Annotated in this window: 56 protein-coding genes (2 of these 56 only partly in view); 28 read left to right on the top strand and 28 right to left on the bottom strand. The window is 63.7% G+C overall.

Annotated features, from left to right (window positions below):
* On the top strand, nt 1-594 hold the 3' portion of the coding sequence (locus CAG22_RS00540) for an exodeoxyribonuclease III (protein WP_003253401.1). It extends 186 nt beyond the left edge of the window; 594 of the gene's 780 nt are visible here — the last part of the coding sequence; its start codon lies beyond the left edge, outside the window; the stop codon is at nt 592-594.
* A 32-nt stretch (nt 595-626) separates the two neighbouring features.
* On the opposite strand, the gene CAG22_RS00535 is transcribed toward CAG22_RS00540, so the two are convergent.
* Nucleotides 627-995 carry a DUF4870 domain-containing protein gene (locus CAG22_RS00535; protein ID WP_003258195.1) on the bottom strand — a complete coding sequence of 123 codons (369 nt, stop codon included), beginning with the start codon at nt 993-995 and terminating at the stop codon, nt 627-629.
* Nucleotides 996-1,018: 23 nt separating this feature from the next.
* Nucleotides 1,019-1,741, bottom strand: a complete 723-nt coding sequence (rph, locus tag CAG22_RS00530) for a ribonuclease PH (RefSeq protein WP_013974792.1) — start codon at nt 1,739-1,741, stop codon at nt 1,019-1,021.
* Between the two features lie 228 nt (nt 1,742-1,969).
* On the opposite strand from rph, the gene CAG22_RS00525 reads away from it, so the two are divergent.
* On the top strand, nt 1,970-2,833 hold the full coding sequence (locus CAG22_RS00525) for a YicC/YloC family endoribonuclease (RefSeq protein ID WP_039612337.1): 864 nt from the start codon (nt 1,970-1,972) through the stop codon (nt 2,831-2,833).
* 13 nt (nt 2,834-2,846) lie between these two features.
* Nucleotides 2,847-3,467 carry a guanylate kinase gene (gene gmk / locus CAG22_RS00520; protein ID WP_085703987.1) on the top strand — a complete coding sequence of 207 codons (621 nt, stop codon included), beginning with the start codon at nt 2,847-2,849 and terminating at the stop codon, nt 3,465-3,467.
* A 123-nt stretch (nt 3,468-3,590) separates the two neighbouring features.
* Here the strand turns inward: gmk and CAG22_RS00515 are convergent, their stop codons facing one another.
* From CAG22_RS00515 to CAG22_RS00505, 3 genes are all read right to left on the bottom strand, one after another.
* The gene (locus CAG22_RS00515; RefSeq protein ID WP_013974795.1) at nt 3,591-5,132 is read right to left on the bottom strand and encodes an APC family permease; all 1,542 of its coding nucleotides are present in this window, start codon (nt 5,130-5,132) and stop codon (nt 3,591-3,593) included.
* A gap of 113 nt (nt 5,133-5,245) precedes the next feature.
* Nucleotides 5,246-6,019: a gamma-glutamyl-gamma-aminobutyrate hydrolase family protein gene (locus tag CAG22_RS00510; RefSeq protein WP_046613698.1), complete on the bottom strand. Its 774-nt coding sequence runs from the start codon at nt 6,017-6,019 to the stop codon at nt 5,246-5,248.
* A 4-nt stretch (nt 6,020-6,023) separates the two neighbouring features.
* Nucleotides 6,024-7,406 carry a glutamine synthetase family protein gene (locus CAG22_RS00505; RefSeq protein ID WP_015272334.1) on the bottom strand — a complete coding sequence of 461 codons (1,383 nt, stop codon included), beginning with the start codon at nt 7,404-7,406 and terminating at the stop codon, nt 6,024-6,026.
* A 207-nt stretch (nt 7,407-7,613) separates the two neighbouring features.
* Here CAG22_RS00505 and CAG22_RS00500 point away from each other — a divergent pair, with 207 nt between their 5' ends.
* The 5 genes from CAG22_RS00500 (at nt 7,614) to CAG22_RS00480 (ending at nt 12,363) form a co-directional block, all read left to right on the top strand.
* A complete protein-coding gene (locus CAG22_RS00500) occupies nt 7,614-8,486 on the top strand; it encodes a LysR family transcriptional regulator (protein ID WP_013974798.1) in 873 nt (290 codons plus the stop codon).
* A gap of 250 nt (nt 8,487-8,736) precedes the next feature.
* Nucleotides 8,737-9,000 carry a DNA-directed RNA polymerase subunit omega gene (rpoZ, locus tag CAG22_RS00495; protein WP_003253383.1) on the top strand — a complete coding sequence of 88 codons (264 nt, stop codon included), beginning with the start codon at nt 8,737-8,739 and terminating at the stop codon, nt 8,998-9,000.
* A 59-nt stretch (nt 9,001-9,059) separates the two neighbouring features.
* On the top strand, nt 9,060-11,168 hold the full coding sequence (gene spoT, locus CAG22_RS00490) for a bifunctional GTP diphosphokinase/guanosine-3',5'-bis pyrophosphate 3'-pyrophosphohydrolase (RefSeq protein ID WP_013974799.1): 2,109 nt from the start codon (nt 9,060-9,062) through the stop codon (nt 11,166-11,168).
* Nucleotides 11,169-11,191: 23 nt separating this feature from the next.
* Nucleotides 11,192-11,572: a RidA family protein gene (locus CAG22_RS00485; RefSeq protein ID WP_009684531.1), complete on the top strand. Its 381-nt coding sequence runs from the start codon at nt 11,192-11,194 to the stop codon at nt 11,570-11,572.
* A gap of 59 nt (nt 11,573-11,631) precedes the next feature.
* A complete protein-coding gene (locus tag CAG22_RS00480; protein ID WP_085703985.1) occupies nt 11,632-12,363 on the top strand; it encodes a hypothetical protein in 732 nt (243 codons plus the stop codon).
* Nucleotides 12,364-12,493: 130 nt separating this feature from the next.
* Here the strand turns inward: CAG22_RS00480 and CAG22_RS00475 are convergent, their stop codons facing one another.
* Nucleotides 12,494-13,351, bottom strand: coding sequence for an NAD-dependent epimerase/dehydratase family protein (locus CAG22_RS00475; RefSeq protein ID WP_085703983.1), 858 nt, complete (start codon nt 13,349-13,351; stop codon nt 12,494-12,496).
* Between the two features lie 190 nt (nt 13,352-13,541).
* On the opposite strand from CAG22_RS00475, the gene exbB reads away from it, so the two are divergent.
* The 6 genes from exbB (at nt 13,542) to CAG22_RS00445 (ending at nt 20,261) form a co-directional block, all read left to right on the top strand.
* The gene (gene exbB, locus CAG22_RS00470) at nt 13,542-14,516 is read left to right on the top strand and encodes a tonB-system energizer ExbB (protein WP_085703981.1); all 975 of its coding nucleotides are present in this window, start codon (nt 13,542-13,544) and stop codon (nt 14,514-14,516) included.
* Between the two features lie 3 nt (nt 14,517-14,519).
* Nucleotides 14,520-14,948: a TonB system transport protein ExbD gene (gene exbD / locus CAG22_RS00465; RefSeq protein WP_013974803.1), complete on the top strand. Its 429-nt coding sequence runs from the start codon at nt 14,520-14,522 to the stop codon at nt 14,946-14,948.
* Nucleotides 14,945-15,676: an energy transducer TonB gene (locus CAG22_RS00460; RefSeq protein WP_085588821.1), complete on the top strand. Its 732-nt coding sequence runs from the start codon at nt 14,945-14,947 to the stop codon at nt 15,674-15,676. Before exbD ends, CAG22_RS00460 begins: the two co-directional genes overlap by 4 nt.
* 94 nt (nt 15,677-15,770) lie before the next feature.
* The gene (locus tag CAG22_RS00455) at nt 15,771-16,697 is read left to right on the top strand and encodes a hydrogen peroxide-inducible genes activator (RefSeq protein WP_013974805.1); all 927 of its coding nucleotides are present in this window, start codon (nt 15,771-15,773) and stop codon (nt 16,695-16,697) included.
* A gap of 3 nt (nt 16,698-16,700) precedes the next feature.
* On the top strand, nt 16,701-18,779 hold the full coding sequence (gene recG, locus CAG22_RS00450; protein ID WP_085703979.1) for an ATP-dependent DNA helicase RecG: 2,079 nt from the start codon (nt 16,701-16,703) through the stop codon (nt 18,777-18,779).
* 78 nt (nt 18,780-18,857) lie between these two features.
* The gene (locus CAG22_RS00445; protein ID WP_085703977.1) at nt 18,858-20,261 is read left to right on the top strand and encodes an aminoacyl-tRNA deacylase and HDOD domain-containing protein; all 1,404 of its coding nucleotides are present in this window, start codon (nt 18,858-18,860) and stop codon (nt 20,259-20,261) included.
* Between the two features lie 134 nt (nt 20,262-20,395).
* Here CAG22_RS00445 and CAG22_RS00440 read toward each other — a convergent pair whose 3' ends face one another.
* The 4 genes from CAG22_RS00440 to CAG22_RS00425 form a co-directional block, all read right to left on the bottom strand.
* Complete coding sequence (locus CAG22_RS00440; RefSeq protein ID WP_025341122.1) at nt 20,396-20,770, bottom strand: SCP2 sterol-binding domain-containing protein; 375 nt, start codon at nt 20,768-20,770, stop codon at nt 20,396-20,398.
* Nucleotides 20,771-20,918: 148 nt separating this feature from the next.
* Nucleotides 20,919-21,218 carry an HU family DNA-binding protein gene (locus CAG22_RS00435; protein WP_013974808.1) on the bottom strand — a complete coding sequence of 100 codons (300 nt, stop codon included), beginning with the start codon at nt 21,216-21,218 and terminating at the stop codon, nt 20,919-20,921.
* 186 nt (nt 21,219-21,404) lie between these two features.
* Nucleotides 21,405-22,553 carry an NAD(P)/FAD-dependent oxidoreductase gene (locus CAG22_RS00430; protein WP_085703975.1) on the bottom strand — a complete coding sequence of 383 codons (1,149 nt, stop codon included), beginning with the start codon at nt 22,551-22,553 and terminating at the stop codon, nt 21,405-21,407.
* Nucleotides 22,554-22,569: 16 nt separating this feature from the next.
* On the bottom strand, nt 22,570-22,737 hold the full coding sequence (locus CAG22_RS00425) for a rubredoxin (RefSeq protein WP_003253349.1): 168 nt from the start codon (nt 22,735-22,737) through the stop codon (nt 22,570-22,572).
* A 230-nt stretch (nt 22,738-22,967) separates the two neighbouring features.
* Between CAG22_RS00425 and CAG22_RS00420 the strand changes: the two genes are divergently transcribed.
* The gene (locus tag CAG22_RS00420; RefSeq protein ID WP_085691514.1) at nt 22,968-23,525 is read left to right on the top strand and encodes a chorismate lyase; all 558 of its coding nucleotides are present in this window, start codon (nt 22,968-22,970) and stop codon (nt 23,523-23,525) included.
* Entirely contained in the window at nt 23,525-24,415 is an 891-nt protein-coding gene (gene ubiA, locus CAG22_RS00415) for a 4-hydroxybenzoate octaprenyltransferase (RefSeq protein ID WP_085703973.1), read from the top strand. Before CAG22_RS00420 ends, ubiA begins: the two co-directional genes overlap by 1 nt.
* 120 nt (nt 24,416-24,535) lie before the next feature.
* Here the strand turns inward: ubiA and CAG22_RS00410 are convergent, their stop codons facing one another.
* Nucleotides 24,536-24,907 (bottom strand): hypothetical protein, encoded by a 372-nt coding sequence (locus CAG22_RS00410; protein WP_075046770.1) that lies wholly within the window; start codon nt 24,905-24,907, stop codon nt 24,536-24,538.
* A gap of 172 nt (nt 24,908-25,079) precedes the next feature.
* On the opposite strand from CAG22_RS00410, the gene phoB reads away from it, so the two are divergent.
* From phoB to CAG22_RS00395, 3 genes are all read left to right on the top strand, one after another.
* Nucleotides 25,080-25,769, top strand: a complete 690-nt coding sequence (phoB, locus tag CAG22_RS00405; RefSeq protein ID WP_003253341.1) for a phosphate regulon transcriptional regulator PhoB — start codon at nt 25,080-25,082, stop codon at nt 25,767-25,769.
* A gap of 48 nt (nt 25,770-25,817) precedes the next feature.
* The gene (phoR, locus tag CAG22_RS00400; protein ID WP_025341127.1) at nt 25,818-27,125 is read left to right on the top strand and encodes a phosphate regulon sensor histidine kinase PhoR; all 1,308 of its coding nucleotides are present in this window, start codon (nt 25,818-25,820) and stop codon (nt 27,123-27,125) included.
* Nucleotides 27,126-27,298: 173 nt separating this feature from the next.
* Nucleotides 27,299-28,639 (top strand): hemolysin family protein, encoded by a 1,341-nt coding sequence (locus CAG22_RS00395; RefSeq protein ID WP_013974815.1) that lies wholly within the window; start codon nt 27,299-27,301, stop codon nt 28,637-28,639.
* Between the two features lie 99 nt (nt 28,640-28,738).
* On the opposite strand, the gene CAG22_RS00390 is transcribed toward CAG22_RS00395, so the two are convergent.
* From CAG22_RS00390 to CAG22_RS00350, 8 genes are all read right to left on the bottom strand, one after another.
* Nucleotides 28,739-29,635 carry a M23 family metallopeptidase gene (locus CAG22_RS00390; protein WP_013974816.1) on the bottom strand — a complete coding sequence of 299 codons (897 nt, stop codon included), beginning with the start codon at nt 29,633-29,635 and terminating at the stop codon, nt 28,739-28,741.
* A 198-nt stretch (nt 29,636-29,833) separates the two neighbouring features.
* Entirely contained in the window at nt 29,834-30,730 is an 897-nt protein-coding gene (locus tag CAG22_RS00385) for a response regulator (RefSeq protein ID WP_085703971.1), read from the bottom strand.
* Nucleotides 30,731-30,894: 164 nt separating this feature from the next.
* Nucleotides 30,895-31,665 carry a phosphate signaling complex protein PhoU gene (gene phoU / locus CAG22_RS00380; protein WP_013974818.1) on the bottom strand — a complete coding sequence of 257 codons (771 nt, stop codon included), beginning with the start codon at nt 31,663-31,665 and terminating at the stop codon, nt 30,895-30,897.
* 168 nt (nt 31,666-31,833) lie between these two features.
* Nucleotides 31,834-32,667, bottom strand: a complete 834-nt coding sequence (gene pstB / locus CAG22_RS00370; RefSeq protein ID WP_003258171.1) for a phosphate ABC transporter ATP-binding protein PstB — start codon at nt 32,665-32,667, stop codon at nt 31,834-31,836.
* Between the two features lie 72 nt (nt 32,668-32,739).
* Nucleotides 32,740-34,356 (bottom strand): phosphate ABC transporter permease PstA, encoded by a 1,617-nt coding sequence (pstA, locus tag CAG22_RS00365; RefSeq protein ID WP_170929259.1) that lies wholly within the window; start codon nt 34,354-34,356, stop codon nt 32,740-32,742.
* Nucleotides 34,357-34,427: 71 nt separating this feature from the next.
* On the bottom strand, nt 34,428-36,716 hold the full coding sequence (locus tag CAG22_RS00360) for an ABC transporter permease subunit (protein WP_085588835.1): 2,289 nt from the start codon (nt 36,714-36,716) through the stop codon (nt 34,428-34,430).
* 139 nt (nt 36,717-36,855) lie between these two features.
* Nucleotides 36,856-37,854: a phosphate ABC transporter substrate-binding protein PstS gene (locus CAG22_RS00355; RefSeq protein ID WP_013974822.1), complete on the bottom strand. Its 999-nt coding sequence runs from the start codon at nt 37,852-37,854 to the stop codon at nt 36,856-36,858.
* 217 nt (nt 37,855-38,071) lie between these two features.
* Nucleotides 38,072-39,361, bottom strand: coding sequence for an MFS transporter (locus CAG22_RS00350; protein WP_003258167.1), 1,290 nt, complete (start codon nt 39,359-39,361; stop codon nt 38,072-38,074).
* 360 nt (nt 39,362-39,721) lie between these two features.
* Between CAG22_RS00350 and CAG22_RS00345 the strand changes: the two genes are divergently transcribed.
* Together CAG22_RS00345 and CAG22_RS00340 are read left to right on the top strand one after the other, a co-directional pair.
* Nucleotides 39,722-40,120 (top strand): acyl-CoA thioesterase, encoded by a 399-nt coding sequence (locus tag CAG22_RS00345; RefSeq protein WP_003253317.1) that lies wholly within the window; start codon nt 39,722-39,724, stop codon nt 40,118-40,120.
* Nucleotides 40,121-40,191: 71 nt separating this feature from the next.
* Nucleotides 40,192-41,088: a D-hexose-6-phosphate mutarotase gene (locus CAG22_RS00340; RefSeq protein WP_085703968.1), complete on the top strand. Its 897-nt coding sequence runs from the start codon at nt 40,192-40,194 to the stop codon at nt 41,086-41,088.
* A 124-nt stretch (nt 41,089-41,212) separates the two neighbouring features.
* Here CAG22_RS00340 and CAG22_RS00335 read toward each other — a convergent pair whose 3' ends face one another.
* The 5 genes from CAG22_RS00335 to CAG22_RS00315 all read right to left on the bottom strand — a co-directional run bounded on the left by CAG22_RS00335 (nt 41,213) and on the right by CAG22_RS00315 (nt 44,825).
* Nucleotides 41,213-41,746 (bottom strand): DUF3299 domain-containing protein, encoded by a 534-nt coding sequence (locus CAG22_RS00335; protein ID WP_161797630.1) that lies wholly within the window; start codon nt 41,744-41,746, stop codon nt 41,213-41,215.
* A gap of 48 nt (nt 41,747-41,794) precedes the next feature.
* The gene (locus tag CAG22_RS00330) at nt 41,795-42,040 is read right to left on the bottom strand and encodes a GlsB/YeaQ/YmgE family stress response membrane protein (protein ID WP_012274863.1); all 246 of its coding nucleotides are present in this window, start codon (nt 42,038-42,040) and stop codon (nt 41,795-41,797) included.
* A gap of 96 nt (nt 42,041-42,136) precedes the next feature.
* Nucleotides 42,137-43,219, bottom strand: a complete 1,083-nt coding sequence (locus CAG22_RS00325; RefSeq protein ID WP_025341133.1) for a 5-(carboxyamino)imidazole ribonucleotide synthase — start codon at nt 43,217-43,219, stop codon at nt 42,137-42,139.
* Between the two features lie 10 nt (nt 43,220-43,229).
* A complete protein-coding gene (gene purE, locus CAG22_RS00320; RefSeq protein ID WP_003253304.1) occupies nt 43,230-43,721 on the bottom strand; it encodes a 5-(carboxyamino)imidazole ribonucleotide mutase in 492 nt (163 codons plus the stop codon).
* Between the two features lie 171 nt (nt 43,722-43,892).
* Nucleotides 43,893-44,825: a LysR substrate-binding domain-containing protein gene (locus tag CAG22_RS00315; RefSeq protein ID WP_075046777.1), complete on the bottom strand. Its 933-nt coding sequence runs from the start codon at nt 44,823-44,825 to the stop codon at nt 43,893-43,895.
* A 182-nt stretch (nt 44,826-45,007) separates the two neighbouring features.
* Between CAG22_RS00315 and aspA the strand changes: the two genes are divergently transcribed.
* The 4 genes from aspA (at nt 45,008) to CAG22_RS00295 (ending at nt 50,040) form a co-directional block, all read left to right on the top strand.
* Nucleotides 45,008-46,432 (top strand): aspartate ammonia-lyase, encoded by a 1,425-nt coding sequence (aspA, locus tag CAG22_RS00310; RefSeq protein WP_003260072.1) that lies wholly within the window; start codon nt 45,008-45,010, stop codon nt 46,430-46,432.
* 243 nt (nt 46,433-46,675) lie between these two features.
* A complete protein-coding gene (locus CAG22_RS00305; RefSeq protein WP_085703964.1) occupies nt 46,676-47,668 on the top strand; it encodes an AraC family transcriptional regulator in 993 nt (330 codons plus the stop codon).
* A gap of 225 nt (nt 47,669-47,893) precedes the next feature.
* Nucleotides 47,894-48,937, top strand: coding sequence for a histone deacetylase family protein (locus CAG22_RS00300; RefSeq protein ID WP_025341136.1), 1,044 nt, complete (start codon nt 47,894-47,896; stop codon nt 48,935-48,937).
* Complete coding sequence (locus CAG22_RS00295) at nt 48,937-50,040, top strand: polyamine ABC transporter substrate-binding protein (RefSeq protein WP_085703962.1); 1,104 nt, start codon at nt 48,937-48,939, stop codon at nt 50,038-50,040. Before CAG22_RS00300 ends, CAG22_RS00295 begins: the two co-directional genes overlap by 1 nt.
* Before the next feature lie 132 nt (nt 50,041-50,172).
* Here the strand turns inward: CAG22_RS00295 and CAG22_RS00290 are convergent, their stop codons facing one another.
* Nucleotides 50,173-51,717, bottom strand: coding sequence for a PLP-dependent aminotransferase family protein (locus CAG22_RS00290; protein ID WP_085703960.1), 1,545 nt, complete (start codon nt 51,715-51,717; stop codon nt 50,173-50,175).
* Nucleotides 51,718-51,807: 90 nt separating this feature from the next.
* On the opposite strand from CAG22_RS00290, the gene CAG22_RS00285 reads away from it, so the two are divergent.
* From CAG22_RS00285 to CAG22_RS00275, 3 genes are read left to right on the top strand one after another with little or no spacing between them, the layout of a single operon-like run.
* A complete protein-coding gene (locus CAG22_RS00285; RefSeq protein WP_085703958.1) occupies nt 51,808-52,437 on the top strand; it encodes an FMN-binding negative transcriptional regulator in 630 nt (209 codons plus the stop codon).
* Nucleotides 52,438-52,448: 11 nt separating this feature from the next.
* On the top strand, nt 52,449-52,895 hold the full coding sequence (locus tag CAG22_RS00280) for a GNAT family N-acetyltransferase (RefSeq protein WP_025341140.1): 447 nt from the start codon (nt 52,449-52,451) through the stop codon (nt 52,893-52,895).
* A gap of 7 nt (nt 52,896-52,902) precedes the next feature.
* Nucleotides 52,903-53,574, top strand: a complete 672-nt coding sequence (locus tag CAG22_RS00275) for a GNAT family N-acetyltransferase (RefSeq protein WP_085588854.1) — start codon at nt 52,903-52,905, stop codon at nt 53,572-53,574.
* A gap of 50 nt (nt 53,575-53,624) precedes the next feature.
* Here the strand turns inward: CAG22_RS00275 and CAG22_RS00270 are convergent, their stop codons facing one another.
* From CAG22_RS00270 to oadA, 3 genes are all read right to left on the bottom strand, one after another.
* Nucleotides 53,625-53,903, bottom strand: coding sequence for a helix-turn-helix transcriptional regulator (locus tag CAG22_RS00270; protein ID WP_085588857.1), 279 nt, complete (start codon nt 53,901-53,903; stop codon nt 53,625-53,627).
* Nucleotides 53,900-55,225: a HipA domain-containing protein gene (locus CAG22_RS00265; protein ID WP_085703956.1), complete on the bottom strand. Its 1,326-nt coding sequence runs from the start codon at nt 55,223-55,225 to the stop codon at nt 53,900-53,902. Before CAG22_RS00265 ends, CAG22_RS00270 begins: the two co-directional genes overlap by 4 nt.
* A gap of 217 nt (nt 55,226-55,442) precedes the next feature.
* Nucleotides 55,443-55,619, bottom strand: the 3' portion of a protein-coding gene (gene oadA / locus CAG22_RS00260; protein WP_025341144.1) for a sodium-extruding oxaloacetate decarboxylase subunit alpha. Its footprint extends 1,632 nt past the window's final position; 177 of the gene's 1,809 nt are visible here — the last part of the coding sequence; the start codon falls outside the window, past its right edge; the stop codon is at nt 55,443-55,445.

Raw genomic sequence — 55,619 nt, 5'->3', positions numbered from 1 at the left:
CCTGCCCAAGGTGGTGTGGCCCTGTATTCGCGCATGCAGCCCAAGGCAGTCATCACCGGCCTGGGCTTCGAGACAGCCGACCGCTACGGGCGTTACCTGCAAGCAGATTTCGACAAAGTCAGTATTGCCAGCCTGCTGCTGCCTTCGGGGATGAACGGCGACGAAGACTTGAACCAGAAGTTCAAGTTGATGGACGACTTCGCCAAGTACCTGGACAAACAGCGTCGCAAGCGCCGCGAATACATCTACTGCGGCTCGTTCTACGTGGCGCAGCAGAAGCTCGACATCAAGAACTGGCGTGACAGCCAGCAGTCGCCGGGCTTCCTGGCGCCGGAGCGTGCCTGGATGGACGCGATCACTGGCGAGATGGGTTACGTCGATGCCCTGCGCGAAGTCAGCCGTGAGGGCGACCAGTACAGCTGGTGGCCGGACAACGAGCAGGCCGAGATGCTCAACCTGGGCTACCGGTTCGACTACCAGATCCTCACCCCGGGCCTGCGCCGCTTCGTGCGCAATGCCCGCCTGCCGCGTCAGCCGCGCTTCTCCCAGCATGCGCCGCTGATTGTCGACTATGACTGGACGTTGACCATTTGAATGCGATTGGGGCTGCAGAGCGGCCCTAACTGCTATTTGATCGGCCGCCAGATCATCGGGTAGCGATACGGCTTGCCCTCATTCGCCCGCACAGCCGCAATGATGATCAGGATCATCACCGCGACCATCAGCATGGCGAACAGCACCAGCCCGATGAACACGAACATCAGCAGGAAGCAGATGAACCCGGCAATGGTCACGCTGATCTGAAAATTCAGCGCCTCTTTGCCCTGGGCATCGATGAAAGGGTCTTGCTCGCGCTTGAGGTGCCACAGCACCAGCGGACCCAGCAAGTGCCCGAGCGGCACCACCAGGCCCAGCAGCGCGGAGAGGTGGCAGAACATCGCCCACTGCCGGATTTCGGCATTGGGCGGGGTGATCGACAGGTTCGATTCGCTCATGCCCCGCACCTCCCTGGCTGGGTTCAGTCGGCCAGTGCCGCCTGCTGCAGTTCGAAGATCTCGCTCATGCCCTTCTGTGCCAGGGCGAGCATGGCGTTGAAGTCTTCAGGCTGGAACGGCGCGCCTTCGGCAGTACCCTGCACTTCGATGAAACCACCGGCGCTGGTCATGACCACGTTCAGGTCGGTTTCGGCGGCGGAGTCTTCCAGGTAGTCCAGGTCGAGCACCGCTTCGCCCTGGTACATGCCCACCGACACTGCGGCGATCATGTGCTTGAGCGGGTTGCCGGCCTTCAGGCCACCGCGCTTCTTGATCACCGCCAGGGCGTCGCACAGGGCGACCATGGCACCGGTGATGGACGCGGTACGGGTGCCACCATCGGCCTGGATCACGTCGCAGTCGACGTACAGGGTGATGTCACCGAGCTTGCTCATGTCCAGCGCGGCGCGCAGCGAACGGCCGATCAGGCGCTGGATTTCCAGGGTGCGGCCACCCTGCTTGCCACGGCTGGCTTCGCGCTGGTTACGCTCGCCGGTGGAACGCGGCAGCATGCCGTATTCGGCGGTCAGCCAGCCTTGGCCCTGGCCTTTGAGGAAGCGCGGCACACCGTTTTCCACGCTGACCGTGCAGATGACCTTGGTGTCACCGAACTCGACCAGTACCGACCCTTCGGCGTGCTTGGTGTAGTTGCGGGTGATGCGGATCGAGCGGAGCTGATCGGCGGCGCGACCACTTGGACGTTTCATCTGGGATACCTGTACTGGGACTTTGAATCTGCCGAGCATTATAGAGCCCACGGCCCGGGGAAGACATGCCTATTGTCGCGCCCGACACAGCCCGTCGCCTTTTCCTGCCGGCCAGGCCACCCGTCGGTAACATGGGTGGATTGGGCGCCAAGGCCCCACTGCGCTACAATCCTGCGCCTTGCAGCCGAGAGGCTCCCACCGTTCATTCATATAAGCGAGGTACTCCCCATGGTGCACAGCATGACCGCTTTTGCTCGTGTCGAGCGCGCCGGCAGCCAAGGCACCCTGGTCTGGGAGCTGCGTTCGGTCAACCACCGTTACCTGGAGCCGCACCTGCGCCTGCCCGAAGCCCTGCGCGACCTCGAAGGCGCCGTGCGCGAAGGCCTGCGCCAGGGCCTGTCGCGGGGCAAGGTGGAATGCACCTTGCGCCTCAACGAAGACAGCAACGGCAAACCGCTGAAGGTGGACCGCGAGCGCGCCGCGCAGCTGGTTGCCGCCGCCGAGGAAGTGGCCGGCCTGATCAAGCAGCCGGCACCACTGAACCCGCTGGAGGTGCTGTCGTGGCCAGGCGTGCTGGTGGCCGACGCCAACGATCCGCAGGCACTGAATACCGAAGCCATGGCGCTGTTCGATGAAGCACTGGCCGAGCTCAAGGCCGGGCGCCAGCGTGAAGGCCAGGAACTGGCCCGGCTGATCAACGAACGCCTGGACAACATGGCCAGCGAAGTCACCACCCTGCGCGCCCTGGTGCCGCAGATGCTGGCAGCTCAGCGGCAAAAGATCCTCGACCGCTTCGGCGACATGCAGGCCGAACTCGACCCGCAGCGCCTGGAGCAGGAGATGGTGCTGCTGGCCCAGAAGAGCGACGTGGCCGAGGAACTCGACCGCCTCAGCACCCACGTCACCGAAGTGCGCCGGGTGCTCAAGGGTGGCGGTGCCGCCGGCCGGCGCCTGGACTTCCTGATGCAGGAACTCAACCGCGAGGCCAACACCCTCGGCTCCAAGGCCTTCGACCCACGCAGCACGCAAGCGGCGGTCAACCTGAAGGTATTGATCGAACAGATGCGTGAACAAGTACAGAACATCGAGTAAGGCCACCCCGACCATGAACCACAGCAGCGGCACCCTCTACATCGTTTCGGCCCCTTCGGGCGCCGGCAAGACCAGCCTGGTCACCGCCCTGATCAAGGCCGACAAGCACGTAAGCGTCTCGGTCTCGCACACCACCCGCGCCATGCGCCCGGGCGAGCAGCACGGCGTGAACTACCACTTCGTCAGCCATGACGACTTCAAGGGGCTGATCGCCAAGGGTGACTTCCTCGAGCACGCCGAAGTGTTCGGCAATTTCTACGGGACTTCGCGCAGCGCGCTGCAAGAGGTACTCGACCAGGGCAATGACCTGATCCTGGAAATCGACTGGCAAGGCGCCCAGCAGGTACGCAAGCTGATGCCCGAGGCTTTGTCGGTGTTCATCCTGCCGCCAAGCCAGCAGGCCCTGCGCGAGCGCCTGGATGGCCGCGGGCAGGACAGCGAAGAGATCATCGCCGGGCGCATGAAAGAAGCGGTCAGCGAGATGGTGCACTACGACGAGTACGACTACGTGATCATCAACGATGACTTCGACGTGGCGCTGGAAGACTTGAAGGCAGTGTTCCGCTCGAACCGCCTGGTGCTGAAGAAGCAGCAACAGCGTCATGCGGCATTGCTGAAGCAAATGATCGGCTGAAGATTGCCGGGGCCTCTTCGAGGCCCTTTCGCGACACAAGGCCGCTCCTACATCGGAAGGCGTACGCCGTGCTGTTGTAGGAGCGGCCTTGTGTCGCGAAAGGGGCGCGAAGCGCCCCCAGCCTTATTCCTGCAGTGGCAAGGTAGCCTGCTGACGCAGGGTAGCCCCCAGGAAGTAAGCCGGCGCGCGCAGGCGCGACAGCATCATCAGCACGATCCCCAGCACCGAGATGATCGCGGCGATCACGAACACCAGCCCCAGTCCGCCCACATGCGAGCCGCTGCCGAAGTCCGGCGAGGCGCTGTCGATGGCGGTACGCACGAAGATCACCGACAAGATCACCCCACCCACCAGCGGGCACAGGCCGCGCATCAGGAAGTGGCGCAGGCTGTCGAACAGGCTGTGGCGGAAGTACCAGACACAGGCGAAGGCCGTCAGCGAATAGTAGAAGCAGATCATCATGCCCAGTGCAGTGATGGTATCTGCCAACACGTTCTCGCTCAGGGTGCGCATGGTCACGTAGAACAGGCCCGCGGCCACACCAGCGCAGATGGTGGCGTAACGCGGGGTCTGCGAACGAGGGCAGACGCTGGCGAACTTCTGCGGCACCGCACCGTAGTAACCCATGGCCAACAGGGTGCGCGCCGGCGACACGAAGGTCGACTGCAGCGACGCCGCGGTACTGGCCAGCACGGCGATGGACATCAGGATCGCCAGCGGCCCCATGACCGGACCGGCCAGGTGGGCGAAGACGTTTTCCTGGATGCGCGGGTTGTTGAGGCCCAGGCCTTGTTCGCTGATACCGGCAAACTGCAGGGTGGCAATCGCGGTGAACAGGTACAGGCCGAGGATCAGCAGCACGGTCCAGGTGGCCGCCTTGCCCGGCACCTCGTCACTGCCGACCGATTCCTCGCTGACAGTCAGGCACACGTCCCAGCCCCAGAAGATGAAGATCGACAGCGACAGCCCGGCGGCAAAAGCCGAGAACGATTCGACGCCGAACGGGTTGAACCAGGCGAAATCGAATTCCAGCGGTGGCGGCGCAGTGGTTTCGCCGAAAGCGGCAAAGGCAAAGCCGATCAGCACCAGCAACTGCAGGGCCACCAAGCCATATTGCACCGTCATGGTGGTGGTCATGCCGCGGCAGCAGATCCACACCGCCAGGGCGATGAACACGCAACAGGTGGTTATGTTGATGAGCAGGTTGTCGGCCAAGGCCGCCAGTTCATGCTTGCCGGTGATCTGGCCAAGGAACAGGTAGAAGAAGTCGACCGCCACCCCTGCCAGGTTCGACAACACGATGGTGGTGGCGACCACCAGGCCCCAGCCACCGATCCAGCCGATCATCGGGCCAAAGGCACGCGCCGACCAGGTAAACGAAGTACCGCTGTCCGGCTCCGCCGAGTTCAGTTCGCGGTAGCCCAAGGCCACCAGCAGCATCGGCAGGAAGCCGACGATGAACACCGCCGGCAGGTGCGCGCCCACTTCACGTACGGTCGGGCCAAGGGCACCGGTAAGGGTGTAGACCGGGGCGATGGTGGAAATGCCCAGCACCACGCTGGCCAGCAAGCCCAGCCGGCCGGTGGCCAGGCCCTTGCTGCGCTGGGTGTTGCCCGCGTCGGCCGCCACGTCGGGTGGGCGGCCGGCTTCTGTGTAATTGCTCATGAGTATTTGCCGTAAATTTTGGAATTGTTTTCACAGGCCTTGCGTACAAGGCCCGCTTTCACTCATTGAAAGCTTGCTGCCGGGAACAAGTCATCCGAGACCTTCGGGTGACGTCAGAATGCCTCCTGCCGTGCGCCCTCCCGTGTAGCGTAAGCAATGCAGGCCTCGCGAAACGCCTGGAACAGGCGCAGCGAGACCGGGTTTTCGGTAAATCGCCACTCCGGGTGCCACTGCACGCCGAGCACAAAACCCGGCGCCGCAGGCATGGACACTGCTTCGATCAGGCCATCCGGGGCCCGTGCCTCGACGCGCAGGCCCGGGGCCAGGCGGTCGATGCCCTGGCTGTGCAGCGAGTTGACCTCGAACTGCGCCGCCAGGCCCAGGCGCTCGAACAACCCGCCAGGCTCGATGCCGACAAGGTGACGAGGGCCGTATTGCACCTCCAGGGGTGCGTCCTCAGGTTCACGGTGGTCAAGGTAGCCGGGCAGTTCCTGCACGCGCTGGTGCAGGCTGCCGCCCAGGGCCACGTTCAATTCCTGGTAGCCACGGCAGATACAGAACACCGGCACACCGGCGGCAATGGCCGCCTGCAACAACGGCAGGGTCAGGCGATCGCGTGCCAGATCGTGTCGGGTACCCGCCGCGCTGGGGGCGCCATTGTAATGATGCGGTTCGATATTTGAAGGTGAGCCGGTAAAAACAATGCCGTGCAGACGGGCCAGCAGCGCCTGCGTGTCGCTGCCCCCGTCACGGGCCGGCAAGATCAATGGCAAGCCGGCAAAGCCGGCCGCCTCGACATACTTGTCGCCTACCGTATGCGACGAGTTCTTCCCCACCTGCTGGCGGCAGGCGCTGACACCGATCAAGGGGACCGCATTTGCGCTCATGGGCTTACACCGTGTGCAGGTACCAGTTGTACTCGAGGTCGGAAATCGACACTTCGAACTCGGCCAGCTCGCTTTCCTTGCAGGCCACGAAGATATCGATGTAGTCCGGGCTGATGTATTGGTTGAGGACTTCGCTGTCGTCCAGCGCGCGCAGGGCATCGCGCAGGTTGTTCGGCAGGCTCTGCTCCAGCTGTTCGTAGGAGTTGCCTTCGATCGGTGCCTGCGGCTCGACCTGGTTGGTCAGGCCGTGGTGAACACCGGCGAGGATCGCCGCGAGCATCAGGTAGGGGTTGGCGTCGGCACCGGCCACGCGGTGCTCGAGGCGCACGTTGTCGCTGCTGTCGGTGGGCACGCGCACCGCCACGGTACGGTTGTCCAGGCCCCAGCTTGGCGCATTGGGCACGTAGAACTGCGCGCCGAAGCGGCGGTAGGAGTTGATGTTCGGGCAGAGGAAGGCCATCGACGCCGGCATGGTCTCCAGCACACCACCGATGGCGTGGCGCAGCGCGTCGCTTTGCAGCGGGTCGTCGCTGGCGAAGATGTTCTTGCCGGTTTTCTTGTCCAACAACGAAATGTGCACGTGCAGGCCGTTGCCTGCCTGGCCCGGGTAGGGCTTGGCCATGAAGGTGGTGTCCATTTCATGGTCGTAGGCAACGTTCTTGATCAGGCGCTTGAGCAAGATCGCGTAGTCGCAGGCCTTCAGCGGGTCGGCAACATGATGCAGGTTGACCTCGAACTGTGCCGGGGCGCTTTCCTTGACGATGGCGTCGGCGGGCAGGCCTTGCTCCTTGGCCGCTTCGAGCATGTCCTGCAGGCAGTCGGCATATTCATCGAGGTCGTCGATCAGGTACACCTGGGTCGACTGCGGGCGCTTGCCGGAAATCGGCGAGCGCGGCGGCTGCGGGCGACCGTTGAGGTTGTCCTGGTCGATCAGGTAGAACTCCAGCTCGAACGCGGCGCAGATATCCAGGCCCAGGTCATCGAACTTGCTCACCACCTGGCGCAGTACTTCGCGCGGGTCGGCGAAGAACGGCTGGCCATCCAGTTCGTGCATGGTCATCAGCAGCTGGGCGGTGGGGCGCTTCTGCCACGGCTCGTCCGACAGCGTGCCGGGGATCGGGAAGCAGATACGGTCGGCATCGCCGATGTCCAGGCCAAGGCCGGTGCTCTCGACGGTGGACCCGTTGATGTCCAGGGCGAACAGCGATGCCGGCAGGTTGATGCCCTTCTCGTACACCTTGTGCAGGCTGGCCCGCTCGATGCGCTTGCCACGTACCACGCCGTTCATGTCGGAGATCAGCAGGTCGACGTACTGCGTGTCCGGATGGGCCTGGAGGAAGTCATTCATCTCGCTGGAAGAACTGGCGCACGGGGTTACCGACGTCATGGCTGTACATCCTTTGATTTGCTGCGGCGATGTGGGGGATACGGCTGGCGCCTCACGGGCGACGATGGTTGCAGCTGTTGTTCTTTTCACTTTCCCATCGTGGGGATTGGTTACCCGACCGGGCGCATTGATTCCCGGGGGCCGTTTCACTATAAAATGGCCAAAACGCAACAGACATTGGCAATTCGGCAAGCAGAGCGTGCACCAATGCAATATCAGATTACCCATGCCGACCTCTCCCTGGTCCTGGCCCTGGAACGTGGCCGCTCGCTGGCCAAGGCTGCCGAGTTGCTCAAGGTCGATGTTTCGACGGTGTTCCGCTCGATCCGCCGGCTGGAGTCGGCGCTGGGCACAGCCTTGTTCGTCAAGAGCCGCAAAGGCTACCTGCCGACCGACACCGCCCAGGCCCTGGCCGAGCAGGCCGAACGCGCCGAGCAGGCGCTGGAGGCGGCGCGCATCGCCATGACCAGTGGCGAGCAGGTGGTCAGCGGCACCGTGCGCCTGACCTGTACCGAGGCGGTGATGCACAGCCTGCTGCTGCCGGCGCTGGCCGAGTTCATGCCCAACTACCCGGCCTTGTCGCTGGAGATGGGTACCTCCAACACCTTCGCCAACCTCAGCCGGCGCGATGCCGACATTGCCCTGCGCCTGACCAACACGCCGCCGGAGCACCTGGTGGGCCGCAACCTGGGGTCCACCTCCTACGTGGTCTGCGGCCAGCCGCAGTGGCGCGAGCGCCTGGCCGAGTCACCTGCCAGCGTGCCGTGGATCGCCCCCGACGACTCGATGCAGGACCACCCCACGGTGGTCTGGCGCAACCAGCAGCACCCGGGCTTGAGCCCGCGCTACCAGTGCAGCGGCATGTCGACCATCGCCCAGCTGGTCACGGCCGGGCTCGGCGTGGCAGCGTTGCCGGACTACATGGTGCACGCGCTGCCCGGGGTGGATGCGCTGAGCGGGCCGCTGCCGGGTTGCGACACCCAGCTGTGGCTGCTGACCCGGCCGGACTGCCGGGCGTTGCGCTCGGTGCAGACCCTGTTCGAGGAGCTGACCCCGCGGTTGCGTGACGCGATGCTCTGAGGTTATCGTCAGGTTCAAGTATTGATAGGGTCTGTTCCGGCCTTTTCGCGGGCACGCCCGCTCCCACAGGTAAAGCGGCGGCGGTGAGAACTGTGCAGGACTTGTGGGAGCGGGCGTGCCCGCGAAGAACTCCACACCGATCTACCCGACAAAACAGCGCTTCCCTATTGGCTGGTGATTTTTTAAACTATCGAGTCCGCCTGCCCATTATTGGGCTGCACGCCCACCGCAATTGCTACTGAGGAAGACCATGGCCCGCGTAACTGTTGAAGACTGCCTGGAACACGTGGATAACCGCTTTGAGCTGGTCATGCTCTCGACCAAGCGCGCTCGCCAGCTGGCGACCGGCGGCAAAGAGCCACGCGTTGCGTGGGAAAACGACAAGCCGACCGTTGTTGCCCTGCGTGAAATCGCCGAAGGCATCGTCACCAACGAGTTCATCGCCGCTGAAGAGATCGTCACCGAGGATCCGGTGTTCGCCGCGTTCGAGGACGAGAACAACGAGGCTGTCTGATTGATGCCAGGTCGACGTCGCACGGCGCAAGGCCCCCTTCCTCGGCAGGAGGTGAACCCATGCCGGGTATAGAAGCCTTGGCCGAACGGCTGTCGACCTATCTTGGCCCCGAACAGGTCAACCTGGTCCGGCGCGCCTATTTCTACGCCGAACAGGCCCACGATGGGCAGCGCCGCCGCAGTGGCGAGCCCTACGTGACCCACCCGCTGGCCGTGGCCAGCATCCTCGCCGACATGCACATGGACCATCAGAGCCTGATGGCGGCCATGCTGCACGACGTGATCGAAGATACCGGCATCGCCAAGGAAGCCCTCAGCCAGCAGTTTGGCGAGACCGTGGCCGAACTGGTCGATGGGGTCAGCAAGCTGACCCAGATGAACTTCGAGACCAAAGCCGAGGCGCAGGCCGAAAACTTCCAGAAGATGGCCATGGCCATGGCCCGCGACATCCGCGTGATCCTGGTCAAGCTGGCCGACCGCCTGCACAACATGCGCACCCTGGAAGTGCTGTCCGGCGAAAAACGCCGGCGCATCGCCAAGGAAACCCTCGAGATCTACGCCCCCATTGCCAACCGCCTGGGCATGCACACCGTGCGCGTGGAGTTCGAGGACCTCGGCTTCAAGGCCATGCACCCGATGCGTTCGTCGCTGATCCACCGTGCGGTGAAAAGCGCTCGCGGCAACCGCAAGGAGATCGTCGCCAAGATCGAGCATTCGCTGGCCAACTGCCTGGCCGCCGACGGCATCGAGGGCGAGGTCAGCGGCCGGCAGAAACACCTCTATGGCATCTACAAGAAGATGCGCGGCAAGCGCCGCGCCTTCAACGAGATCATGGACGTGTACGCCTTCCGCATCGTCGTCGACAAGGTCGACACCTGCTACCGCGTACTCGGTGCGGTGCACAACCTGTACAAGCCGCTGCCCGGTCGCTTCAAGGATTACATCGCGATCCCCAAGGCCAACGGCTACCAGTCGTTGCACACCACGCTGTTCGGCATGCACGGCGTGCCCATCGAAATCCAGATCCGCACCCGCGAGATGGAAGAGATGGCCAACAACGGCATCGCCGCGCACTGGCTGTACAAATCCAACGACGACGAGCAGCCCAAGGGCAGCCACGCCCGCGCCCGCCAGTGGGTCAAGGGCATCCTCGAGCTGCAGCAACGTGCCGGCAACTCGCTGGAATTCATCGAAAGCGTGAAGATCGACCTGTTCCCGGACGAGGTCTACGTGTTCACGCCCAAAGGCCGCATCATGGAGCTGCCCAAAGGCTCCACGGCGGTCGACTTCGCCTATGCGGTGCACACCGACGTCGGCAACAGCTGCATCGCCTGCCGCATCAACCGCCGCCTGGCGCCGCTGTCCGAACCGCTGCAAAGCGGCTCGACGGTGGAAATCGTCAGCGCCCCGGGCGCACGGCCGAACCCGGCCTGGCTCAACTTCGTGGTTACCGGCAAGGCGCGCACGCACATCCGCCACGCGCTCAAGCAGCAGCGCCGCTCCGAGTCCATCAGCCTGGGCGAACGCCTGCTGAACAAGGTGCTCACCGGCTTCGACAGCAGCCTTGAGATGATCCCCCAGGAGCGTATACAGGCGATTCTCGCCGAGTACCGCCTGGAGCTGATCGAAGACCTGCTCGAAGACATCGGCCTGGGCAACCGCATGGCCTACGTGGTCGCGCGCCGCCTGCTGTCGGCCGAAGGCGAGCAGTTGCCGGCACCGGAAGGCCCGCTGGCGATCCGCGGTACCGAAGGCCTGGTGCTGAGCTACGCCAAGTGCTGCACGCCGATCCCGGGCGACCCGATCGTCGGCCACCTGTCAGCCGGCAAGGGCATGGTCGTGCACCTGGAAAACTGCCGCAACATCAGTGAAATCCGCCACAACCCGGAGAAGTGCGTACAGCTCTCCTGGGCCAAGGACATCACCGGTGAATTCAATGTCGAGTTGCGTGTCGAACTGGAGCACCAGCGCGGCCTGATTGCCCTGCTGGCCAGCAGTGTCAACGCCGCCGACGGCAACATCGAGAAGATCAGCATGGACGAACGCGACGGCCGTATCAGCGTGGTCCAACTGGTGGTCAGCGTGCACGACCGCGTGCACCTGGCGCGTGTGATCAAGAAGCTGCGTACCCTGACCGGTGTGGTCCGCATCACCCGCATGCGTACGTAGTCCGCCAACCGCAAGGAGTCATCATGAGCAAGACCGTCATCAACAGCGACAAGGCCCCTGCCGCCATCGGCACCTACTCGCAGGCGATCAAGGCCGGCAACACCGTGTACATGTCGGGCCAGATCCCGCTGGACCCGAAGACCATGGAGCTGGTCGAAGGCTTCGAAGCCCAGACCGTACAGGTGTTCGAGAACCTCAAGGCCGTGGCTGAAGCCGCTGGCGGTTCGTTCAAGGACATCGTCAAGCTGAACATCTTCCTCACCGACCTGAGCCACTTCGCCAAGGTCAACGAGGTGATGGGCCGCTACTTCGAGCAGCCTTACCCGGCCCGCGCCGCCATCGGCGTTGCCGCGCTGCCGAAAGGCGCCCAGGTCGAAATGGACGCCATCCTGGTCATCGAATGATGCCCCCGGTGACGGGCGCCCTGCCCGTCACCTTCCCTTCTCTGCAAGGTTACCCCGTCATGCGTCAAGCACTGCCCCTCGCGCTGGCAGCCCTGCTTCTGGGCGGCTGCGCCAGCCACAAACCCGAAGATTTCAACGGCACCTGGATCAACCAGGACGCCATCAATGCGGCCGTCAAGGGCGGCAGCCTGCGTCAGGCGCTCAATGAGCACGGGCCGGTGTTCGAGTGGAAGCTCGACGTCGCCAGCCAACAGGCCAGCTACAGCAATGGTTTCGAAGCGGCCGACGGCCAGCTGAGCGCCACCGACAAGCAATGGCAGGCCAGCTTCCAGGGCGGCCAGACCGAACAGCTGTCGCTCGATGGCGACGAACTGCAGGCGGTCGATCAAAGCGGCGGCAAGCAGACCTTCGTGCGCGCCAAAGCACCGGCGGCGACCAATGCGCCACTGGGCAGCAGCTTCGAGAAAGCCCTGTACCAGGCCTATCTGGGCGGCAACTGGAAGATCATCGAAGGCCAGGGCAAAGGTGCCAGCGTGCGCTTCGGCGACACCGGCAACGTCACCGGCCTGCCAGGGCCAGACCGTTTCGCCCTGTGCCTGGCGGGTGATTGCGCGACCATGGGTGGCAGCAATGACAGCCTGTGGCTGGAGCGTAACCAGCGTGGCGCGCCGTTCATCCTCAAGCGCGATGGCGACAAGCTGGAGATCTTCCAGGCGGTGAACCGCGCGCAGCCGGATGAAATGCCAGTGTTGGCGGCCGGCAAGCGCCAGTGGATGTTGGAACTGGACTGAAGCCTGCTGAAATCGTGGTCGAACTCACCGGCCTCTTCGCGGGTAAACCCGCTCCCACAGGCACACCGCCAGGCTTGAAACCAGCGGCGCACCTGTGGGAGCGGGTTTACCCGCGAAGAGGCCGGTAGACTCAGCGCACGCCTTTCAGGATTGCGGCATAGCCTTCCCTGTAACTCGGATACACCGGCGCCCAGCCCAATGCCCGCGCCCGGGCATTACTGCAGCGCTTGCTGCCGGTACGCCGCACTCGCTGCTCATCCGACCACTCGGTTACCCCCATGTACGCCCGCAGCCAGGTCACCACGTCGGCCAGCGGTGCCGGGTCGTCGTCGACGCCGATGTAGCAGTCGTCGAGCACCTTGCCGTCGGCGTCGGCCTGCAACAGGAACGCCAACAGGCTGGCGGCATCCTCGGCATGGATGCGGTTGCCATACAGCGGTGGCTCCTCGGCCACGCGGTAGCCCTGGCGCACCTGACTGAGCAGCCACTCGCGGCCGGGGCCATAGATGCCGGTCAGGCGCACCACGCTGGCCGGGATACCGCTGGCCAGCGCCAGCCGCTCAGCCTCCAGCATCAACCGCCCGGAATAACCTTCAGGCTCGGTGGCCGCGCCTTCTTCGATCCACTCGCCGTCCTTCTGTGCATACACGCTGCTGCTGGACACGAACAGCAGGCGCCGTGGGCGTTGGCCGCGCTCGGCCAGCCAACCCAGCACATGGCGCAAACCGTCGACATAGGCTGCCTGGTAACCCGCCTCGTCGTGCTGGCTGGCCGCCACGCAATACACCAGGTAGTCCGGCGCACGCTGCGGCCAGGCGTCGGGGATCGATGACTCGGACAAGTCCGCCGCCACCGGCACGACCCCCGCAGGCAACTGCCCGACCGAGCGACGCAGGCCGCTCACCTGCCAGCCGCGCGCAAGCATCTGCCGGGCAAGACGCCCGCCTACATCACCACATCCCACCACCATCACGGAAAGGTCTGACATCTCTGAACTCCCTAGACCAATTGATCAGCCAGACCACGCTACACGATGGATGGCTAGACCATAGGTGAAAAAAGCAACAAGATTACTTTTGTTAACAAGAATTACTTGCAATAATGGCCGCCAAATTGTTCTCGGCCTACCTCGAGGCCTTGGAGAACGTTCACTTTATTCTTCATCAGGTCCGGCCAGCATGACACGTACTCAACCTTCCGCTTCGCCAACCCCGTCGCGCGCCTGGCGCGCCATCGCCGCGCTGACGCTCAGCCTGGTGCTGGCCCCGGTGGCCATGGCCGATGAGCCAACCGCCAATGCTGCCACGCCTGCTGCCGCTACCGCACCAGCTGCGCCGGCCGCTGCCCCAGCCGCAGCACCGGCTGCCGACGCAGTTGCCGCCACCCCGGTTGATGCCCCGGTCGCTGCAGACCCGAGCGTCGAAGCCCTGGTTGAAGACACCTCGCTGGGCATGGCCCACGACCTGTCCCCATGGGGCATGTACAAGAACGCCGACGTGGTGGTAAAGGCGGTGATGATCGGCCTGGCCATCGCCTCCATCATCACCTGGACCATCTGGATCGCCAAAGGCTTCGAGCTGATGGGCGCCAAGCGTCGCCTGCGTGGTGAAATCGCCCTGCTGAAGAAATCCGCCAGCCTCAAGGAAGCCAGCGACGTTTCCAACAAGGAAGGCACCCTGGCCCACACCCTGGTCCACGACGCGCTCGAAGAGATGCGCCTGTCGGCCAATGCCCGCGAAAAAGAAGGCATCAAGGAGCGCGTCAGCTTCCGCCTGGAGCGCCTGGTACACGCCAGCGGCCGCACCATGAGCAGCGGCACCGGCGTACTCGCCACCATCGGCTCCACTGCGCCATTCGTCGGCCTGTTCGGTACCGTATGGGGCATCATGAACAGCTTCATCGGCATCGCCAAGACCCAGACCACCAACCTGGCCGTGGTTGCCCCGGGTATCGCCGAGGCCCTGCTGGCCACCGCCCTGGGCCTGGTCGCCGCAATCCCGGCCGTGGTCATCTACAACGTCTTCGCCCGCTCCATCGCCGGCTACAAGGCCCAGGTGTCCGACGCCTCCGCCCAGGTGCTGCTGCTGGTCAGCCGTGACCTGGACCACCAAGGCAGCGAGCGTGTTGCCCCGCACATGGTGAAAGTGGGGTAAGCCATGGGCCTGCATCTCAACGAAGGTGGCGACGACCTCGCCGAAAACCACGAAATCAACGTTACGCCGTTCATCGACGTGATGCTGGTGCTGCTGATCATCTTCATGGTCGCAGCCCCCTTGGCCACGGTCGACATCAAGGTCGACCTGCCGGCCTCGACCGCCAAGCCGGCGCCGAGGCCCGAGAAACCGGTGTTCGTCAGCGTCAAGGCCGACCAGAAGCTGTACGTCGGCGACGATCAGGTCCCTGCCCCCGACCAGCTTGGCCCGATGCTCGATGCCAAGACCAAGGGCGACAAGGAAACCACCATCTTCTTCCAGGCTGACAAAGGCGTGGATTACGGTGACCTGATGGAAGTGATGAACAACATGCGCGCGGCCGGCTACCTGAAAGTCGGTCTGGTAGGTCTCGAGACGGCAGCCAAGAAATGACAAGAACGCGCTCTAACATGGCGCGCTACGGTGGCAGCCTGGCGATCGTGCTGGGCGTGCACGTGGTCGCCGTGCTGCTGACGCTCAACTGGTCGGTGCCCCAGGCCATCGAACTGCCACCGGCAGCCATGATGGTCGAGCTGGCGCCATTGCCGGAGCCTGCGCCACCACCGCCCCCGAAAGCGGCGCCGCAGCCACCGGCACCGGTCGAGGAACCGCCGCTGCCGAAGCTGGCCGAGGCACCCAAGCCCAAGATCGCCATTCCCAAGCCGCCCAAGCCGAAGGCCAAGCCACAGCCGCCCAAGCCCGAGAAAAAGCCTGAGCCGCCGAAGGAAGCACCGCCGACCGAACAAACGGTAGACGCACCGCCCAGCAACACGCCGCCGCAGAAGTCCGCGGCACCGGCGCCAAGCATTGCGTCCAACAGCAACGCCCTGCCGACCTGGCAGAGCGACCTGCTGCGTCACCTGGCCAAGTACAAGCGTTACCCGGAAGACGCGCGCCGTCGCGGTCTGCAGGGCATCAACCGCCTGCGCTTCGTGGTCGACGCCGAAGGCAAGGTGGTGTCGTACTCCATGGCCGGTGGCTCGGGTAGTGCCGCCCTGGACCGGGCGACGCTGGAAATGATCCGTCGGGCCGGCACGGTACCCAAGCCGCCACCCGAGTTGCTGAACAATGGCACGATCGAAGTCGTGGCACCGTTCGTCTACTCGCTGGACCGCCGCTGAGACTTTTGTTTCTGTCACAAATCGGCAAGTCTGATAACGTGCGTCTATCGATTGCAGCCGCTATGCTGGGCTCGCAACTTCATGGACGCACGTTATGACCCTCACAGAATTACGCTACATCGTCACACTCGCCCAGGAACAGCACTTCGGCCATGCCGCCGAACGCTGCCACGTGAGCCAGCCGACCCTGTCGGTCGGTGTGAAGAAGCTCGAGGATGAGCTTGGCGTGCTGATCTTCGAGCGCAGCAAGAGCGCGGTCCGCCTGACCCCGGTCGGCGAAAGCATCGTCGCCCAGGCGCAAAAGGTACTGGAGCAGGCCCAGGGCATTCGCGAGCTGGCCCAGGCCGGCAAGAACCAGCTGACCGCCCCGCTCAAGGTCGGTGCCATCTACACCGTCGGCCCGTACCTGTTCCCGCACCTGATCCCTCAGTTGCACCGCGTGGCGCCGCAGATGCCGCTGTACATCGAAGAGAACTTCACCCATGTACTGCGCGAAAAGCTGCGCAACGGCGAACTGGATGCGGTGATCATCGCCCTGCCGTTCAACGAAGCCGACGTGCTGACCCTGCCGCTGTACGATGAACCGTTCTGCGCCCTGATGCCGGCCGACCACCCGTGGACGGCGAAAAAGACCATCGACACCGCCATGCTCAACGACAAGAGCCTGTTGCTGCTCGGTGAAGGCCACTGCTTCCGCGACCAGGTGCTGGAAGCCTGCCCAACGCTGAACAAGGGCGGTGAAGGCTCCAAGCACACCACGGTCGAGTCCAGCTCGCTGGAAACCATCCGCCACATGGTGGCCTCGGGCCTTGGCGTGTCGATCCTGCCGCTGTCGGCGGTGCACAGCCACCACTACGCCCCCGGCGTCATCGAGGTTCGCCCACTGACCGCACCGGCACCATTCCGCACCGTGGCCATCGCCTGGCGCGCCAGCTTCCCACGGCCGAAGGCCATCGAGATCCTCGCCGACTCGATCCGCCTGTGCTCGGTCGCCAAAGCCCCTGCGGAACAACCGGCCTGAGTCATGAGTGAGCTGTCGAAGGTCCCGGTCACGGTACTCAAGGGGGTTGGCGAGGCCATGGCGGAGAAACTCGCCAAGGTCGGCCTGGAGAACCTGCAGGATGTGCTGTTCCACCTGCCCCTGCGCTACCAGGACCGCACCCGCGTGGTGCCGATCGGCCAACTGCGCCCTGGCCAGGACGCGGTGATCGAGGGCGTGGTCAGCGGCGCCGACGTGACCATGGGCAAGCGCCGCAGCCTGGTGGTGCGCCTGGGTGACGGCAGCGGCGTGCTGAGCCTGCGCTTCTACCACTTCAGCAACGCGCAGAAGGAAGGCCTCAAGCGTGGCACCCACCTGCGCTGCTACGGCGAGGCCCGCCCCGGCGCCTCGGGCCTGGAAATCTACCACCCGGAGTACCGCGCACTGAACGGCGACGAGCCGCCGCCACCGGTCGAGCAGACCCTGACGCCGATCTACCCGTCCACCGAAGGCCTTACCCAGCAACGCCTGCGCCTGCTGTGCCAGCAGAGCCTGGGCCTGCTCGGCCCGCGCAGCCTGCCGGACTGGCTGCCCGACGAACTGGCCCGGGACTACCAGTTGGCGCCGCTGGACGATGCCATCCGCTACCTGCACAACCCGCCGGCCGACGCCGACCTCGACGAGCTTGCCGAAGGCCAGCACTGGGCCCAGCACCGCCTGGCCTTCGAAGAACTGCTGACCCACCAGCTGTCGCAGCAACGCCTGCGCGAAAGCCTGCGCAGCCTGCGCGCGCCAGTGCTGCCCAAGGCCCAGAGCCTGCAGGCGCGGTACCTGGCCAACCTGGGCTTCCAGCCGACCGGCGCGCAGCAGCGGGTGGCCAACGAAATTGCCTACGACCTCAGCCAGCACGAGCCGATGATGCGCCTGGTGCAGGGCGATGTGGGTGCCGGCAAGACCGTGGTCGCCGCCCTGGCCGCACTGCAGGCCCTGGAGGCCGGCTACCAGGTGGCCTTGATGGCGCCCACCGAGATCCTCGCCGAACAGCACTACATCACCTTCAAGCGCTGGCTCGAACCGCTGGGCATCGAAGTGGCCTGGCTGGCCGGCAAGCTCAAGGGCAAGGCTCGGGCAGCCGCCCTGGAGCAGATCGCCAACGGTGCGCCAATGGTGGTCGGCACCCATGCGCTGTTCCAGGAAGAGGTGAAGTTCAAGCACCTGGCCCTGGCGATCATTGATGAACAACACCGTTTTGGCGTGCAGCAACGCCTGGCCCTGCGCAAGAAGGGCGTGGCCGGGGAATTGTGCCCGCACCAGCTGATCATGACCGCCACGCCCATTCCGCGCACCCTGGCCATGAGCGCCTATGCCGATCTGGACACCTCGGTGCTCGACGAGCTGCCACCCGGGCGTACCCCGGTGAACACCGTGCTGGTGGCCGACAGCCGCCGCTTCGAAGTGGTCGAGCGGGTGCGCGCCGCCTGCGCCGAAGGGCGCCAGGCCTATTGGGTGTGCACCCTGATCGAAGAATCCGAAGAGCTTACCTGCCAAGCCGCCGAAAGCACCTACGAGGAGCTGGGCAGCGCCCTGGGCGAGCTGCGGGTGGGGCTGATCCACGGGCGCATGAAGCCGGCGGAAAAGGCCGAGATCATGGCCGAGTTCAAGGCCGGCAACCTGCAGTTGCTGGTCGCCACCACGGTCATCGAGGTGGGCGTGGACGTGCCCAACGCCAGCCTGATGATCATCGAGAACCCCGAGCGCCTGGGCCTGGCCCAGTTGCACCAGCTGCGCGGCCGGGTTGGCCGGGGCAGCGCCGTCAGCCATTGCGTGCTGCTGTACCACCCGCCACTGTCGCAGATCGGCCGCGAGCGCCTAGGGATCATGCGGGAAACCAACGACGGCTTCATCATCGCCGAGAAAGACCTGGAACTGCGTGGCCCAGGCGAGATGCTCGGCACCCGCCAGACCGGCCTGTTGCAGTTCAAGGTCGCCGACCTGATGCGCGACGCCGACCTGCTGCCGGCCGTGCGCGACGCCGCCCAGGCCCTGATCGCACGCTGGCCGGAGCACGTCAGCCCACTGCTCGATCGCTGGTTGCGTCATGGCCAGCAATATGGCCAAGTGTGACGCTGGTCCCATAATGGATCCAGTTTTGCCCCCAGGCTGGTTATACTTCGCGTTTAAAAGAATCAGTGGATACGGACCATGACTGAAGTTGCCCTGGACACCGCAACCCCACACGCTCCCTCGGTCATCCGGCTGCTGCTCGACAAACTCGGCGTGGCCTACCGCGAGGTGGTCGAACATCCGCACCTGCTGGCAGCGTCGCGGGTACAGGCCGTGCTGCTCGACGACGAGGTCGGCGCCCTGATGGTGCTGTTCCCGCAGAGCCAGCTGCTGGACCTCAACCGTCTGGCCGAACTGACCGGGCGCAAGCTCACCGCGGTGTCGGTGCCGCGCCTGAAGCAGATGCTGGACAAGCACCAGCTCAAGGCCCTGCCGGGCATCCCGGCGCTGACCAGCTCGCCGTGCCAGTACGAAAAGAGCCTGCTCGACGCCGATAAAGTGTTGATCCAGTCTGGCGAAGCCGGCCTGCTGCTGGAAATCGAACGCGCGCACTTCAAGCGCATGCTGGTCAAGGCCAGCGCCAGCAGTTTCGGCCAGGAAGTCGAGGCCATCAGCCCCAACCTCGACCGCCCCGATGATGACACCCGGGAAATCACCAACGCTGTCCAGGCCTTCACTGCCCGGCGCATCCAGAAGCGCCTGGAAGAAACCATCGAAATCCCGCCGCTGGCCGACACCGCGCAAAAGATCATCAAGCTGCGGGTAGACCCCAACGCCAGCATCGACGATATCACCGGCGTGGTCGAAACCGACCCGGCGCTGGCAGCACAGGTGGTGAGCTGGGCGGCATCGCCCTACTACGCCTCACCTGGCAAGATCCGCTCGGTGGAAGATGCCATCGTGCGTGTGCTGGGCTTCGACCTGGTGATCAACCTGGCCCTGGGCCTGGCGCTGGGCAAGACCCTGAGCCTGCCGAAAGACCACCCTCAACAGGCCACGCCGTACTGGCAGCAGTCGATCTACACCGCCGCGATCATCGAAGGCCTGACCCGCGCCATGCCACGGGCCGAGCGCCCCGAGGCCGGCCTGACCTACCTGGCCGGGCTGCTGCACAACTTTGGCTACCTGCTGTTGGCGCACGTTTTCCCGCCACACTTCTCGCTGATCTGCCGCCACCTGGAGGTCAACCCGCACCTGTGCCACACCTACGTGGAACAACACCTGCTGGGCATCAGCCGCGAGCAGATCGGTGCCTGGTTGATGAAGCTGTGGGACATGCCGGAAGAACTGTCCACCGCGCTGCGCTTCCAGCACGACCCGGCCTATGACGGCGAGTTTTCGGCGTTCCCCAACCTGGTGTGCCTGGCCACCCGCCTGCTGCGCTCGCGGGGGATTGGCTCGGGGCCGCAGCAGGAGATTCCAGACGAGTTGCTGGAGCGGCTGGGGATTACCCGGGACAAGGCCGAGGATGTGGTGAACAAGGTGCTCGAGGCAGAGAGCCTGCTGCGTGAGCTGGCTTCGCAGTTCCACCCACCTCACTGATATCAAATGGGGCCGCTTTGCGGCCCCATCGCCGGCAAGCCAGCTCCCACAGGGATAGCACTGCCCTCAGGCCTGTGTCGAACCTGTGGGAGCTGGCTTGCCGGCGATTGGGCTGCAAAGCAGCCCCTACAATTTCAGCCCTTCTTCTTCGGTTTCAGGTACTTCATCAACCCCTGGAACCACATCACCAGCGCCGGGTTGCCCTTGATCTGGATGTGCTTGTCCTGAATCCCCTGCATGAACGCCAACTGCTTGTTACCTGCCTGCATGGTGGCGAAGCCATAGGCGGCGTCCTTGAAGGCAATGGCGAACGCCGGCTGCGGGTGCGCGCCGCCCTTGCTGCTGACGCGTTCGTTGTTGACGATGAAGTGCCGGGCGACCTTGCCGTCCAGGGTCTGCATCTGGAACACCAGGTCCTTGCCCTTGAGCTGCTGCTGGAACGCCGGGTTGTTGCGGCTGGCCCTGGCCATCAACAGCCCCATGGCCCAGAGAAGAAAGCGGAACTTCATCAACGCGCCTCGAATTAAAAGTGACTAAGGCGCGCAGTCTATCCTTTTCCGGAACTGTTTATGCAAGTTCGAAACATTTTGCCTGCAGAAAGCACAACGGGCGCCCTGGGGCGCCCGCTTGGCTGACACTGGGGTTGTCAGGGAGCGATCACTTGCCTTTCTTGGCCGGCTTGACGGGGGCGTTGACGCTGTCGCGCAGGTTCTTGCCTGGCTTGAAAGCCACGGTATTGCTGGCCTTGATCTTGACCGGTTCACCGGTTTGCGGGTTCTTGCCGGTACGCGCACCGCGATGACGTTTTTCGAAGGTGCCGAAACCGACCAGGGTCACGGTGTCCTTGTCCAGGGCACCCGTGATGCTGTCGAGAATCGCGTTCAAAACCTGATTGGCCTTTTCCTTGGTCAGATCGGCCTTTTCGGCGATGACGGCGGCGAGTTCTGGTTTGCGCATAGTGAAGCCTCTTTGACGGAATTCTTGTTGTTATGCCGTGCTGCCCTGGGAGCAGCGCTCAAGGCACCGCAGGCTCTAATCTGCGGCAGACGGAAGTGAGGATGGCACGTGCACAGGGGCCGCGCCAGTATCTGGGCGGCCATTGTGCAAGCAACAACAGGATAAATCCGACAGAACGCCAGCTATTTACGCCATCACGGCCGGCAGCTGGCGATTCAGGGCCAGCTTCTCCATCACGGCCGCCCCGGTGAGGGCGTAGCCCAGCAGCTTGCACCCTGCATCAAGGCAGAGCACCTTGAGGTCACTGCCCTGCCCCTCTACCTGCCAGGTGCCTTCGTGGCCCTGGGGCGGCGGCGAGACCACCAGCGGGCAGGCCGGGGTTTTCACGGTGATCGGCATCGGCCCGTAGGCGACCGTTGTCGGCTTGCCGGCCAGGGTTTGCGCCAGGGCCCGGGCACAGCTCATCAGCGGCATCACATAGAGCAGGTTGATGCCATCGACTTCGGCACAGTCGCCAAGGGCAAAGATGTTGGCGTGGGACGTGCGCAACTGGCGGTCCACGCAAACGCCGCGGTTGGTCTGCAGGCCAGCGGCTGCGGCCAGGTCGGTGCGCGGGCGCAGGCCGATGGCCGAAACCACCAGGTCGCAGGCGATCACGCTGCCGTCGGACAGGTGCGCCTCCAGGCCCTGGGCCACCTGCTGCAGGCGGGTCAGTACCGGGCCGAGGTGAAAGCGCACGCCCAGGCCTTCCAGCCCGGCCTGCACGGCAGTGGCAGCGGCCGGGTGCAGCAGGGTCGGCATGACTTGCTCGCACGGCGCTACCACATCGACCTGGAAGCCGCCCAGGCTCATGTCGTTGGCGAATTCGCAGCCGATCAGGCCGGCACCGAGGATCAGCACGCGCTGTTTGCCGACGGCGGCGGCACGGAAGCGCGCGTAGTCTTCCAAGTCGTTGATCGGGAACACTCGATCGCCGCCATCACCTTCGATCGGCACCTGCACCGTCTGCGCGCCCCAGGCCAGCACCAGATCACGGTATTCCACCGCCTCTTCACCTATCCACAAACGCTTGTGGCCCGGGTCGATGCCGCTGATGCGGGTATGGGTGCGAATCTCGGCATTCAGTTGCTCGGCCATGGCGCCCGGCTCGGCCATGCACAGGCCGTCGGCGTCCTTCTGCTTGGCAAAGCCGGTGGACAGCATGGGCTTGGAGTAGGAACGACCGTCATCGGCGGTGATCAGCAGCAGCGGCGTCTGCGCATCGAGCTTGCGAAATTCACGGGCCAGGTTGTAGCCCGCAAGGCCGGTACCGATGATTACCACAGGGGACGTCATGTCGTGCTTTCCTCGATTAGCCGATGGAGATCATTTCAAAGTCGCTCTTGCCCACGCCGCAGTCGGGGCACAGCCAGTCTTCAGGCACGTCTTCCCAGCGGGTGCCGGGGGCGATGCCGTCGTCTGGCCAGCCTTCGGCTTCGTCGTAGATCAGGCCACAGACAATACATTGCCACTTTTTCATGGGGGTGGGTTTCCTCGGTTCAGGCTGGAGCGTTGTGTTGCTGCTGATGGCCTCTTCGCGGGCATGCCCGCTCCCACAGGAGTTGTGCATAACCTGTAGGAGCGGGCGCGCCCGCGAAGAGGCCAGCGCGCAATTCGTGGGGCTTTGTAGCGGCCCTGCCAGCAGTATGCAAGCAGTCGGGGCAATCATGCTAAGCTCGCCGCCTCTCTGGTTGTAACAAGCAGACCGACGTGTCGTACGAATCCCCGCAAGCAGCCGCTGTCGCGTGGCTGCCGTATTCACAGCTGGCGACCGACATCGACCAGCCCACCCTTGACTGGCTGTTCGACGAGGGCTCGCTGACCCGCCGCCTGACCCGCCTGTCCAACGATCATTTCTCCGTCACCCCGCTGTTCGAGGGCTGGCAGCCGCTGCGCGATGACGAATGCCAGGCACTGGGCATCGCCGCTGGCGCCGAAGGCTGGGTGCGTGAGGTGTACCTGCGCGGCCATGGCCAACCCTGGGTGTTCGCCCGCAGCGTCGCCAGCCGCAGCGCCTTGGAGCGCGGCGGGCTGGACCTGGAAACCCTGGGCAGCCGTTCGCTGGGCGAGTTGCTGTTCTGTGACCAGGCGTTCATCCGCCACCCCATCGAGGTGTGCAGTTATCCACAGGCCTGGCTGCCGGGCGAAGCCGCCCACGCGGCGCTGTGGGGCCGCCGTTCGCGCTTCGAACGTGGCGGCCTGGACCTGCTGGTGGCAGAGGTGTTTCTGCCAGCATTGTGGCAAGCGGCCAAGGAGGAAAACCGCTGATGTACCTGCAACTGCTCAAGTCGCTCAACCGCCTGCACCCACGGGCCTGGGACTTCGTCCAGCTCAGTCGCATGGACCGGCCGATTGGTATCTACCTGCTGCTGTGGCCAACCTTGTCGGCGGTGTGGATTGCCGGCAACGGTTCACCAACCCTGGCCAACGTGCTGATCTTCGGCCTCGGTGTGGTGCTGATGCGCGCCGCAGGTTGCTGCATCAACGACTTTGCCGACCGCAAGGTGGACGGCCACGTCAAACGTACCGCCGACCGCCCCCTGGCCAGCGGCCGGGTCCGCCCGCGCGAAGCACTGGCGCTGTTCGCCATCCTGGTCGGAGTGAGCTTCCTGCTGGTGCTGTGTACCAACAGCCACACGGTTTGGCTGTCGTTCGGTGCGGTGGCACTGGCGTTCTGCTACCCGTTCATGAAGCGCTACACCTATTACCCGCAGGTGGTGCTGGGGGCGGCGTATTCCTGGGGCATTCCCATGGCCTTCACCGCAGCGGGTGGCGAGCTGCCGGCCAGCGCCTGGCTGCTGTATATCGCCAACCTGCTGTGGACGGTGGGTTACGACACCTACTACGCCATGGTCGACCGTGATGACGACCTGAAGATAGGCGTGAAGTCGACCGCTATCCTGTTCGGCGACGCAGACCGCACCATCATCCTGACCTTGCAGCTGCTATCGCTGGGCTGCCTGTTGCTGGCCGGCAGCCGCTTCGAGCTGGGTGGCTGGTTCCACCTGGGGCTGCTGGGCGCGGCGGCGTGCTTTGCCTGGGAGTACTGGTCGACGCGCAAGCTGGACCGGGAGTCGTGCTTCAAGGCGTTTCTGCACAATCACTGGGCGGGGATGCTGGTGTTTATCGGGGTAGTATTGGATTACGCACTGCGTTGAAGCTGAGGGCCCTATCGCCGGCAAGCCAGCTCCCACAGGTGCAGCGCTGCCTTTACAGCTTGCGCATAACCTGTGGGAGCTGGCTTGCCGGCGATGGGCCGCAAAGCGGCCCCGGCAATCTCAAGGCTTGGCAACGTGCCAGACGTCCTTCATGCCGTCACCGGTCATATCGCCGGCCTTCTTGTCCTTGACGAAGGTGTACAGCGGCTTGCCGTCATAGGCCCACTGCTTGCTGCCATCATCGCGCATCACCACTGTCCACTTGTCCTTGGCCGGTTCGTCATTGGCCTTGACCATCAGCGGCGGCCAGTTGGTGGCGCACTCGCCATTGCACATCGACTTGCCGCCCGCATCCTTGTCGAAGGTGTACAGGGTCATGCCGGCATGATCGACCAACATCCCGCCCTTCTCCATCGCATGGTCGGCCAAGGCCACCCCCGGGAGCGCCAGCGCAGTGAAAAGGGCCATCCAGCTCAGCGTTTGTCGTGTCATTGGATTCACCATTGTTTCGGGGGGATTGAGTTCTGGTTGCCACAACTACGGCCCTTTCAAGCCTAGTTCAGTCATGGAATGTCGCCAGAACGGCCAACACCCTGTCACACAGCTGCAATAATTCCGTTATCTAATGCGGGCCAAGACACCGTATCCAGGAGAGGTTTTGAGCATGGTTGGCAGGAACATTCTGATCGTCGACGACGAAGCACCAATTCGCGAGATGATCGCCGTTGCCCTGGAAATGGCCGGCTATGACTGCCTGGAAGCGGAAAACTCCCAACAGGCCCACGCGATCATCGTTGACCGCAAACCGGACCTGATCCTGCTCGACTGGATGCTGCCGGGCACCTCCGGCATCGAGCTGGCCCGCCGCCTCAAGCGCGACGAACTGACCGGCGACATCCCGATCATCATGCTCACCGCCAAGGGTGAAGAGGACAACAAGATCCAGGGCCTGGAAGTGGGCGCCGACGACTACATTACCAAGCCGTTCTCGCCGCGTGAACTGGTCGCCCGCCTGAAAGCCGTGCTGCGCCGCACCGGCCCGAGCGATAGCGAGGCACCGATCGAAGTCGGCGGCCTGCTGCTCGACCCGATCAGCCACCGCGTGACCATCGACGGCAAGCCGGCCGAGATGGGCCCTACCGAATACCGCCTGCTGCAGTTCTTCATGACCCACCAGGAGCGCGCCTACACCCGTGGCCAGCTGCTGGACCAGGTGTGGGGCGGTAACGTCTATGTCGAAGAGCGCACCGTCGACGTACACATCCGCCGCCTGCGCAAGGCGCTGGGTGAAGCCTACGAAAATCTGGTACAAACCGTCCGGGGCACCGGCTACCGCTTCTCGACCAAGAGCTGATCGAGCTGAAAAGCGCCAAGCTGCACGTCGTTGTACAAGGACCGTCAATTGAACCAGAACTGGCACGCGACCCTGATTCGCCACCTGCTGCTGCTGATAACCGTCTGCCTGATCGGCGGGCTGGTCAGCGGCTACTATGGCTGGAGCCTGGCCATCGGCCTGGCGCTCTACCTGGGCTGGACCCTCAAGCAACTGCTGCGCCTGCATGACTGGCTGCGCAACCACCAACCCGACGAAGCACCGCCCGATGGCTACGGCCTGTGGGGCGAGGTGTTCGACAGCATCTACCACCTGCAACGCCGCGACCAGCGCGTGCGCGGCCGCCTGCAGGCGGTGATCGACCGGGTGCAGGAGTCTACCGCCGCGCTGCGTGACGCGGTAATCATGCTGGACAGTGACGGCAACCTGGAATGGTGGAACCGCGCCGCCGAGACCCTGCTGGGCTTCAAGACCCCACAGGACGGCGGCCAGCAGGTGACCAACCTGGTGCGCCACCCGCGCTTCAAGGAATACTTCGAGGCGGAGAACTACCTCGAGCCGCTGGAAATCCCCTCGCCGATCAACGACCGCATGCGCGTGCAGCTGCACATCACCCGCTACGGCAACAACGAGCACCTGATGCTGGTGCGCGATGTTACCCGCATCCACCAGCTGGAGCAGATGCGCAAGGACTTCGTCGCCAACGTGTCCCACGAGCTGCGCACGCCGCTGACGGTGATCACCGGCTACCTGGAAACCCTGCTGGACAACGTCGAAGACGTGAACCCGCGCTGGGGCCGAGCCCTGCAGCAGATGAGCCAGCAAGGCTCGCGCATGCAGACACTGCTCAACGACCTGCTGCTGCTGGCCAAGCTGGAGGCCACCGACTACCCATCGGACAACCAGCCAGTGGCGGTCGATGCCTTGCTCGCCGCGATCAAGAACGACGCCCAGGCCCTGTCCGGGCCCCGCAACCAGCGCATCACCCTGGAAGCCGCGCCCGGCGTACAGCTGAAAGGCAGCGAGTCGGAGCTGCGCAGTGCCTTTTCCAACCTGGTGTTCAATGCGGTCAAGTACACCCAGGACGAAGGCAGCATCCGTATTCGCTGGTGGGCCGATGCCCAGGGCGCGCACCTGTCGGTGCAGGACTCGGGGGTGGGCATCGATGCCAAGCACCTGCCACGCCTGACCGAGCGCTTCTACCGGGTCGATTCCAGCCGTGCGTCGAATACCGGCGGCACCGGGCTGGGGCTGGCGATCGTCAAGCATGTGCTTATGCGCCACCGCGGCAAGCTGGAGATCAGCAGCGTGCCGGGGCATGGCAGTACCTTTACCTGTCATTTCGCGCCGGCACAATTGGCCAACGGCAAGGCTTGAGATCGGGGCTGCTGCGCAGCCCTTCGCGGGCACGCCCGCTCCCACAGGGACCGCAATAAGTCCGCCACCCTTTGCTTTTACGGCACCAGCCGCTACATTGGACCCCCTGTGCCAGCAAGAGCTGGCACTTTTTTTCTCTCTATCTCGAAGACGGACCCCGTAAAAACTCCATCATGGACCCTTCCCCTGGTATCAGCCTCACCTCGTTATTCGCCGATTTCGGCATGATCATCTTTGCCTTGCTCCTGGTGCTGCTCAACGGCTTCTTCGTTGCCGCCGAGTTCGCCATGGTCAAGCTGCGCGCCACCCGCGTCGAGTCCATCGCCGAGCTGCATGGCTGGCGTGGCAGCATCCTGCGCAAGGTACACAACCAGCTCGACGCCTACCTGTCGGCCTGCCAGCTGGGCATCACCCTCGCCTCGCTGGGCCTGGGCTGGGTCGGTGAACCGGCGTTCGCCCACCTGCTCGAGCCGCTGCTGGCCTACCTGGGCGTGGACACGCCCGAGCTGATCAAGGCCATCTCGTTCTTCGTCGCCTTCTTCGTCATCTCGTACCTGCACATCGTGGTCGGCGAGCTGGCACCCAAGTCCTGGGCCATCCGCAAGCCCGAGCTGCTGTCGCTGTGGACCGCCGTGCCGCTGTACCTGTTCTACTGGGTGATGTACCCGGCCATCTACCTGCTCAATGCCAGCGCCAACACCATCCTGCGCATTGCCGGCCAGGGCGAGCCCGGCCCACACCACGAGCACCACTACAGCCGTGAAGAGCTCAAGCTGATCCTGCACTCCAGCCGTGGCCAGGACCCGAGCGACCAAGGCATGCGCGTGCTGGCCTCGGCCGTGGAAATGGGCGAGCTGGAGGTGGTCGACTGGGCCAACTCGCGCGAGGACATGGTCAGCATCGACGCCCATGCGCCGTTGAAGCAGATCCTGGCCCTGGTGCGCCGCCACAAGTTCAGCCGCTACCCGGTGTACGACGCCGAGCGTGAAGAATTCACCGGCCTGCTGCACATCAAGGACCTGCTGCTGGAGCTGGCCGAACTCGAGCACCTGCCCGAAACCATCGACCTCGACGACCTGGCACGGCCACTGGAGCGCGTGTCGCGGCACATGCCGCTGGCGCAGTTGCTGGAGCAGTTCCGCAAGGGCGGCGCGCACTTCGTGCTGGTGGAGGAAGCCGATGGCAAGGTGATTGGCTACCTGACCATGGAAGACGTGCTGGAAGTGCTGGTGGGCGACATCCAGGACGAGCACCGCAAGACCGAGCGCGGCATCCTCGCCTACCAGCCGGGCAAGCTGCTGGTGCGTGGCGACACGCCGCTGTTCAAGGTCGAGCGCCTGCTGGGCGTCGACCTTGACCATATCGAGGCGGAAACCCTCGCCGGGCTGGTCTACGAGACGCTCAAGCGCGTGCCTGAAGAAGAGGAAGTGCTGGAGGTCGAAGGGCTGCGCATCATCATCAAGAAGATGAAAGGGCCGAAGATCGTGCTGGCCAAGGTGCTCAAGCTGGATTGACGGCCATTCGCGGGCTCGCCCGCTCCCACAGGATCGCCAAAGGCCAGGCCTTTCAGATTACTGTGGGAGCGGGCGAGCCCGCGAAGAAGCCGACACGGATCATGGGTTACCCGCAGTGAAGTCAGGCAACCCTCCGATCGGCCTGTCGAACCGATAAGGTATCGACTCCAGCGCCAACCCCACATTGCGCTGCACCACGAAATGCAGGTGCGGCCCGGTGCTGTTGCCGGTATTGCCCGACTTGGCCAGCATCTGCCCCTGGCGCACCCGTTGCCCCTCCGCCACCACCACCGAACCGCGCATCAGGTGCAGGTACACGCCCATGGTGCCGTCCGGGTGCAGGATCCTGACGAAATTGCCCGACGGGTTGGGGCCGCGCCCGCTCTGGCTGTTCTCCGTCTTCACCACCACCCCTTCCCGCGCCGCGATGATGGTGGTGCCTTCGGGCATGGCGATATCCATGGCATAACGCCCCTTGGGCCCAAAATGACTGACCCGGCCATTGGGGCCCTGGGTCACGCGGAACGGCCCGCCAATCCAGGGGAAGGCATAGCGGAAGCCCTGGGGCCGCTTGCCCGGGTCGCCCATGGCCTGCAGCAGGGTCGAGCGGTAGTTCAGCAACATCCCGGGCCGGCCCCTGAGCACGCTGAGCATTTGCGTGGTGCGCGGCGGCAGTACCCGGCGCACGGTACGCGGGGCATTGCCACCTTGTGCGTTCACCAGGTTGTCCAGGCGCAGCTCTACCTCCACCGGCACATGCAGCTGGTTGCGGGCCGAAAAGCTCACGCCGCCGTTGAAGGTTATCGCGTTCAGCAGCACCTGGCCTTCGGGCACTTCGACCATGGGTACGCGCCGCACAAAGGTTTTGGCACCGGGGCCGGGCCGGTCGGAATAGGAGGTCACACGGCCATCATCGGTGATCTCGTAGATAGTCATGCCCAGGCTCGACGCCGAGGCCATGAGCAATGCACAGAACAGCAGCAGGCGGGCGGGCATGATAGTGGCTTTTTGACAGTTATGATTTGTCGAAGCCTAGCAGGGGGTTTTGCGGCGGGTATGACAGTTGGTCGGATGGCGTCAACAGAACTGGCCCCATCGCCGGCAAGCCAGCTCCCACAGGAAATGCACAGGGCCAGAGGTTGACGCTGTACCTGTGGGAGCTGGCTTGCCGGCGATGGGGCCAGTAGTCATTACTCAGGCGCCCGGGGTGAAATGCTTCTGCGCCGTCCCGCGGGCAATCAGCCGCGACAGGTAGTCGAGCTTCTGGGCATCCTGGTCGACGAACTTGAAGGTCAGTTGCAACCAGTCACTGTCAGGCTTGGGTTCCAGTGCCGCGACGGCATGCAGGTAGCCGTTCAGGCGCGCGACTTCGGCGTTCTCGCCCTGCTCCAGGTCCAGCACCGCGCCTTCCAGCACTTGGGGCAGCGCTTCGCCACGGCGCACCACCAGCAGGGCCTCTTTCAGGCTCAGCGCCTTGATCACGCACGGCTGCATGCCGCCGGCCAGGCGCAACTGGCCCTGACCACGGCCGGTCGGCGCGGGAGCGGCGGGCCGGGGGGCACTGGCCACTGGCCTGGCGGGTGCAGGTACCGGCGCTGGCGCCGTGACCTTCACCGCTTCAGGCTTGCCGGCTGTCAGTGCATTCAGCGAGTCATTGGCGAACGCTGAGTTGACCCGTGCCGGGCCGCTGGCCATCAGGCTGTCGAGCTTGCCGATCTTGGTCAGGGCCTTTTTCACCTTGGTCAGCAATTGCTCGTTGGTGAACGGCTTGCCGACAAAATCGGAAACGCCCGCCTGAATCGCCTGGATGACGTTTTCCTTGTCGCCACGGCTGGTCACCATGATGAACTGCAAGTTCTTCAACTCAGGCTGCTGGCGGCACCAGGTAAGTAATTCCAGACCGGACATTTCCGGCATCTCCCAGTCGCACAGAACCAGGTCGAACGCTTCCTTGCCCAGCATGGCCATGGCCTTGCGACCGTTGACGGCGTCGTCGATGGTCATGCCCGGGAAGGCATTACGCAGGCATTTGCGGACCAGGTCACGGATAAACGGGGCGTCATCCACGACCAGCACATTCACTTTACTCATCGATACTCCTTCTGAATCCCGACTAGCCTACCGCCGAATAATGGCCACTTGCTACAACCTGGTCACGCCGGGACTTCTTCACATCGTTCGCGGGTGCCTGCCGGCTCCTCGACCGCAAACGAAAACGCCCGGCCAAGGCCGGGCGTCGATGCTCGGGAGCAACCTTACTTATCGTCAGGTTCGGCCGGAACATTAGCGTTTTCGCCGTCGGAAACAGCAGTGCCCTGCACTTCTGCCGTCATGCGCTTGAGGCCCATGTGACGCACGTCGGTGCCGCGCACCAGGTAGATCACCAGCTCGGAGATGTTGCGCGCATGGTCGCCGATACGCTCCAGCGAACGCAGGACCCAGATCACGCTCAGTACCCGCGAGATCGAGCGCGGGTCTTCCATCATGTAGGTCACCAGCTCACGCAGGGCGGTCTTGTATTCACGGTCGATGGTCTTGTCGTACTGGGCCACCGACAGTGCCAGGTCGGCGTCGAAGCGGGCAAAGGCGTCCAGCGCGTCGCGGACCATGTTGCGAACCTGGTCACCGATGTGGCGCACTTCGACATAGCCGCGCGGCGACTCGCCTTCCTCGCACAGCTGGATGGCGCGACGGGCGATCTTGGTCGACTCGTCACCGATGCGCTCCAGGTCGATCACCGACTTGGAGATGCTGATGATCAGGCGCAGGTCGGAGGCCGCCGGCTGACGACGGGCGAGGATGCGCAGGCACTCCTCGTCGATGTTGCGCTCCATCTGGTTGATCTGCTCGTCGACTTCGCGCACTTGCTGGGCCAGGCCCGAGTCGGCTTCGATCAGCGCAGTGACTGCGTCGTTGACCTGCTTTTCGACCAGGCCGCCCATGGCCAGCAGGTGGCTACGCACCTCTTCGAGCTCGGCGTTGAACTGCTGGGAAATGTGATGCGTAAGGCTTTCTTTGTTGATCATCGTTCGCTCCGCGAAGAAGCTGCAAGCTTCAATTTGTTCGTCTCGTTCCCTGGTTTGTGGGAGCGGGTTTACCCGCGAACACCGGCGAAGCCGGTGCCAGACACCGCGGCGCCTGCTTCGCGGGTAAACCCGCTCCCACAGGGGCCAGGTACCTATCCGGAGCGGCGATCAGCCGTAGCGACCGGTGATGTAGTCTTCGGTCTGCTTCTTCGCCGGGTTGGTGAACAGGGTGTCGGTATCCCCGAATTCGACCAGTTTGCCCATGTACATGAACGCGGTGTAGTCCGAAACACGGGCCGCCTGCTGCATGTTGTGGGTCACGATGACGATGGTGTACTTGGATTTCAATTCGTAGATCAGTTCCTCGACTTTCAGCGTCGAGATCGGGTCCAGTGCCGAGCACGGTTCGTCGAGCAGCAGCACTTCCGGCTCCACGGCGATGGTTCGGGCGATGACCAGACGCTGCTGCTGGCCACCGGACAGGCCCAGTGCCGAGTCGTGCAGGCGATCCTTGACCTCGTCCCACAGGGCCGCGCCCTTCAGCGCCCACTCGACCGCTTCGTCGAGCACGCGCTTCTTGTTGATGCCCTGGATGCGCAGGCCGTAGACCACGTTTTCGTAGATGGTCTTGGGGAACGGGTTGGGCTTCTGGAACACCATGCCCACACGGCGGCGCAGCTCGGCCACGTCTTCGCCCTTGCGGTAGATGTTGTTGCCGTACAGGTTGATGGCGCCTTCCACGCGGCAGCCGTCAACCAGGTCGTTCATGCGGTTGAAGGTGCGCAGCAGGGTCGACTTGCCGCAGCCGGACGGGCCGATGAAGGCGGTCACGCGCTGCTTGGGGATGTTCATCTGCACATCGAACAGCGCTTGTTTGTCGCCGTAGAACAGGCTCAGGCCCGGCACTTCGATGGCTACGGTCTCTTCGGCCAGGCGCAGGCTCTGCTTGTCGCGGCCCAGGGCAGACATGTCGATGCCGTGGGTATGGGATTCTTGCTGCATGGTCAACTCCATACGCTAACAATTCGTTTCAAAGGGCCGCCCGGCTCACGGGCGGCACGCTTGCAATCAGGATCAGCTGTCGAGGGCCTTGTACTTCTCGCGCAGGTGGTTACGGATCCACACGGCCGAGAGGTTGAGGGCCGCAATCACCAGCACCAGCAGCAACGCCGTGGCGTATACCAGCGGCCGCGCGGCTTCGACGTTGGGGCTCTGGAAGCCGACGTCATAGATGTGGAAGCCCAGGTGCATGATCTTCTGGTCCAGGTGCAGGTACGGGTAGTTCCCGTCCACCGGCAGCGACGGGGCCAGCTTCACCACACCTACCAGCATCAGCGGTGCCACTTCACCGGCGGCGCGGGCCACGGCGAGGATCATGCCGGTCATCATCGCCGGGCTGGCCATCGGCAGGACGATCTTCCACAGGGTCTCGGCCTTGGTCGCGCCCAGGGCCAGCGAGCCTTCGCGCACGGTACGCGGAATACGCGCCAGGCCTTCCTCGGTGGCCACGATCACCACCGGCACGGCCAGCAGCGCCAGGGTCAGCGATGCCCACAGCAGGCCCGGGGTACCCAGGGTTGGCGCCGGCAGTGCTTCGGGGAAGAACAGGCGGTCGATCGAGCCACCCAGCACATAGACGAAGAAGCCCAGGCCGAACACGCCGTAGACGATCGCCGGTACACCGGCCAGGTTGTTCACCGCAATGCGGATCAGGCGGGTCACCGGGCCCTGTCTGGCGTATTCGCGCAGGTACACGGCAGCCAGCACACCGAACGGGGTGACGATGACGGCCATGATCAGGGTCATCATCACGGTACCGAAGATGGCCGGGAAGATACCGCCCTCGGTGTTGGCTTCACGCGGGTCGTCGCTGAGGAACTCCCAGACCTTGGTGAAGTAGGCGCCCAGCTTGGTGAACCCCGACATGGCGTTCGGCTGGATGGCGTGCACCACCTTGCTGAGGTTGATTTCCACTTCACGGCCGTTGCCATCGCGGGCCACCAGGCTGTCGCGGGCGAAGGCCTGGTGCAAGCCGGTCAGGCGGTCTTCGATGGCCTTGTAGCGGCTGTTCAGCTCGGCGCGCTCGGCGTCCATGTCGGCCTGGGCGGCGGCGTCCAGCTTGCCGTCCAGCTCCAGCTTGCGCGCCTGCAGACGCAGGCGCTCGAGGCCATGGTTGATGGCACCGATGTCTTTCTTCTCGAGGCTTTGCAGTTCGCTGTTGAGCTGGTTGGCGCGCTTGAGGCGGGCCTGCAGCTCGGCCCAGGCGGCAACACCTTCGGCGACTACGCGGCCTTCTTCCTTGACGCTGACCAGGTAGCCGTAGAAGTTGCCCCACTCGCGACGCTCCAGGGCGATCAGGTCGGTCGGGTGCTTTTCGTCGACCAGCCAGTCGCCGACCACCCAGGTGAAGTCGCTGCCGTTGAGGTCGCGGTTGCCCACCTTGATCAGCTCACGGGTCATGAACTCCGGGCCTTGGTCAGGCACTGGCAGGCCGGCGCCCTTCAGGCGGGCACGGGGTACTTCTTCCTTTTGCACCACTTCGCCAATGACGACGTGGTCGGCCTGGCCAGGCACCTTGTAGGTGGCCTGGACAAGATCGGCCGGCCAGAAGTGGCCCAGGCCGCGCACGGCAATCACCGCCAGCAGGCCAACGGTCATGATCACTGCCATGGCCACCGCGCCGCCGCTCATCCAGACGCCTGGGGCGCCGCTCTTGAACCAGCCTTTGAGGGAATCCTTTTTCACGGATCGCTACCTTTCTATCAAAGCGACGAGTATTTCTTGCGCAGACGCTGGCGAATCAGCTCGGCCAAGGTGTTCATGATGAAGGTGAACATCAGCAGCACCAGCGCGGCCAGGAACAGCACGCGATAGTGGCTGCCGCCGACTTCCGACTCCGGCATTTCCACGGCCACGTTGGCGGCCAGGGTGCGCATGCCCTCGAACAGGTTCAGCTCCATCACCGGGGTGTTGCCGGTGGCCATCAGCACGATCATGGTCTCGCCCACCGCACGGCCCATGCCGATCATCAGCGCCGAGAAGATACCCGGGCTGGCGGTGAGGATGACCACGCGAGTCAGGGTCTGCCATGGCGTCGCTCCCAGGGCCAGGGAGCCCAGGGTCAGGCTGCGCGGCACGCTGAACACGGCGTCTTCGGCGATGGAGTAGATGTTCGGGATGACCGCGAAGCCCATGGCGATACCCACGACCAGGGCGTTGCGCTGGTCGTAGGTTATCCCCAGGTCGTTGGTGATCCACAGGCGCATGTCGCCGCCAAAGAACCAGTTCTCGAGGTGCGGGCTCATGGTCAGGGCGAACCAGCCGGTGAACAGGATGACCGGGATCAGGATCGCCGCTTCCCAGCCATCCGGGATACGCAGGCGGATCGACTCGGGCAGGCGGGTCCAGGCGAAGCCGGCCAGCAGGATACCGAGCGGCATCAGCAGGAACAGGCTGAACACGCCCGGCAGGTGGCCTTCCAGGTAGGGGGCGAGGAACAGGCCGGCGAAGAAGCCGAGGATCACGGTCGGCATCGCTTCCATCAGTTCGATCACCGGCTTGACCTTGCGGCGCATGCCAGGGGCCATGAAGTAGGCGGTGTAGATGGCCGCGGCAATCGCCAGCGGGGCCGCCAGGATCATGGCGTAGAACGCGGCCTTCAGGGTACCGAAGGTCAGCGGCGACAGGCTCAGCTTGGGCTCGAAGTCGGTGTTCGATGCGGTCGATTGCCAGACGTATTTCGGCTCGTCGTAGTTCTCGTACCACACCTTGCCCCACAGCGCGCTGAAGGAAATTTCCGGGTGCGGGTTGCGCAGGCTCAGTGGCAGCAGCTTGCCGCCTTCTTCGATGATGATGCGGTTGGCACGTGGCGACAGGGCCAGGATGCCAGGGCCTTCGGCGGCCGGCTCGACCAGCAGGGTACGGTGCGCGGTGCTGTGGAACACGCCCAGCTCGCCTGCGGCGTCGAGGGCGACGAAGCCCTTGCGGCGCTCTTCGGCGTCGATCTGCACGACCGCGGCCTTGCCCATCTGGAAGGTGCGGATCAGCTTGAAACGGGATTCGCCATCCGGGTCACGGGCCATGAACCACTGGGCCAGGCCACCCTTGGAGTCGCCGATGATCAGCGAGATGCCGCCGACCAGCTGGGCGGTGGCGGTAATTTCGGTGTCGGCGCTTTCAGACAATTTGTAGCGGCCGTTGAGGCTCTTGTCGCGCAGGTTGAACACGTCTGCGGTGGCGCGGCCGTTGATCACGTACAGCCACTGCTGACGCGGGTCGATGAAGATGTTCTTCACCGTTTCGGTCATCTGCGGCAATTCGATGCGGTTCTGCTCGGTGGTGACCTCTTCGGTCATCATGTTTTCGGTGCGGGTCAGCTCGACCACCTGCAGGTGCGCGCCGGTGGAACCGGCCATCAGCAGGGTGTCGCCATTGACGTTGACGCTGACATGCTCCAGCGCACGGCCCTGCTCGTCGAGCACGAACGGCTGCTCGCCGTACGGGTAGTCGATGCCGGGGGCGATGGTTTTCTTGTTGTCCGGGTAGGTGATTTTGTAGGTGTGGTGGAACACCAGCGCCTGGCCATTGGACAAGCCCAGCACCACCAGCGGGCTGCCCGGCTGGTCGGCACTGATCGAAGTGACCTGGGTGCCTGCCGGCACCGGCAGGTCGAAACGCTTGAGCTCGTTACCGGTCTTGGTATCGAAGAACAGTGCCTGGCCCTTGTCCGAAACGCGCATGCCCACCAGGTTCTGCTCTTCAAGCGCGATCATCAGCGGCTTGCCGGCATCCTGTTGCAGCCAGGTCGGCTCCAGGGCTTTCTTGCTGGTCAGCTCGGCGCCCTGGAACAGCGGCAGCACCACATAGGCCAGATAGAAGAAGATCAGGGTGATCGCCGCCAATACGGCAAGCCCGCCCACCAGTACATACCAGCGGGTCAGGCGGTCCTTGAGCGCGCGCATGCGGCGCTTGCGTTGCAACTCCGGCGTATTGAAATCAATCCGCACGGGCTGGGAGTTTTGGGTCATGTTGGAGTTGGCCAGATCATTCATGCGCACACCCTAGCGGTCCCGTGTGACAAAAACATTACAAAGTGGTGACGCACGAAAGCCCGCCGCACAGGAAACCTGGCTTCGGACTGGAACTTCGTGGAAGAGGCCGGGCATCAGCGCCGGCCTCCCCTTCAGTTACTTACTTTTTTGCGACGTTACCTGCGTGGGACAGGCCCAGGTCAGCCAAGGTCTTGTCGACGACTTTGGCCGGCAGCGGGATGTAGCCATCCTTCACCACGACCTGCTGGCCGGCTTGCGACAGCACCAGCTTGACGAACTCGGCTTCCAGCGGGGCCAGAGGCTTGTTCGGGGCCTTGTTGACGTAGACGTACAGGAAGCGCGACAGCGGGTAGGTGCCGTTCAGGGCGTTGGCTTCGTTGTCTTCAACGAACTCGCCGCCTTCCTTCTTGGCCAGGGCCACAGTCTTGACGCTGGCGGTCTTGTAGCCGATGCCCGAGTAGCCGATGCCGTTCAGCGAGGAGCTGATCGACTGCACGACCGAAGCCGAGCCAGGCTGTTCGTTGACGTTAGGCTTGAAGTCGCCTTTGCACAGGGCTTCTTCCTTGAAGTAGCCGTAGGTGCCCGATACCGAGTTACGGCCGAACAGCTGTACTGGCTTGTTGGCCAGATCGCCGGTCACGCCCAGGTCACCCCAGGTCTTGACGTCGGCTTTGCCACCGCACAGGCGGGTGGAAGAGAAGATGGCGTCGACCTGGGCCATGGTCAGGCCTTTGATCGGGTTGTCCTTGTGCACGAACACAGCCAGGGCGTCTACGGCGACCGGGATGGCGGTCGGTTTGTAGCCGTACTTCTGCTCGAAGGCCTGCAGCTCGACGTCCTTCATCTTGCGGCTCATCGGGCCGAGGTTGGCGGTGCCTTCGGTCAGCGCGGGTGGCGCGGTGGAGGAGCCGGCAGCCTGGATCTGGATGTTTACGTTCGGATATTCCTTCTTGTAGGCCTCGGCCCACAGAGTCATCAGGTTGGCGAGGGTGTCCGAACCGACGCTGGAGAGGTTGCCCGAAACACCGGTGGTCTTGGTGTAGGTCGGGATCGCAGGATCGACAGCGGCTACCGCGTTGGCGGTTGCAACGCCAGCGGCGGCAAAGGTGAGGGCCGCCATCAAACGCTTCAGTTTCATGCCTTGCTCCTAGCAGGAATATTGGGGTGTTGGATGGAACGGGCCCAAGTATCTGCAGGCCGCATGAATACGATATGACTTGAATATGACAATTGGATGAAAGGCCATCATCAAAAGCAGGTCTGGCCTCTTCGCGGGCACGCCCGCTCCCACAGGGACTGTGTGACCCTTGTGGGAGCGGGCGTGCCCGCGAAGAGGCCAGAAGCCCTGGCGTAGATCAGCGCTTGTTGGCGAGCAGGTACAGGCCCACAACCAGACCAACGGCACACAGCCCCGCCACATAGTAGGCCGGCGCCATCGGGCTCACTTTCAGCAGCGCAGTCACCACCATCGGCGTCAGTCCGCCAAAGATCGCGTAGGCCACGTTGTACGAGAACGACAGCCCGCTGAAGCGCACCACCGCCGGGAATGCCTTGACCATCACATAAGGCACCGCACCGATCACACCCACGCACAGGCCGGTCACCGCATACAGCGGGAACAGCAGCTCGGGGCGGGTCGGCAGGCTGTGGTAGAAGGTCCAGGAGGTCGCCAGCAGCAACAGGCTGCCGATCACGAACACCCGGCCCGCGCCAAAGCGATCGGCCAGGCTGCCAGCGCCGATGCAGCCGAAGCTGAGCAGCACGATGGCCAGGCTGTTGGCCTTGAGCGAGTCGGTGGGACTGATGTGGTAGATGCTCTGCAGCAGCGCCGGAGTCATCAGGATGAGCACCACGATGGCGGCCGACAGCATCCAGGTCAGCAGCATCGACAGGATGATCGCACCGCGATGGTCACGCAGCACCGCGCGCAACGGCAGCTCCTCGGCCAGCGCCTTGCGCTGCTGCATCTCGGCGAACACCGGGGTTTCGTGCAGCCAACGGCGCAGGTACACCGAGAACAGGCCGAATACACCGCCGAGCAGGAACGGGATACGCCAGGCGTAATCGGCCACTTCCTGTGCGCTGTAGACGCTGTTGATCAGGGTCGCCACCAGCGAGCCAAGCAGGATGCCCGCGGTCAGGCCTGCGGTGAGGGTGCCGCAGGCGTAGCCGGTGTTGCGCTCTGGCACGTGCTCGGACACGAATACCCAGGCGCCCGGTACCTCGCCACCGATAGCCGCGCCCTGGATCACGCGCATCAGCAGCAACAGGATCGGCGCCCACATGCCGATCTGTGCATAGGTGGGCAGCAGGCCCATGATCAGCGTTGGCAGGGCCATCATGAAGATGCTCAGGGTGAACATCTTCTTGCGCCCGAGCAGGTCACCGAAGTGGGCCATGATGATGCCGCCCAGCGGCCGCGCCAGGTAGCCGGCGGCAAAAATGCCGAAGGTTTGCATCAGGCGCAGCCATTCGGGCATGTCGGCGGGGAAGAACAGCTTGCCGACCACCGTGGCGAAGAACACGAAGATGATGAAGTCGTAGAACTCCAGCGCGCCGCCCAGGGCGGACAGTGAGAGAGTCTTGTAGTCACTGCGGGTCAGCGGCCGCGAGGGCTGCTCGATACTGCTCGGCACGGAAGTCATCGCTGATTGTTCTCTTTGTAGGCATGCAGGCCGCTTGGCACGCGGCTTCTGGAGTGGGAGACAGGCGAAGATAGCAAATTGCTGAGCTGCGCCGGAAGCGATACAAAATCCCTACACATATTCATGAATGCACGGTCGTCGCTGACCGTTATGCTCTATATACTGGCAGTTCGTAGGAAAAGGTTGCTGCTAGCGTGGGATGTTGTGCGAAAACGCCGGTCTTTATGTCAGGCGGTTTCGCAGAGTTTCCCTACGGCCGCTCAGTGAAACGAAATCGGCGTAGTATGTTTCAAGCTGAATCGTTTACCCGGCCTTTGCGCCACACCAACGAAAAGCGTCACGGGTCAGAGGCCCCATCGCATGATTGAGCTCGAACAAGAAGATCCAATCCCGCAAGGCGACCTGGCCTTGCAGATCACCGCACTGCCGCGCGAAACCAACGGGTTTGGCGACATCTTCGGCGGCTGGCTGGTCGCCCAGATGGACCTGGCCGGTACCGCCATGGCCAGCCGTGTCGCCGGCGGCCGCGTGGCCACCGTGGCCATCGACCGCATGGCCTTTCTGGTCCCGGTCGCCGTCGGCGCGCAGCTGTCGTTCTATACCCAGACCCTGGAAATCGGCCGCAGCTCGATCCAGATGATGGTCGAAGTGTGGAGCGACGACCCGCTGTCCAGCGAATGGCGCAAGGTCACCGAAGCAGTCTTCGTCTTCGTCGCCATCGACGGCAGTGGCCGCACCCGCTCCGTACCTCGTCGCTGAGCCACGCCGGCGGTAAACTCATTGCATGTGCCCGGGTCCAAGGCCCACTGGCAATCAATGAGATGAATGCAATGGCTACCTTCCAGGTCGTAACCGAGCAACATGGCGAACTCAACTGCTGGCGTATCAGCAGCGACCAAGCCGAACTACTGATCGCCCAGCAGGGCGCGCAGATCCTCAGCTACCAGCGCGTTGGCCAGCCACCGCTGCTGTGGCTGAGCGACCAGGCCATCTTCCGTCAGGGCAAGTCGGTACGCGCCGGTGTGCCGGTGTGCTGGCCGTGGTTCGGCAACCTGCAGCGCAACCCCCAGGCCGTGCAGGCCATGTACCACGGCGAACAAGCACCCGCCCACGGCCTGGCGCGCGCGCGCGACTGGCAATTGCTGGGCATCGAGGAAGCGGGCGAAGGCCTGCGCATCGAATTCGAACTGCCGGAAGCGCAGGGTGACCTGCCTGGCTGGTCTCATGACGTCGAGCTGAAGCTGGTAGTGGAGCTGGGCGAGGACCTGCAGCTGAACCTGACCAGCCGCAACATGGGCAATACCCCCGTCACCATCAGCCAGGCCCTACACAGCTACTTCGCGGTCAGTGACGTGCGCCAAGCGCGGGTCGAAGGAGTGGAGGGGCTGAGCTATATCGAGACCCTGGCTGACTGGGAGCAGCGCCAGCAGCAGGGGCCGCTGGCGTTTGCCGGGGAGACTGACCGGATCTACCTGGCGACCCCGCAAACCCTGAGCATCGTCGACCCGCACTGGGAGCGGCGCATTACCTTGACCAGCAGCGGGTCGCGCTCGGCGGTGATCTGGAACCCTTGGACTGAACGGGCCAGGGAACTGCCGGACATGGCCGATGACGGGTGGCAGCGGATGCTGTGCATCGAGACGGCGAATGTGTGGGATGACCTGGTGGAATTGAAACCTGGGGGCAGCAGCTCACTGGGGGTCAGGATTGGCTGTGAAATGATCTGAGTCTTGCAGTGCCTATGCGGGCCCCTTCGCGGGCTTGCCCGCTCCCACAGGTACTCCACAAGCCTTGAAAATTGTGGAGTACCTGTGGGAGCGGGCAAGCCCGCGAAGAGGCCGGTGCAGGCAATCAGAGGTCTGCATCCTCCACCACCCTCACCTTCCCCGCATCCAGCGCATAGGCCGCATCGGCCAGGTCATTGCTGACCTTCTCCACCTTCAGCTTGCCGCTGACCCACAGCGGTGTGTAGATATCATCGATCTTGAGGCCTTTCGGGTAGCGCACCAGTACCAGCTGGTTCGGTGGTGGTGGCGGCACATGAATGCACGCGCCTGGGTACGGTACCAGGAAGAACAACGTGCTGTTGCCCTTGGCATCGCTCTCCAGCGGCACCGGGTAGCCGCCCAGGCGAATATCCTTGCCGTTCATGGCCGCCACGGTCTTGGTCGAGTACATCACCGCCGGCAGGCCCTTGCTCTGCTTCAGGCCGCCCTTGTCGGTAAAGGTGCCCATGGCTTCCGGCGAGTTGTGGTCGATATCGGGCATTTGCTCGAGCGCCTGCTGGTCCGACTTGGGCATCAGCTCCAGCCAGTCGGTTTCAGGCAGTTCGGCATGGGCCAGGGCGCTGGCCAACAGCAGTGGGGCGAGGAAAAAGGCACGCATGAAAATGCTCGGCAACTCGAATGAATTGCCGGGCATTCTAACCAGTATTCAGCGTTTCTTGATGAATCCGTAGATCACCAGAAGGATCACAGCACCGATCAGCGCGCCAAGGAAACCGGCAGCCTGCCCGGCCTGGTAGATACCCAGCGCCTGGCCGCCGTAGGTAGCCAGCAGGGAGCCGGCAATCCCCAGCAGGATGGTCATGATCCAGCCCATGCTGTCGTCGCCCGGCTTGATGAAGCGGGCCAGCAGGCCGACGATAAGGCCGATGAAGATGGTCCCAATGATACCCATGGCAATCCCTCTGCAGTGAAGATGGAACAAGCCAAAGCCTAGACAGCGCTTTGGCTTGTTGCCATTTCAGAGGGCAAGCCGCTGGTAGAAGTTCGATCAGTTGCCGATCAGGGCTTCTACTTCGGCAATCTTGCGCTCGAGGGTGGCCATGTCGTGGCAGCGCAGGGTGGCGTGGCCAACCTTGCGACCAACCTTGAAGGCCTTGCCGTAGTGGTGCAGGTGGCAGTCACCGATGGCAACCACCTTGTCCACCGCCGGCACTTCACCGATGAAGTTGAGCATCGCGCTCTCGCCGACCTTGGCAGTCGAGCCCAGCGGCAAGCCGGCGACGGCGCGCAGGTGGTTCTCGAACTGGCTGCACTCGGCGCCTTCGATGGTCCAGTGCCCGGAGTTGTGCACGCGCGGGGCGATTTCGTTGGCCTTCAGGCCGCCGTCGACTTCGAAGAACTCGAAGGCCATCACGCCCACATAGTCCAGTTGCTTGAGCACACGGCCCACGTAGTCTTCGGCCAGGGCCTGCAGCGGGTGCGCCTGGCTGGCGACCGACAGGCGCAGGATGCCGCTTTCGTGGGTGTTGTGCACCAGCGGGTAGAAGCGGGTTTCGCCATCACGGGCACGCACGGCCACCAGCGACACTTCGCCGGTGAACGGCACGAAGCCTTCCAGCAGGCAAGGTACGCTGCCCAGCTCGGCAAAGGTACCGACCACGTCCTCAGGCGTGCGCAGCACCTTCTGGCCCTTGCCGTCGTAACCCAGGGTGCGGGTTTTCAGCACGGCCGGCAGGCCGATGCTGGCCACCGCGGCGTCCAGGTCGGCCTGCGAGAGGATGTCGGCGAAGGCCGGGGTAGGGATACCCAGGTCGCGGAACATGCTCTTCTCGAACAGGCGGTCACGGGCGATGCGCAGCGCTTCGGCGCTGGGGTACACCGGCACGAACTGCGAGAGGAAGGCCACGGTCTCGGCCGGGACGCTTTCGAACTCGAAGGTGACCAGGTCGACTTCGTCGGCCAGCTGGCGCAGGTGGTCCTGGTCGCCGTAGTCGGCACGCAGGTGCTCGCCCAGCGGCGCAGCGCAGGCGTCGGGCGCCGGGTCGAGGAAGGCGAAGTTCATGCCCAGCGGGGTACCCGCCAGGGCCAGCATGCGGCCCAGCTGGCCGCCACCGATTACACCGATCTTCATGGGTTGAGCCTCAAGCCTGGCGCGGGTCTGGGTTGTCCAGCACGGTGTCGGTCTGTTCCGTGCGGAACTGCTTGAGCGCCGCGTGGTACTGCGGGTACTTGGCGCCGAGGATGCTGGCCGACAGCAGCGCGGCGTTGACCGCACCGGCACGACCGATGGCCAGGGTGGCAACCGGCACGCCGGCTGGCATCTGCACGATCGACAGCAGCGAATCGACACCCGACAGCATCGACGATTGCACGGGCACGCCCAGCACCGGCAGGTGGGTCTTGGCGGCACACATGCCTGGCAGGTGGGCTGCGCCACCGGCACCGGCGATGATCACCTCGATGCCACGGCCCTCAGCCTCCTCGGCATACTGGAACAGCAGATCCGGGGTACGGTGGGCGGAAACCACCTTCACCTCGTAGGGAATGCCGAGTTTTTCCAGCATATCGGCGGTGTGGCTAAGGGTGGACCAATCGGACTTGGAGCCCATGATCACGCCAACCAGTGCACTCATCGTCGAGCCTCTTCGCTTGTGCGCCCTTGGGCGCGTCAAAAAACAACAAGCCACGCGGGACGACCGGCGTGGCTTGTTTGCTGATCAGGACCGGACGCATCCGGTCGAAAGGCCGCGCAGTATACCGTAAGGTGGTGCGTTTAAGGCACCCCGGCGACCAACTGTCGCCCCTTATTTTTCGGGGCTTTGACTGACTTTTGGGTCAACCATCGCCGCCCCCTCGAGCTTGCGCCACAACAGCCTCACATTGGCCTTGCGCACCAGGGCGCAGCGGTACAGGCGGATTTCCAGCGGCACGTGCCACTGGCTGCCGCCACAGATCGCCAGTTCGCCCCGTTCCAGTTCGCCACGCATCGACAGGCGCGGCACCCAGGCGATGCCCATGCCTTCCAGCGCCATGCTCTTCAGACTGTCGGCCATGGCGGTTTCATAGACGGTGGTATAGCGCAGGTTGCGCTGACGCAGCAGCAAATTGACCGAGCGACCGAGGAAGGCGCCGGCGGTATAGGCCAGCAGCGGCACGCTGCCCTCGCCTTCCAGGTCGAACAACGGCTTGCCCTCGGCATCCACGGCGCATACCGGCAACATTTCAGTGGTGCCCATGTGCAGCGACGGGAAGATCTCGGCATCCATCTGCAGGGCGGCATCCGGGTCATAGAAGGCAAGCATCAGGTCGCAGCCACCTTCGCGTAATGCATGCACGGCATCTCCGACGTTGGTCGCAACCAGGCGGGTGGCGATGTTCAACCCGTCGTTGCGCAACTGGGCCACCCAACGCGGGAAAAAGCCCGATGCCAGGGAGTGTGCCGCGGCCACCTGCACCACTTCACCCTGCCCGCCTTCCAGATGATGCAAGTGGCGGAGAATTTCGCTCAACTGGTCGACAACAGTACGCGCCGTGACGAGAAACAGCTGGCCGGCCTCTGTCAGTTCGATCGGCGTACGGGAACGATTCACCAATTGCAGGCCCAAGGCTGCTTCCAGGCTGCGAATGCGCCGGCTGAAGGCCGGTTGGGTGACGAAACGCCGCTCTGCCGCCTGGGAAAAACTGCGGGTGGCGGCCAGCGCGCTGAAGTCTTCCAGCCATTTGCTTTCAAGGTTCACGAAGCACATCTCCTGGCGTGCACCAAAATGGAACACGCTCGAATGTCAATTGGCGTCACATGAAACACTATGCCGTTTGTGCATAGGTTAGCGTGCAACAGCATTGGCCGCAAAATCACCTTCAGGCCTAGGATTGGCGCCATTCCGGCATGTGCCGGGTCAAAATCGAGATGATATACATCATGTCCTCCGCTGCATCGTTCCGCGTCGAAAAAGATTTGTTGGGTACCCTTGAAGTTCCTGCAGATGCCTACTACGGCATCCAGACCCTGCGCGCTGCCAACAACTTCCACCTCTCCGGTGTTCCGCTGTCGCACTACCCGAAGCTGGTCGTGGCCCTGGCCATGGTCAAGCAGGCTGCTGCCGACGCCAACCGTGAGTTGGGTCACCTGAGCGATGCCAAGCACGCTGCCATCACCGCAGCCTGCGCCCGCCTGATCAAAGGCGATTACCACGACCAGTTCGTGGTGGACATGATCCAGGGCGGTGCTGGTACTTCTACCAACATGAACGCCAACGAAGTCATCGCCAACGTCGCGCTGGAGGCCATGGGCCACCAGAAGGGTGAGTACCAGTACCTGCACCCGAACAACGACGTGAACATGGCGCAGTCGACCAACGACGCCTACCCGACCGCCATCCGTCTGGGCCTGCTGCTGGGCCACGACGCCCTGCTGGCCAGCCTCGACAGCCTGATCCAGGCCTTCGCTGCCAAAGGTAAGGAATTCGACCACGTACTGAAGATGGGCCGTACCCAGCTGCAGGACGCCGTACCGATGACCCTGGGCCAGGAATTCCGCGCCTTCGCCACCACCATGACCGAAGACCTGCAGCGCCTGCGCTCGCTGGCCCCGGAACTGCTGACCGAAATCAACCTGGGCGGTACCGCCATCGGCACCGGCATCAACGCCGACCCTGGCTACCAGGCCCTGGCCGTACAGCGCCTGGCTGCCATCAGCGGCCAGCCACTGGTACCGGCTGCCGACCTGATCGAAGCCACCTCGGACATGGGCGCCTTCGTGCTGTTCTCCGGCATGCTCAAGCGTACCGCCGTCAAGCTGTCGAAGATCTGCAACGACCTGCGCCTGCTGTCCAGCGGCCCGCGCACCGGCATCAACGAGATCAACCTGCCAGCGCGTCAGCCAGGCAGTTCGATCATGCCAGGCAAGGTCAACCCGGTTATCCCGGAAGCCGTCAACCAGGTGGCCTTCGCCATCATGGGCAACGACCTGGCCCTGACCGTCGCCGCCGAAGGTGGCCAGCTGCAGCTGAACGTTATGGAGCCGCTGATCGCCTACAAGATCTTCGACTCGATCCGCCTGCTGCAACGCGCCATGGACATGCTGCGCGAGCACTGCATCGTCGGCATCACCGCCAACGAACAGCGCTGCCGTGAACTGGTCGAGCACTCGATCGGCCTGGTCACCGCCCTGAACCCGTACATCGGCTACGAAAACGCCACCCGTATCGCCCGCGTTGCCCTGGAAACCGGCCGCGGCGTACTGGAACTGGTGCGCGAAGAGAAGCTGCTGGACGACGCGATGCTCGACGACATCCTGCGTCCGGAAAACATGATCGCTCCCCGTCTGGTTCCGCTGAAGGCGTAACCAGGCCGCTGTAAACAGTCTCACCAGGTCGAGGGACTAGACACCTCTCAACCTTTCCAAGGCCCGAGCCTATGCTTCGGGCCTTTTTTTTGCCTGAAGGATTTGGGGCTGCTTTGCAGCCCATCGCGACGCAAGGCCGCTCCTGCAATAGCCCTGCGTACACCGGCCAATGTGGGAGCGGCCCCCGAACATCGGCACACAACTTGCTCCATAATGCGTCCCAGCCCAACGGGATTACCCAGCATGCTGCACAGCCACCTGACCACCCTCAACGCGGTTTCGCTGATCCTCAACGTCTTCCAGGCAGACGGTTGCGACGCGTCGGCGCTGCTGGCCGGCAGCGGCATCGGCCCGGCAGACCTGGGCCATGCCGATGCGCGCATCACCACCCAGCAGGAACTGCAGGTGTGCGCCAACGCCGTTGCCCGACGCGAGGATATCGGCCTGGAACTGGGCCGGCGCATGCATGTGTCGTGCTACGGCATGCTCGGTTACGCCCTGCTCTCCAGTGCCACTTTGGGTGACGCCTTGCGCCTGGCGCTGCAGTATCCGGCACTGCTGGGAACAGTCTTCAAGCTGCGTTTGCTCGACGACGGTCAGCGCGTCTGGTTGAGCGCCAGCGACTACCACGACAGCCCGACGCTGACCGCCTTCAACGCCGAGTTCTGCCTGGTGTCGCTCAAGGTCATCTGCGACGACCTGCTCGGCCGCCCCCTGCCCCTGCTGGCAGCCCGTTTCGAACACCCACGGCCCGGTTACCACGCACTCTATGCCGGGGCATTCCAGTGCCCGGTCGGTTTCGAGGCCGAGGACAATGCCTTTGCCTTCGAACGGCGCTGGCTGGACACACCACTGCCGCTGGCCGACCCGATTACCCACAAGGCCATGAGCGAACGCTGCCGGCGCCTGAACCTGGAATTCACCGGCCGCCAGGCCTGGCTGGGGCGGATTCGCCAACTGCTGGCGCAGCAACTGGATGCAGCGCCCGGGCTGGAAGGGCTGGCGCGGCAGATGAACTGCTCATCGCGCACCCTGCGCCGGCATTTGCAGGCGTTGGGCAGCAGTTATCAACAGCTGCTGGATGAACTGAGGTTCGAGCGGGCCAAACAATTGCTGGCTGATGAGCAGATGCCGATCTATCGGATTGCCGAGTGCCTGGGGTTCAGCGAGACCGCCAGTTTTCGGCATGCCTTCCAGCGTTGGAGTGGCGTCGCGCCCAGCCATTTTCGCGGTTGACCTGTACCGGCCTCTTCGCGGGCTTGCCCGCTCCCACAGGTTCTGCACAACGCCCCAGTGTTGCGGGATACCTGTGGGAGCGGGCGCGCCCGCGAAGAGGCCGGTACAGGAAAAGCGGGCCAAAGAGCTTGGCCATATCGATCCCCTTTTGGCCACTTGCGTCGTTCTCCCCCACTGGCCCGCCCATGAGAATGGGCCCACGCCAGTACCCACCGGAGAACAACAATGCTGACGATCTATTCCGATGACCACCGCCTGCACCACGGCCGCTGCGAGCTGATCGACGGCAAGCTGATGCCCTGTTTCGAAATGCCGTCACGCGCCGACCATGTGCTCGACCAGGTCAAAAAGCGCAACCTTGGCGACATCCAGGGCCCCACCGACTTCGGGCGCGCACCGTTGCTGCGTATCCACAGTGCCGGCTACCTGGACTTCTTCGAAGGCGCCTGGGCGCGCTGGGCCGCACTGGGCCAGGAAGGCGACCTGCTGCCGTTCACCTGGCCCGCACGCACCCTGCGCCAGGTAAAACCCACCGGCCTGCACGGTGAGCTGGGCTACTACAGCTTCGATGCCGGCGCACCGATCACCGCCGGTACCTGGCAGGCCGCCTACAGCGCCGCCCAGGTCGCCCTCACCGCGCAGGCAGCTATCCAGCAAGGCGCCCATTCCGCCTTCGCCCTGTGCCGCCCGCCAGGGCACCATGCCGCCGGCGAAGTCATGGGTGGCTATTGCTACCTGAACAACGCCGCGATCGCCGCCCAGGCCTTCCTCGACCAGGGCCGGCGCAAGGTCGCCATCCTCGACGTCGACTACCACCACGGCAACGGCACCCAGGACATCTTCTACAACCGCAACGATGTGTTCTTCGCCTCGATCCATGGCGACCCGCGCGACGAATTCCCGTTCTTCCTCGGCTATGCCGATGAAACCGGCGAGGGTGCCGGTGAAGGCTGCAACATCAACTACCCACTGCCGGCCGGCAGCGACTGGGCCGCCTGGAGCGCTGCCCTGGAGGACGCGTGCCAGCGCATCGCCGCCTATGACGCCGATGTGCTGGTGATCTCGCTGGGCGTGGATACCTTCAAGGACGACCCGATCTCGCAGTTCAAGCTGGACAGCCCGGACTACCTGGAAATGGGCAAGCGCATCGCTCAACTCGGCAAGCCGACCCTGTTCGTGATGGAAGGCGGCTACGCTGTGGAAGAAATCGGTATCAACGCGGTCAATGTGCTGGAAGGCTTCCAGCACGCCCAGCCAGGAGCCCGGTAATGGTCCGACTCAAGCGTCTGCTCGCCCCGTTCATCGCCGCCACCCTGTTCACCGGTGCCCTGCAAGCCCAGGCCGAACAGCGCACCCTGCGGGTGTACAACTGGTTCGACTACATCACCCCGCAAACCCTCACCGAGTTCCAGAAAGACAGCGGGGTGAAGCTGGTCTACGACATCTTCGACACCAACGAGGCGCTGGAAGCCAAGCTGCTGACCGGCAACTCCGGTTATGACGTGGTAGTGCCGTCCAACGTGTTCCTCGCCAAGCAGATCGAAGCGGGGGTGTTCCAGCCACTGGACCGCAGCAAGCTGCCGAACTGGCAGCACCTGGACCCGGCGCTGATGAAGCTGATCGAGGCCAACGACCCCGGCAACAAATTTGCCGTGCCTTACATGTACGGCACCGTGCTGATCGGCTTCAACCCGGCCAAGGTCAAGGCTGCGCTCGGCGACAACGCCCCGGTGGACAGCTGGGACCTGATCTTCAAGGAAGAGAACATCGCCAAGCTCAAGCAGTGCGGCGTGGCCCTGCTCGACTCGCCGTCGGAGATCATGCCGCTGGCGTTGCAGTATCTGGGCTTGCCACCGAACAGCGACAAACCGGCTGATTACAAGAAAGCCGAAGCGCTGATGCTGAAGGTCCGCCCGCACATCACCTACTTCCATTCCTCGAAATACATGGCCGACATCGCCAACGGCGATATCTGCGTGGCAGTGGGCTACAGCGGCAGCTTCTCGCAGGCCGCCAACCGCGCTATCGAGGCGAAGAATGGCGTAGTGGTGGACATGCGCCTGCCCAAGGAAGGTGCACCGATCTGGTTCGACATGCTGGCGATTCCGAAGAACGCGGCCAACCCGGAAGATGCCCACGCGTTCATCAACTACCTGCTGCGGCCCGAGGTGATTGCGCCGATCAGTGACTTTGTCGGGTACCCGAACCCGAACAAGGATGCGACCGACAAGGTGAGCCCGGCGATTCGCAACAACCCCAACCTGTATCCGACGGCGGAGGCGATGGCCAAGCTGTATACCCTCAAGCCCCTGGCGCGGGATGCCGAACGGGCTCGGACCAGGGCCTGGACGCGGATCAAGTCCGGTACCTGATTTAGAGCCGGGGGCTGCTTTGCAGCCCAATCGCCGGCAAGCCAGCTCCCACAGGTACTGCATCTGCCTCGAAAGCAGTGGAGATCCTGTGGGAGCTGGCTTGCCGGCGATTGGGCCGCCTAGCGGCCCCATTCACTTTCTCCAGGCCTTGCGCAAGCGCATCAAAGCCTCGGCAATCTCCCCCTCCGGCACCGCTGCAAACCCCAACACCAGCCCCGCGCGCTTATCCACAGGCTGCTCGCTATCCGCCAGCCAGAAATTGCTCAGCGGCGTCACCTCCACCCCCACCGCTTCAGCCTTGGCCACCAGCTCCTGCTCTCGCGAAAAGTTATCCACATCGACCTTTACATGCAGCCCGGCCGCCACCTCCGGCATGCCGCCCAAACCCGGAATATCCACAGGCCAGCCAGCCTTCAGCACATTGCGCCGGCTCAACGCCGCCTTGCGCATGCGCCGAATATGCCGCTGGAAGTGCCCCCGGGCCATGAACTCGGCCATCACGCACTGGCTACTGACCTCCGAATGCCGCACCGCCAGCGCCCTGCCCTGGCTGAACGCCTGCGCCAGTTGCGGCGGCAGTACCAGGTAGCCCAGGCGCAACGCCGGAAAGGCGATCTTGCCGAAGGTACCGACGTACAGTACCCGCCCGTGCCGGTCGAGCGACGCTAGCGGGGCCAGGGGCGCACCGCTGTAGCGATACTCGCCGTCGTAGTCGTCTTCGATGATCCAGCCTTCGCTGCGCTCGGCCCAGGCCAGCAGTTCCAGGCGGCGCGCCAGGCTCATGGTCACCCCGGTCGGGTACTGGTGGGCTGGCGTGACATAGGCCAGCCGGCAATCCGTCAGTTGCCCGAGCCGGCGACAGTCCATGCCATCCTCGTCCACCGGCACGCCACACAACCTGCCACCGGCCAGCGCAAAGGCATGCCCGGCTGCGCGGTAACCCGGGTTTTCCACAGCCACACCGTCGCCCGGCTGCAACAGCAACTGTGCACAAAGGCTGATGGCCTGCTGCGCACCACTGGTGATCACAATTTGTTCAGCAGTACAACTCAGCCCACGCGAGCGACGCAGGTAGGCCGCGATCAGTTCGCGCAGCAGCGGCTCGCCTGCCGGGTCGCCATAACCCAACTGCGCCGGAGCCGGGTTGCGCCAGAAACCCGCCTGCAGCTTGGCCCAGACGTCGAACGGGAACAGGTCGAACGCCGGAATACCGACGCGAAAAGCACGCGGTGCACCGCTTCTTGGGGGCGGCAGATGGTTACTTTTCAGGCGCTGCAAAGGCTCGCTGGAACAGCGCTTGCTGGATAAATCCTCAGTGTTTTCTGAGGGAAATGTGGATAAGTCTGTTGATAACCCCCGGGATAACCCTGTGGATACTTGTGTGGATAGTTTTGCAGCGGAGAGTTTCGGTAACTGGCTAACATAGGTGCCGTCGCCTACCCGGCTTTCGATGTAGCCCTCGGCATATAGCTGGTCATAGGCCCGCACCACGCTGTTGCGTGACAGCGCCAGCATGGCGGCCAGATCACGAGTGGCCGGTAGCCGCGTGCCACTGCTCAGGCGCCCGTCCAGCACCCGCGCACGTAGCGCCTGGTACAGCTGCTGGCTGAGCCCGCGGCGGCGATCGAGGGCGATTCCGGCAGGGTCGAAAGGCAACACTAGGGGGCGCTCGCTCACGGTATTGGACCTATAAAAACAGCTGTTAATGGCTCTTACTATGAACCAATAGCCTGCCTAGGATGGAGCCATCGCACAAGGAAACCGAGCATGTACAACAGCAAACCCCATCAGGAACACGACCTCGGGCGCCTGCACCAGCACATGCTCGACACCCGCCTGGCCATCCTGGTCAGCAAGGGCGAACAAGGCCTGCTGGCCACGCACCTGCCCGTGCTGGTCGATATCGCCGAAGGCGAATTCGGCACCGTCTATGCCCACCTGGCGCGGGCCAACCCCCAGTGGCACGACCTGAAGCAAGGCGGCGAAGCCCTGCTGGTGTTCCCCGGCGCCGATGCCTATGTCAGCCCCGGTTACTACCCGAGCAAGGCCGACAACCCCAAGGTGGTGCCAACCTGGAACTACCTGGCCGTGCACGCCTATGGCCCGGCCCAAGTGATTCAAGAAGCCGAGCCATTGCTGGCCATTGTCAGCCGCCTGACCGAGCACCACGAACAAGGCCGCAGCGAACCGTGGAACGTCACCGATGCCCCGCGTGACTACCTCGATGGCATGCTCCGCGCCATCGTCGGCATCCGCCTGCCCATCGCCCGCCTGCAGGGCGCGCGCAAGCTCAGCCAGAACCGCTCTGAGCAAGACATTGCCGGCGTGCGTGAAGGCCTGAGCGCCAGCCCCGATTACCTGGATAACCAACTCGCGGCGCACATGCGCCAACTCTGAAGGAATAGCCCATGTCCAGCGTTACCCTGCGTCCTGTTACCACCCAAGACCATGCTGCCTGGCTCGCCCTGTGGCAGGCCTACTTGCACTTCTATGAGTCCGAATTGACCGAAGAGGTCAGCCTCAGCACCTGGCAACGCCTGCTCGACCCAAACGAACCGACCCATTCGGCCCTTGCCTGGGTCGATGGCAAGGCAGTGGGCATGGTCAACTTCATCTACCATCGTTCCAACTGGAGCATCGGGAACGCCTGCTACCTGCAGGACCTGTACGTGGACAGCACACAGCGCGGCCTTGGCATCGGCCGCCAGCTGATCGAGCACGTCTACGCCAAAGCCAAGGCCGACAACTGCGCCAAGGTGCACTGGCTGACCCATGAGACCAACGCCACCGCCATCAGCCTGTACCAACAGGTTGCCGAGCGCTCGGGCTTCATCCAATTCCGCAAAGAGTTCTAAGCCGAACATGACCGACGCATTGAACTGGAAACCCGCCGCAGCCCCCCAGGCCGAGCCCATCGACGGCCGCTTCATCCGCCTGGAAAAGCTCGACCCGGCGCGCCATGGCGACGACCTCTGGGAGGTGCTGCAAGGCCCGGCGGCCGACCCGGTGCTGTGGGACTACCTGCCCTATGGCCCGTTCACCGAACGTGCCGCCTTCGACCGTTGGCTGGAAGGCAACGCCGCTGGCCGCGACCCGCTGTTCTACACCGTCATCGACCGCGCCAGCGGCCAGGCACAGGGCATCCTGAGCCTGATGTCGATCGTGCCCGACCACGGCCGCATCGAAATCGGCCACATCGCCTTCGGCGCTGCCATGCAGCGTACGCCCAAGGGCACCGAGGCGGTGTATTTGCTGGGCAAGCTGGGCTTCGAGCTGGGCAACCGCCGGCTGGAGTGGAAGTGCAACAACGCCAACGCACGCTCCAAGCGTGCAGCGGAGCGGTTTGGCTTTGTGTTCGAGGGGGTTTTCCGCAAGCACCTGGTGGTGAAGGATCACAACCGGGATACGGCGTGGTATTCGATTACCGATGATGAGTGGCCGGCGCTGGCGACCGCGTTCGAGCGCTGGTTGAGTGAAGAGAACCAGCGGCCGCAAGGCCAGGTGCGGACACTTGAGGACTGCCGTAGGGGGTGAACGGCATAACCGATCACGGGCCGGCAGGCCCGCGATCGGTGCAAGCCCGGTTATCTGATCGGGCTCGCACGCCTGACGACGCCCATCTGCAAACCGAACGGTTTGAATACCGCGTTCAACGATTTGAGCGTGGGGTTACCGTCCCCCTGCTCGATCTGAATGAGCGTTCGCACGGAAATCTTGCACATCAGCGCAAACTGGGTCTGCTGCATCTTTGCAACTTCTACGCGCAGGCGGCGAACGGCAGTACCCAGCTCGATTGTGCCGTCGGCAATACCTTCGCGCACGCCATCGATCATCAGACCTCGGGCATCGATGGAAACCGTCATGCCAACCCCCACTCCGCCATCCGGCGCTCGAGCTTGCCCAGCGCAATCGCCGGGTGATTCATCACTACCTCCGGGAGCCCAAGGCCGGACAAGATATCGGGCAATGCCAATAGGTGCCGGGCCTCCTGACGCAGGCGCTGGTAAGCCTCATCCGGATCGATGAATTCGGCCAGCGCAACACAGGCTGCCTGCCAGTCGATTTCGCCTGCTCTTTCGATCAAAGCGGGCCACTTCGTCGTTCTGGTTACTCCTTCCTGATCCATCACCATCGGTGCCAAGTCGTAAATGGGTGCAAGACACACCGTGTCGCGGGTACGAATGATCGCTGTATTACGTCCATGGTTATCGGCGTTACCCAGGATCTTGTTGATCAGGTCGCGCCGCAGGTAATCCGCGATCAGATCAGGCACCTCTTTACCCTGCCCGGCCATCTTCCACAAGCCAACGAGCGTCTCGATCACCTCCAAATGCCCCATCCGGCTACCGGGTTCGGTTACACCACACAAGGAATACATCGATTCCACGGCAAACCGCTGTACTCCCTGATCGGTAACCTGACGGTCGAAGCGTTCCATCCACAGGCTGGGCTTGGCTCCCTCTTCCAGCGCCATGTGTTCACTGGCCACCGTCTCGATGCCAAGCTGCTGCAACGCCCTGTAATAGAGGTACTCGGCCCGCAGGATCTCCTGATCATCGGCCAAGGCCTGGTGCCTGGCGAACTTGATGAACCAATGGCGACAGGCCCTCTCATCCGCAAGCACCGCGTCCGGGTACAGCTGGCCGTTTTCATCTTCGGTCATCAGCAGCTTTGGCGCCTCTCCACCGGCGCCTGTCGCGCCACCTATGGCCGCGCCCTGCTCGTAGGCGTACTCCAGAAAACGTTGATCGCGAACGATGACGTCCTGGCGGGTAAAACCGATGGGGTCCGCAAGGTCCAGTAACTCAGCCGACTCCCTAATGCGCATATTGCCAATCGGAGCTGGGGTGGAGCGCCCTAGCAGAAACAAGTCTTCCCCCATGCCTGCCGGTTTTTCACGACCGATATGCCTCAGCAGAAAACGCTTCGCAGCCCCTGCAGGCGCGATGTCGTAAAGGAATGCAGGAGCATGCGGTAGACGATGAGAGCCAAAGTCCACCGGGAGCTTGGCACTGGCCGCCTGGCTGAACAGGCTGTCGTACGCATGCAGATTGGTCTTGACGTAGTTGGATGTGTATCCGAACTCGCAAGGGCTGGAGAGGCTTCTTTCCGGTTCGGCGAAGGCGATGGCAATAGCATCATGCCATTTACCTTGGTCATGTAATTGGAGCGTGAGTCGGTACATTGGCCACCTGCAATTTACTGCATGTTTTCGATCAGCCTCAGCCGTCAGCCTGCAGTATAGTGCAGATGTTTTTCTGAACCACACCCAATTTATGCATTTTAGTGCAGATTATGGAGGCTTTGGCGCCTGTAATCTGCACTAAATTGCATATTGCTCCATAAAAAAAGGGGAGCATTCCGCTCCCCAGAGGTTAACCGCTTGTAGATGAAGGCTTATCTCAGCCTTCGATCTCGATCAGGATCTCGCCCGGTGTCACGCGGTCGCCCTTGGCCACGTGGATGGCCACGACCTTGCCAGCGATACCCGCCTGCACTTCGGTCTCCATCTTCATGGCTTCGGTGATCAGCACGGCCTGGCCGGTCTTGACCATGTCGCCTTCCTTGACCAGCACATC

Source organism: Pseudomonas sp. B8(2017), from assembly GCF_002113575.1.
In the GTDB taxonomy this organism is placed as follows: domain Bacteria; phylum Pseudomonadota; class Gammaproteobacteria; order Pseudomonadales; family Pseudomonadaceae; genus Aquipseudomonas; species Aquipseudomonas putida_Z.
Note: the sequence above shows the minus strand (reverse complement) of the source record. Positions and strands in the feature narration are given on the sequence as shown.

Coding starts and splice junctions, on each gene's coding strand:
- CAG22_RS00330 (WP_012274863.1), bottom strand. CDS start 42,040: ATGGGTATCATTGGGACCATCTTCATCGGCCTTATCGTCGGCCTGCTG.
- CAG22_RS00325 (WP_025341133.1), bottom strand. CDS start 43,219: ATGAAGATCGGTGTAATCGGTGGCGGCCAGCTGGGCCGCATGCTGGCC.
- CAG22_RS00265 (WP_085703956.1), bottom strand. CDS start 55,225: ATGTACCGACTCACGCTCCAATTACATGACCAAGGTAAATGGCATGAT.
- CAG22_RS00485 (WP_009684531.1), top strand. CDS start 11,192: ATGAGCAAGACCGTCATCAACAGCGACAAGGCCCCTGCCGCCATCGGC.
- rph (WP_013974792.1), bottom strand. CDS start 1,741: ATGAAACGTCCAAGTGGTCGCGCCGCCGATCAGCTCCGCTCGATCCGC.
- exbB (WP_085703981.1), top strand. CDS start 13,542: ATGACACGTACTCAACCTTCCGCTTCGCCAACCCCGTCGCGCGCCTGG.
- pstA (WP_170929259.1), bottom strand. CDS start 34,356: ATGAGCGGCGGCGCGGTGGCCATGGCAGTGATCATGACCGTTGGCCTG.
- CAG22_RS00270 (WP_085588857.1), bottom strand. CDS start 53,903: ATGACGGTTTCCATCGATGCCCGAGGTCTGATGATCGATGGCGTGCGC.
- phoB (WP_003253341.1), top strand. CDS start 25,080: ATGGTTGGCAGGAACATTCTGATCGTCGACGACGAAGCACCAATTCGC.
- rpoZ (WP_003253383.1), top strand. CDS start 8,737: ATGGCCCGCGTAACTGTTGAAGACTGCCTGGAACACGTGGATAACCGC.
- CAG22_RS00300 (WP_025341136.1), top strand. CDS start 47,894: ATGCTGACGATCTATTCCGATGACCACCGCCTGCACCACGGCCGCTGC.
- CAG22_RS00410 (WP_075046770.1), bottom strand. CDS start 24,907: ATGACACGACAAACGCTGAGCTGGATGGCCCTTTTCACTGCGCTGGCG.
- CAG22_RS00500 (WP_013974798.1), top strand. CDS start 7,614: ATGCAATATCAGATTACCCATGCCGACCTCTCCCTGGTCCTGGCCCTG.
- exbD (WP_013974803.1), top strand. CDS start 14,520: ATGGGCCTGCATCTCAACGAAGGTGGCGACGACCTCGCCGAAAACCAC.
- CAG22_RS00390 (WP_013974816.1), bottom strand. CDS start 29,635: ATGCCCGCCCGCCTGCTGCTGTTCTGTGCATTGCTCATGGCCTCGGCG.
- CAG22_RS00475 (WP_085703983.1), bottom strand. CDS start 13,351: ATGTCAGACCTTTCCGTGATGGTGGTGGGATGTGGTGATGTAGGCGGG.
- CAG22_RS00510 (WP_046613698.1), bottom strand. CDS start 6,019: ATGAGCGCAAATGCGGTCCCCTTGATCGGTGTCAGCGCCTGCCGCCAG.
- CAG22_RS00435 (WP_013974808.1), bottom strand. CDS start 21,218: ATGCGCAAACCAGAACTCGCCGCCGTCATCGCCGAAAAGGCCGATCTG.
- CAG22_RS00455 (WP_013974805.1), top strand. CDS start 15,771: ATGACCCTCACAGAATTACGCTACATCGTCACACTCGCCCAGGAACAG.
- CAG22_RS00480 (WP_085703985.1), top strand. CDS start 11,632: ATGCGTCAAGCACTGCCCCTCGCGCTGGCAGCCCTGCTTCTGGGCGGC.
- CAG22_RS00285 (WP_085703958.1), top strand. CDS start 51,808: ATGTACAACAGCAAACCCCATCAGGAACACGACCTCGGGCGCCTGCAC.
- recG (WP_085703979.1), top strand. CDS start 16,701: ATGAGTGAGCTGTCGAAGGTCCCGGTCACGGTACTCAAGGGGGTTGGC.
- aspA (WP_003260072.1), top strand. CDS start 45,008: ATGTCCTCCGCTGCATCGTTCCGCGTCGAAAAAGATTTGTTGGGTACC.
- CAG22_RS00355 (WP_013974822.1), bottom strand. CDS start 37,854: ATGAAACTGAAGCGTTTGATGGCGGCCCTCACCTTTGCCGCCGCTGGC.
- CAG22_RS00280 (WP_025341140.1), top strand. CDS start 52,449: ATGTCCAGCGTTACCCTGCGTCCTGTTACCACCCAAGACCATGCTGCC.
- CAG22_RS00345 (WP_003253317.1), top strand. CDS start 39,722: ATGATTGAGCTCGAACAAGAAGATCCAATCCCGCAAGGCGACCTGGCC.
- CAG22_RS00460 (WP_085588821.1), top strand. CDS start 14,945: ATGACAAGAACGCGCTCTAACATGGCGCGCTACGGTGGCAGCCTGGCG.
- CAG22_RS00440 (WP_025341122.1), bottom strand. CDS start 20,770: ATGAAGTTCCGCTTTCTTCTCTGGGCCATGGGGCTGTTGATGGCCAGG.
- CAG22_RS00350 (WP_003258167.1), bottom strand. CDS start 39,361: ATGACTTCCGTGCCGAGCAGTATCGAGCAGCCCTCGCGGCCGCTGACC.
- CAG22_RS00425 (WP_003253349.1), bottom strand. CDS start 22,737: ATGAAAAAGTGGCAATGTATTGTCTGTGGCCTGATCTACGACGAAGCC.
- CAG22_RS00335 (WP_161797630.1), bottom strand. CDS start 41,746: ATGCGTGCCTTTTTCCTCGCCCCACTGCTGTTGGCCAGCGCCCTGGCC.
- CAG22_RS00525 (WP_039612337.1), top strand. CDS start 1,970: ATGGTGCACAGCATGACCGCTTTTGCTCGTGTCGAGCGCGCCGGCAGC.
- CAG22_RS00395 (WP_013974815.1), top strand. CDS start 27,299: ATGGACCCTTCCCCTGGTATCAGCCTCACCTCGTTATTCGCCGATTTC.
- CAG22_RS00430 (WP_085703975.1), bottom strand. CDS start 22,553: ATGACGTCCCCTGTGGTAATCATCGGTACCGGCCTTGCGGGCTACAAC.
- ubiA (WP_085703973.1), top strand. CDS start 23,525: ATGTACCTGCAACTGCTCAAGTCGCTCAACCGCCTGCACCCACGGGCC.
- CAG22_RS00445 (WP_085703977.1), top strand. CDS start 18,858: ATGACTGAAGTTGCCCTGGACACCGCAACCCCACACGCTCCCTCGGTC.
- phoU (WP_013974818.1), bottom strand. CDS start 31,665: ATGATCAACAAAGAAAGCCTTACGCATCACATTTCCCAGCAGTTCAAC.
- spoT (WP_013974799.1), top strand. CDS start 9,060: ATGCCGGGTATAGAAGCCTTGGCCGAACGGCTGTCGACCTATCTTGGC.
- CAG22_RS00505 (WP_015272334.1), bottom strand. CDS start 7,406: ATGACGTCGGTAACCCCGTGCGCCAGTTCTTCCAGCGAGATGAATGAC.
- CAG22_RS00295 (WP_085703962.1), top strand. CDS start 48,937: ATGGTCCGACTCAAGCGTCTGCTCGCCCCGTTCATCGCCGCCACCCTG.
- gmk (WP_085703987.1), top strand. CDS start 2,847: ATGAACCACAGCAGCGGCACCCTCTACATCGTTTCGGCCCCTTCGGGC.
- purE (WP_003253304.1), bottom strand. CDS start 43,721: ATGAGTGCACTGGTTGGCGTGATCATGGGCTCCAAGTCCGATTGGTCC.
- CAG22_RS00305 (WP_085703964.1), top strand. CDS start 46,676: ATGCTGCACAGCCACCTGACCACCCTCAACGCGGTTTCGCTGATCCTC.
- CAG22_RS00385 (WP_085703971.1), bottom strand. CDS start 30,730: ATGAGTAAAGTGAATGTGCTGGTCGTGGATGACGCCCCGTTTATCCGT.
- CAG22_RS00360 (WP_085588835.1), bottom strand. CDS start 36,716: ATGAATGATCTGGCCAACTCCAACATGACCCAAAACTCCCAGCCCGTG.
- CAG22_RS00275 (WP_085588854.1), top strand. CDS start 52,903: ATGACCGACGCATTGAACTGGAAACCCGCCGCAGCCCCCCAGGCCGAG.
- CAG22_RS00535 (WP_003258195.1), bottom strand. CDS start 995: ATGAGCGAATCGAACCTGTCGATCACCCCGCCCAATGCCGAAATCCGG.
- pstB (WP_003258171.1), bottom strand. CDS start 32,667: ATGCAGCAAGAATCCCATACCCACGGCATCGACATGTCTGCCCTGGGC.
- CAG22_RS00515 (WP_013974795.1), bottom strand. CDS start 5,132: ATGAGCAATTACACAGAAGCCGGCCGCCCACCCGACGTGGCGGCCGAC.
- CAG22_RS00340 (WP_085703968.1), top strand. CDS start 40,192: ATGGCTACCTTCCAGGTCGTAACCGAGCAACATGGCGAACTCAACTGC.